The sequence below is a fragment of the Rhodanobacter sp. PCA2 genome, assembly GCF_013620825.1.
Taxonomy (GTDB): Bacteria; Pseudomonadota; Gammaproteobacteria; order Xanthomonadales; family Rhodanobacteraceae; genus Rhodanobacter_A.
In genome coordinates, this window is sequence record NZ_NJIC01000012.1 from 110,615 (window position 1) to 158,089 (window position 47,475).

Sequence of the window (47,475 nt, forward strand, 5' to 3'; positions counted from 1 at the left end):
CGGTCTTGAGCATGCGCAGCAATTTCGCGACGCGGTAGCTGGCGGGCGCGACGCGGTAGCCCACCACCATCGGCCGCTTCGCCAGCAGCGCCTCCAGCGTGGCGGTGCCGGAGGCCAGCAGCACCACGTCGGCGGCCTGCATGGCGAGATGGGCCTGGCCGTCCAGCAGCAGCGGCGCGGTGGCGTCCTGCGGCACCCTGGCGAGCAGGGCGCGCAGCTGTTCCAGCATGCGCGGGTTCGCGGCGGGGATCACCACGCGCAGGCCGGGCAGCGCGGCGGCCACGCGCCGTGCGGCGTCGAGGAACGGGCCGCCCAACCGGGCCAGCTCGCTGCCGCGGCTGCCCGGCAACACGGCCAGCACCGGCGCGTCCTGCGGCAGCTGCAGCGCCTCGCGCGCGGCGGCGCGGTCGGACACCAGCGGGAAGCGGTCGGCCAGCGGATGGCCGGTGAAGCGGGCATCGACGCCGTGCCGGGCGTAGATCGCCGGTTCCATCGGGAACAGGCACAGCACGCGGTCGGCCGAGCGGCCGATCTTTTCCGCGCGATGTTCGCGCCAGGCCCATACCGAGGGGCTGACGTAGTGCACGGTGCGCAGGCCGGCCTGCTTCAGCCGCTGCTCCACGCCCAGGTTGAAATCCGGCGCATCGATGCCGACCACCACGGCCGGTTTCGCGGCGAGCAGGCGCGCGACGAGTTCCTTGCGCAGCCTGAGCAGGCGCGGCAGGTGCGACAGCACTTCGGCCAGCCCGAACAGCGACAGCTCGCGGATGTCGTACCAGGACTCGAAGCCCTCGGCCTGCATGCGGCTGCCGCCGATGCCGACGAAGCGGGCGGCGGGGTAGCGGGCGCGCAGCGCGGCGATCAGGTCGGCGCCGAGCTGGTCGCCGGAGTCTTCGCCGGCGAGGAGGGCGATCAACGGGGCTGTGCCTGCTTGTGGAGCGTCGTTCATGCCGACAGCATAAAGCAGAGCGCGTGTTTGATTTGCGGATATGCGGGACGCATATCCGCGACGCTTATCTGGCGAGTGCCCGGTTGCTGCGGTCGATGAAGTCCAGCATCGCGCGCACGTCCGTGCTGTCCTGCGCCTGCTGGGCGAGCTGTTCGCGGGCCTCGGGCAGCGACAGGCCGGCCATGTACAAGGTGCGGTAGGCGCGCTTGATCGCGGCGATGCGCGGGCTCTCGAAGCCGCGGCGCTTCAGGCCCTCGCTGTTGATGCCGCGCGGACGGCCATGCTGCTCGTTCGCCATCATCAGGAACGGCGGCACGTCGGAACCGACCAGGCAGCCCATCGCGATGAACGCGTGCGCGCCGACCTTGCAGAACTGGTGCACGCCGGCGTAGCCGGAGATGATCACCCAGTCGCCGATCTCCACGTGCCCGGCCAGCGCCGAGTAGTTGGAGAACACCACGTGGTTGCCCACCTGGCAGTCGTGCGCGATGTGCACGTAGGCGAGCAGCCAGTTGTCGTCGCCGATGCGGGTGATTCCGCCGCCTTCGCCGGTGCCGCGGTTGATGGTGACGAACTCGCGGATCAGGTTGCGGTCGCCGATCACCAGCTCGGTGCGCTCGCCCTTGAACTTCATGTCCTGGGGATTGCCGCCCAGCGAGGCGAATTGCGTGATGCGATTGTCGCGGCCGATGCGGGTCGGCCCGTCGATCACCACGTGCGGGCCGATCACGGTGCCCTCGCCGATCTCCACCTCGGCGCCGATCACGCTGTAGGCGCCGATGCTGACGTTGGCGCCGATCCTGGCAGTGGGGTCGATCTGCGCGGTGGGGTGGATCATTTGTCCGACCTCGCCGCGCACATCAGTTCGCAGCTTGCCACTTCCTTGCCGTCCACCACGGTGCGTGCGGCGAACAGGCCCATGCCGCGCATCACGCGCTTCACCGACACTTCCAGTCGCAACTGGTCGCCCGGCACCACCGGCGCGCTGAAGCGCGCGTTGTCCACCTTGACGAGGTAGAACAGCGGGCTGTCGGTGTTGCCCTTCATGCGGTTGCTGAGCTGGGTGAGCAGGCCCGCCGCCTGCGCCATCGCCTCCACGATCAGCACGCCCGGCATCACCGGGTGGCCGGGGAAGTGGCCGTTGAAGAACGGCTCGTTGATGGTGACGTTCTTCAGCGCCACCACGCTCTGGTCGGGAACCATCTCGACCACCCGGTCGACCAGCAGGAACGGATAGCGGTGCGGCAGCAGCTGCTGGATCTGTTCCACGCTCACCGGCAGGGTCACGGTTGCGGCTTTGTCACTCATCGTTCTCGTCCTTCTCCAGCGCCGTGAGGCGGCGCGCGAAATCGTCCAGGTGCTTGAAGCGGGCGGCGTTCTTGCGCCACTGGCGGTTGTCCTGCAGCGGCGTGCCGGAGGAATACTCGCCCGGCTCGCGTATCGAGTGCGTAACCAGGCTCTTGGCGGTAATGGTAACGCGGTCGGCCAGTTCCAGATGGCCCAGCACGCCGGCGTTGCCGCCGATCATGCACCAGCGGCCGATCCTCGCGCTGCCGGCCACCGCCGCGCAGCCCGCCATCGCGGTGTGCGCGCCCACGTGCACGTTGTGGGCGATCTGGATCTGGTTGTCCAGCCGCACGTCCTCTTCCAGCACGGTATCGTCCAGCGCGCCGCGGTCGATGGTGGTGTTCGCGCCGATCTCGCAATCGTCGCCGATGCGCACGCCGCCGAGCTGGGGGATCTTCACCCAGTGGTCGCGTTCGAAGGCGAGTCCGAAGCCGTCGGAACCGATCACCGCGCCGGGGTGCACCAGCACGCGCCGGCCCAGGCGCACCCGCGTCACCAGGGTGACCCGCGCCACCAGGCGCGACTGGGCGCCCACCGTGCAGTCCTCGCCCACGATGCAATGCGGGCCGAGCACGGCGCCCTCGGCGATCACCGCGCCGGCGGCGACCACGCAGCAGGGGCCGACGCTGGCGCCCGGGGCGACGGTCGCGCCCGCGTCCACCACCGCGGTGGGGTGGATCCCGGGCGCGGCTGCCGGCAGGCGCTCGAACAGCGCGGCGATCTTCGCGTAGGCCACGTAGGGGTCGGCGGCGACCAGGGCGTCGACCGGACAGTCCGCGAGGTGTTCCTCGCGCAGGATCACCGCACCGGCGCCGGTGGCGGCCAGTTGCGCGGCGTACTTGCCGTTGGAGAGGAAGGCCAGCTGGCGGGCGCCGGCGTTCGCGAGCGTGGCGACGCCGTCGATGGAGCGCCCGCCGTCGCCGTGCAGGCGCAAGCCGAAGCGTTCGGCCAGGTCGGCGAGGGTGGGGCCGGGATGGGTGCTCAAGGGCTTCTCCGCGAGGGGCCGCCCATTGTATCGGCAGTGCCGCGGCCGTGGTCCGGAAGGCGAAAAGCGCGGCAGGCCGCGCTTTTCGCCGGGGTGGTGCGTTCGTCCGGCCTCAGAACGTGGAGCCGAACGTGAACTGGATGCGCTCCTCGTAGTGGCCGTCGTCGCGCTGGGTGCGGAACGGCAGCGCGAAGTTGATGATCATCGGGCCGATCGGCGCCTGCCAGTGCAGCGACAGGCCGGTGGAGGCGCGCAGCGTGCTGGCGTCGAAGCTCTGCCAGTTCTTGTACGCGTTGCCCACGTCCACGAACCAGGACACGCGGGCGGTGTTGACGTCCTTGAGGAAGGGCAGCGGCAGGTACAGCTCGGCCGTGCCCAGCACCTTGAACGCGCCGCCGATGGGCTGTGCGTAGGAGTAATAGCTGCCGCTGCAGTTGCCGCTGGCGTCGGGCTGGCCCGTGCCCGAGCAGATGCGCGGGCCCAGCGTGTTGTCCTGGAAGCCGCGCACGTCGCGCACGCCGCCGGAGTAGAAGTTCTCCCAGAACGGGAAGTCGTTGCGCATGTCGAGCGGCTCGGGCATTCCCGCCGCGGCATAGGCGGCCTTGAGCTGGTCGAACGCCGTGTCGCTGATGCCGTTCTTGCCGTAGGTCTTGCCGTAGCCGACCTGGCCGTCGAGGTAGAGCACGAAGCCGTGGCCGATCGGCCAGTAGTGGTTCGCCTCGCCCGTCACCTTCCAGTACTTCACGGTGGAGGTGGGCAGCGCCACTTCGGAACTCAGCGACAGCACGCCGCCGCGGGTGGGCGCCCAGTAGCCGTTGCGGCTGTCCATGTTCCAGCCCAGCGTGCCGACCAGCGAGTGCACGGTGTAGTTGCCGATCTCGTTCTGGTAGTCGACCAGCTGCTGCGGCGTGTAGCCGGCGATCGAGTTGATCTTGTTGCTGCTGACGCCGAGGCCCGCGCGGATACTCTGGAAGTCGGTGATCGGGAAGCCGAGGTAGGTGGAGAACGCCTTCTGGCTGGTGGAGTAGTTCGCGAACTCGCTGTTGTCGACGTTGCCGAAGTCGGTCTTCGAATAGGTGGCGTTGTAGCCGATGCCGACGTTGTTGTCGGTGAGGTAGGGGTTGTAGTAGTTGACGTTGAAGCGGGTGTAGTAGCTGCTGCGCTCGCCGCTCACCGACACGCTGTCGCCGGTGCCGAACAGGTTGCGCTGCGACACCGAGGCGGACAGGATGATGCCGGAATACTGCGAGTAGCCCACGCCGAACTGCAGGCTGCCGGCGGACTGTTCCTCGACCTTGACGGTGACATCCACCTGGTCGTCGGAGCCGGCCACCTTCTTCTTGTCGATGTCGACCTTCTTGAAGTAGCCCAGCTGCTGCAGGCGGATCTTGGAACGGTCGATCATCCCTTGCGAGTACCAGGACCCTTCGAGCTGGCGCATCTCGCGGCGCAGCACGTTGTCCTCGGTGAGCGTGTTGCCCTCGAAGATCACGCGCCGCACGTAGACGCGCTGGCCCGGTTCGATGTACAGCGTGAGGTCGACGGTGCGCTTGTCCTTGTCCAGCTTGGGATACGGCGTGACCTTGGCGTAGGCGTAGCCGATGTTCGCCAGCAGCGCCTTGAGCGCCTTGGTGCTGTTCTCGATCGCGGCGCGGTTGAACACCTCGCCCGGCTTGACAAACACCAGTTGCCGCAGCGTGGCTTCGGGCAGCACCAGCGTGCCCAGCAGCTTCACGTCCTGGATCTTGTAGATCTCGCCTTCCTTGACGTCGGCGGCGATGTACATCGACTGCTTGTCCGGGGCGATCGTGACCTGGGTGGAATCGACGCCGAAGTCGGCGTAGCCGCGGTTCATGTAGTAGGACTGCAGCTTCTCCAGGTCGCCGGAGAGCTTCTCGCGCGAATACTGGTCGTTCTTCGAGTACCACGACATCCAGTTCGGCGTGCCCAGCTCGAAATCGTCGCGGATCGCCTTGTCGGTGAACGCGTGGTTGCCGAGGATGTTGATCTCCTTGATCTTCGCCACCTGGCCCTCGCGGACCTCGATGTCGATCGCCACGCGGTTGCGTTCCAGCCGCACCACGTGGGGGATCACCGACACGCTGTACTTGCCGCGGTTGTAGTACTGGTGGATCAGTTCCTGCTGCACGTTGTCCAGCGCGAGGCGGTCGAACGTCTCGCCCTCGGCCAGGCCGATCGACTTCAGGCCCTTCTTCAGGTCGTCGGTCTTGATGTCCTTGTTGCCGCGGATGGTGAGCTTGGCGATCGACGGCCGCTCCACCACCTTGATCACCAGGATGTTGCCGTCACGCTCCAGTTCCACGTCGCTGAAGAACTTGGTCTGGTACAGCGCGCGGATCGCCCGCTGCGCCGTGGCGTCGGTCATGCGGTCGCCGCGGCTCATCGGCAGGTAGTTGAACACCGTGCCGGCGGAGATGCGGCTGAGACCGTCGATGCGGATGTCCGAGATCACGAACGGATCGAAGGCGAGCGCGTTGGCGGAGAGGGAGGCAAGCAGGAGCAGGGCGGCGATACGCTTCATCGTCGATTCCGGTGGATGGTTTCGATCAGGCCGCCGGCCCGATCAAGGTGCGCGGCAGGGCAGAACCCCGCCGCGAGAAAGAACAGGTGCCCGCAAGAGGCACCGGATGCAACAGACCGGCGCGCGTGAGCGCGGCCGGCACGAACGTTTGCGGCGTCGACGAACCGGTGGCGCGGATCATCGACGTCACGACAGCAGCAGGCGATGGATGTCGTTGTAGAACACCAGGCCCATCAGGCTGAACAGCAGCACCAGCCCCACGTACTGGCCGATCGCCATGGCCTGTTCGCTGAGCGGGCTGCCCTTGACCAACTCGATAAGGTAATACAGCAGGTGGCCGCCATCCAAGACGGGGATGGGCAGCAGGTTCAGCACCGCCAGGCTCAGCGACACCATGGCGAGGAACTGCAGGAACCGGGCGAAGCCCAGCTGGGCGCTGGCATTCGCCACCTGCGCGATGCCGATCACGCTGGACAGGTTGCGCGGCGAGGCCTCGCCGTCCAGCATCTTGCCTATCATGCCGAAGGTCTGCGCGGTGTTGCGCCAGGTGGCGGCCAGCGCCTCGTTCAGGGCGCGCAGCGGGCCGTAGCGCAGCGTGGCGGCTTCGGGCGGTTGCGAGCCTATGCCTATCATCCAGTCGGAGGGCTGGCCCTGCAGCGATTCGCGCCGTGCGACGACCTGCAGCGGGATGGTCTTGCCGTTGCGCTCGACCACGATCGCCAGCTTCGGGGACACCACGGCGTCCTGCTGCACCAGCTTGCCCATCCCCAGGAAATCGGTGGCGGGCTTGCCGTTCACGCTGACGATGCGGTCGCCGGCCAGCATGCCGGCCAGCGCGGCGGGCTGGTCGGGCAGCACGGTGGCGGCCACCGCGGGCGCCGGCATCGGCAGCAGGCCCAGGGTGGTGAAGTACTGGTCGACGGTCTGGCCGGGCGGCAGCTTGTCCAGCGGCAGCAGCAGGCGCCGCTGCGTGCCGTCGGGATCGCGCACGGTGAGCGGCAGCGGCGTGCGGCCCAGCAGGGCATTCGCCACCACGTCCAGCGAATCGCCCCAGGTATCGACGTCGCGGCCGGCGATGCTGAGGATGCGGTCGCCCGGCTGGATGCCTGCCTGGGCGGCCATGCTCTGCGGCTTGGCGGTGACGATGGGCGCGCTGTCGGGCAGGCCCACCATGAACATCAGCCACAGCGCCGCCACGGTGAACAGCAGGTTGAAGCCCGGCCCCGCCAGCACGATCAGGATGCGCTTCCACACCGGCTGGCCGGTGAACTCCTGGCCTTGCAGCTGCGGCGGCACCACGCCTTCGCGTGCGTCCAGCATCTTCACGTAGCCGCCCAGCGGGATCGCGGCGATCTGGTACTCGGTGCCGTCGCGGCCGATGCGCTTCCACACCGCGTTGCCGAAGCCCACCGAGAAGCGCAGCACCTTCACCCCGCAACGGCGCGCGACCCAGTAATGGCCGAACTCATGGAAGGTCACCAGCACGCCCAGCGTGACCAGCAACCAGAATACCGAGCCGAAAAAGGAAGTCATCAAACGCCGTGAGGGAAATCTATCGGTGACAGGATATCAGCAAGCCCCGGGAACCTGTTCATGTTCCCGGGTGCAGCAAGCTGCCCGGGGGATCATGAACAGCTGCGTAGCAACAGGCGCCGGGCCGCGGCCCGGGCCTCGCCGTCGCGCGCAACAAGAGACTCCACATCGACCACGGCTTGCGGCGGCAGTTCCGCAAGTACCCCCTCGACCACTTCGGCGATGGCCAGGAAGGGCAGGGCGCCGGCCAGGAAGGCTTCCACCGCCACCTCGTTCGCGGCGTTCAGGATGGCCGGCGCGTCGCCGCCGGCACGCAGCGCCTGGAAGGCCAGCGCGAGGCAGCGGAAGGTGTCCAGGTCCGGCGCCCCGAACTCCAGCGCGCCGCAGGTGGCGAGGTTCAGCGGCGTCACCCCCGATTCCACGCGGTCGGGCCACGCCAGCGCGTGGGCGATCGCGGTGCGCATGTCGGGGTTGCCGAGCTGGGCCAGCACCGAGCCGTCCACGTATTCCACCAGCGAATGCACCAGGCTCTGCGGATGCACCGCCACTTCGATCGCCGCGGCCGGCGCGCCGAACAGGTGGTGGGCCTCGATCACTTCCAGGCCCTTGTTCATCAGGGTGGCTGAATCCACCGAGATCTTGCGGCCCATCGACCATTTGGGGTGCTTGCAGGCCTGGTCGGGGGTCACCGCCGCCAGTTCGGCGCGGCTGCGACCCCGGAACGGGCCGCCCGAGGCGGTGAGCACGAGCTTGCGCACGCCGCTGGCGCGCAGGTTCGGGCGGCCGCCGGGCAGGCACTGGAAGATCGCGTTGTGCTCGGAGTCCACCGGGATCAGTTCGCCGCCCCCGGTGCGCAGCGCCTCCAGCAGCAGCGGGCCGGCCAGCACGATGGATTCCTTGTTCGCCAGCAGCAGGCGCTTGCCGGCGCGCGCGGCGGCGAGGGTGGAGTCCAGTCCCGCCGCGCCCACGATCGCGGCCACCACGGTATCGCACTGCGTGCCGGCCGCGGCGGCGGCGAGCGCGGCCTGGCCGCTGGCCACTTCGCAGCGCACGCCGTCGGCGGCGAGGCGGCGCGCCAGCTCGCCTTCCAGCGCGGGGTCGGCGATCACCGCCAGTTCGGGGCGGTGCGTGGCGCACAGTGCGGCCAGGGCCGCCACGTTGCGGTGCGCACTCAGGATGTTCGCGCGGAAGCGGTCCGGATGCCGCGCGATGACATCCAGCGTGCTGGCGCCGATCGAACCGGTGGCACCCAGTACCGCAACCTTGTTCATTGCCACTTTCCCTTTACATCCGGAGCAGCTGCAGGCCCAGGGTGAACACCGGCAGGGCGGCGAACACGCTGTCCAGCCGGTCCAGCAGGCCGCCGTGGCCGGGGAACAGGTCGCCCGAGTCCTTCACCTGGGCATGGCGCTTCATCAGGCTTTCGAGCAGGTCGCCCACGATGGAGGCGGCCACGGTGAGCAGGGCCAGCACCGCCAGGCCGGGCAGCGCCGCGCCGCGCAGGCCCAGCAGCCAGCCCCCGATCAGGGCGACCGCCGCGCCGGCGGCCAGCGCCCCGTAGGCGCCTGCCCAGGTCTTGCCGGGGCTGATCTGCGGTGCCAGCTTGCGCTTGCCGAACGCGCGTCCGCTGAAGTATGCGCCGATGTCCGCGGCCCACACCACCAGCAGGGCCAGCAGCATCCACCAGTGGCCGTGCGGCTCGCGGCCGTGCAGCGCGAGCGCGGCGATCCAGGCGGGGAAGACCACGAAGGCGCCGGCCGCCAGCTTGACGGCGCGGTTCTCCTTCGTGGGCGCCGCGCCGTAGGCGAAGTGGCGCAGCCACAGGCAGGCGGTCAGCCACCACGCCACGCCCAGCGCCAGCAGCAGCGGCGTCAGCGGGCCGGCATGCGCCAGCCACAGCAGCACGAACAGCAGCGCGGCGACCGCCAGCAACGCGATGCGCGCGGCGGGCTGGCGTACGCCGGCGAGGCGGGCCCATTCCTCCAGCGCACCCAGGAACACCACGGCGCCGACCACGGCCAGCCACGGGGTCGGCAACAGCAGGATGATCAGTATCGCCAGCGGCGCAAGCAGCAAGGCGGTGACGACGCGCTGGAACAGCATGCTTACCCCTGGGTCCTGGTGGCGGCGAGCTGTTCGCCGGTGCGACCGTAGCGGCGGTCGCGCCGGCCGTAGTCCTCGATGGCCCGATGCAGGCAGGCCTGATCGAAGTCCGGCCACAGGGTATCGGTGAAATGCAGTTCGGCATAGGCCGCCTGCCACAGCAGGAAGTTGCTGAGCCGGCATTCGCCGCCGGTGCGGATGAACAGGTCCAGCGGGGGCAGGTCGGCCAGGCACATCCGCGCGGCCAGCGTGGCCTCGTCGATCGCCTCGGCCTGCAGTTCGCCGCGGGCCACTGCCGCGGCGGCCTGGCGCGCGGCCTGGGCGATGTCCCAGCGGCCGCCGTAGTTCACCGCCACGTTGAGGTGCAGTTTGACGTTGCCGCCGGTGCGCGCCATCGCGGCCTGCATGCGCTCGCGCAGCGGGGCGTCGAAGGCGGCCAGGTCGCCCACGAATCGCAGCCGCACGCCCTGGGCGTGCAGTTCGTCGGTTTCCTTGTCCAGCGCGCGCAGGAACAGCGTCATCAGCGCGCCGACTTCCTCTTCCGGCCGCTGCCAGTTCTCGCTGGAGAACGCGAACAGGGTAAGCGCCTCGACCCCTTCGCGCAGACAGCCTTCCACCACCTCGCGCACCGCCTTGCGGCCGGCGTTGTGGCCGAAGCTGCGCGGCCGGTGGCGCGCCTTCGCCCAGCGGCCGTTGCCGTCCATCACGATGGCGATGTGGCGGGGGATGGCGGGTGTGGAGGTCATGGTGCGGCTTGGGCCGGTCCCTCCCCGGTCAGGGAAATGCTGCCCCGAAGGGGCGGATGGATGGAGTGGGTGCCAGTGTGCCCCTGTCGCCTTCTCCATGGCGGGGGAGAGGGCGCGCCGTTGCCCGAAACCGCGGCGCCGGATGTTCCGGGCCCCGCGGTCCGGCATGCGTCACATGGACATCAGCTCGTCTTCCTTGGCCTTCACCACGCCGTCGACGTCCTTGACGAAGCGGTCGGTGAGCTTCTGGATCTCGTCGTCGGCGCGGCGTTCCTCGTCCTCGCTGATCTGCTTGTCCTTGAGCAGGTCCTTCAGCTTCTGCAAGGCGTCGCGGCGCACGTTGCGGATCGCGATCTTCGCGTTCTCGCCCTCGTGCGACACGTGCTTGGCCAGCTCGCGGCGGCGCTCCTCGGTGAGCGGCGGCATGTTGAGGCGGATCACGGTGCCCGCGGTGGTGGGCGTGATGCCGATGTCCGAAGCCAGCAGGGCCTTTTCGACCGGGCCGACCAGGCTCTTGTCGAACGGCGTGATGATGATGGAGCGCGCGTCGCCCAGGGCCACCGAGGCCACCTGGTTCAGCGGCATCTCCGAACCGTAGGCGGGCACCTTGATGCCGTCCACCAGCGCGGTGCTGGCGCGGCCGGTGCGCAGGCGGGTGAGTTCGTGCCGGAGCGCGTCGATGCTCTTGCCCATGCGGGTCTGGGCATCGTTCTTGATGTCGTTGATCATGGAGGCGTTTCCCGGTGGATCTGGTCAGCCGGCGAGTATAGCAGCGCCGGTCGTCGCGGCCGGACGGCGGCCGCCGGCGCTGCACGGGGTCAGTTGTGGACCAGGGTGCCCACCGCTTCGCCGTGCATGATGCGGGTGAGGTTGCCGGGCACGGTCATGTCGTAGATGCGCAGCGGCATGCCGTGGTCGCGGCACAGGGCGATCGCGGCGGTGTCCATCACCTTGAGGTTGCGCTGGATCACCTCGTTGTAGGTGAGTTCGTCGTAGCGCCGGGCGTCGGGATCGCGGGCCGGGTCGGCGGTGTAGACGCCGTCGACCTTGGTGGCCTTGAGCAGCAGGTCCGCGCCGATCTCCACCGCGCGCAGGGCGGCGGCCGAGTCGGTGGTGAAGAACGGGTTGCCGGTGCCGGCCGCGAACAGCGCGATGCGGCCCTTCTCGATGTGGCGGATCGCGCGGCGGCGGATGTAGTCCTCGGCCACGTCGTGGATCTGGATCGCGCTCATCACGCGGGCGTAGGCGCCGCGCTTCTCGATCGCGTCGGCCATCGCCAGCGCGTTCATCACCGTGGCCAGCATGCCCATGTGGTCGCCGGTGACGCGGTCCATGCCGGATGCGGCCAGGCCCTCGCCGCGGAAGATGTTGCCGCCGCCGATCACCACGCCGACTTCCACGCCGCTCCTGCTCACGGCGATGATCTCGTCCGCCAGTTCGCCGATCACCTTCGGATCGATGCCGTAATCGGCCTCGCCCATCAGCGCTTCACCGGAGAGCTTGAGCAGGATGCGGCGGTACTTGGGCTGGTCGCTCATGGGGTCTCCGGATTGTGGTGGCGCAAACCGGCGCATTGTAGCGATTGCGCCCACGCGCGGCGAGCGATTCGCGTCATTGCCGGCCGGGCGCACGTGCGTTCCGCGGGTGCGCGAGTCGCACGCCAGGCACGAAAAAAGCGGAGCCGCGAGGGCTCCGCTTGTCCGTGGCGCTGCTGCGTGATCAGGCGAGGTTCTTCGCCGCGAAGTCCCAGTTGACCAGGTTCCAGAACGCTTCCAGGTACTTCGGGCGGGCGTTGCGGTAGTCGATGTAGTAGGCGTGTTCCCACACGTCCACGGTGAGCAGCGGCTTGTCGCTGCCGGTGACCGGCGTGGCGGCGTTGGAGGTGTTGACGATGCCCAGCGCGCCATCCGGGCGCTGCACCAGCCAGGTCCAGCCCGAGCCGAAGTTGCCGGCGGCGGACTTGGTGAACTCTTCCTTGAACTTCTCGAACGAACCGAACGCCTTGTTGATCGCGTCGGCCAGCTTGCCGGTGGGTTCCTTGCCGCCCTTGGGGCTCAGCGAGTTCCAGTAGAACGTGTGGTTCCAGATCTGCGCGGCGTTGTTGAACACGCCGCCGGAGGACTTGCGGATGATGTCTTCCAGCGCGGCGCCTTCGAACTCGGTGCCCTTGACCAGGTTGTTGAGGTTGGTCACGTAGGCCTGGTGGTGCTTGCCGTAGTGGTACTCCAGCGTCTCGGCGGAGATGTGGGGCTCGAGCGCGTTCTTTTCGTAGGGCAACGGGGGAAGTTCGATCGCCATGGCTGGCTCCTTGACGGTGGCTGGGAGAAAAGGTCGCGACGACCGGCGGCCGCTGCGTGTCGGCTGATACAATACCGATCTGCCTGCATTGTAAAGATGAACCACCAGCCATGGACGTAAACGAGCGAATCAAGTCGCTGCTCGCCGCGCATCCGATCGTGCTCTTCATGAAGGGCACGCCGGAATTTCCCATGTGCGGCTTTTCCAGCCGCGCCGCACAGGCGCTGCAGCAGGCCGGCGCGCCGTTCCACGCAGTGAACGTGCTGGCCGATCCGGAAATCCGCGCGGCGTTGCCGCACTACGCGAACTGGCCGACGTTCCCGCAGCTCTTCATCGAGGGCGAACTGATCGGCGGCTGCGACATCGTGGTGGACCTGCAGGCTTCCGGCGAGCTGGCGCGCATGGCCGGCGACGTGACCGGGGCGTCGCAGGAATGACGCTGCCGTCGATGGGTCTTCCCGCGGGCTGGGCGCCCGCCGGCGGCGACACGCTGGCCGGTCGCGTGGTGCTGGTCACCGGCGCCTACGGCGGCCTGGGCGGCGCGGTGGCGCGCGCGGCCACGCGCGCCGGCGCCACCGTCGTGGTCAGCGGCAAGCGCAAGCGCCAGCTGGAACAGCTGTACGACGCGATGCTGGCCGAAGGCCTGGCCGAGCCGGTGATCCATCCGCTGGACATGGAAACCGCCACCCCGCGCGAGTACGCCGCGCTGGCCGACGGCCTGCGCCACGATTTCGGCCGGCTGGACGGCATTGCGCACTGCGCCGCCAGCTTCGCCGGGCTCACCCCGATCGGCATGCACAAGCCGGACGACTGGCTGCGCGCGATGCACGTCAACCTCAATGCGCCGTTCGCGCTGACCCAGGCCTGCCTGCCGCTGCTGCAGGAGGCGGCCGACAGCGCGGTGGTGTTCGTGCTGGACGATCCCGCGCGGCTGGCGCGCGCGCACTGGGGTGCGTATGGCGTCTCCAAGGCGGCGCTGGAGCGCTTCGCCTCGATCCTGCACGAGGAGACCGACGAGAGCCCGCTGCGCGTGCACGCGTTGCTGCCCGGGCCGATGCGCACCAGGCTGCGCCGGCAGGCGTATTTCGGCGAGGACACCATGCAGCACCCACCGCCGGATGCCGCTGCCGAGGCGCTGGTCTGGCTGCTGGCCGCGCAGGGCGCCGCGGCGCGCGGTCGCGTGCTCGATCTGCGGGACGCGGCATGAGCTGCGTCCATCGCCAGTCCGGGGCACGCTGATGGAAACGCAGATGACCACCCTGGCGGCGGGAATCATGCTGTTCCTGATCATGGACCCGCTGGGCAATATCCCGATCTTCCTCAGCCTGCTGAAGGACGTGCCGCCCAAGCGCCGCCGTCGCGTGATGGTGCGCGAGCTGCTGATCGCGCTCGGCGTGCTGCTGGGCTTCCTGCTGGGCGGGCAGGTGCTGCTGAACCTGCTGCAGCTGAAACCCGATTCCATCAGCATCGCCGGCGGCATCGTGCTGTTCCTGATCGGCATCCGCATGGTGTTTCCGCCGGCGGACGGCGGCGGCATCTTCGGCAAGTCCGGCGGCGGCGAGCCCTTCATCGTGCCGATGGCGATACCCGGCGTGGCCGGTCCCTCGGCGATGGCGGCGCTGCTGTTGCTCACCAACACCCAGCCGGGGCGCACCGCGGACTGGGCGATCGCCCTGATCGGCGCATGGCTGGCCACGGCGGTGATCCTGCTGTGCTCCACCTACCTGTTCCGCTGGCTGGGCGAGAGCGTGCTGACCGCGCTGGAACGCGTGATGGGCATGCTGCTGATCGCCCTTTCCGTGCAGATGTTCCTGGGCGGCGTGGCGGCGTACCTGCATCTGCGGCTCTGATCGCCCCGGTCGTCAGCGTCGTCGCCAAGGGGATATTCAATCTGGCGACAACCCGAATGAATGCGCAGTGTCTCCGGGCTTGAACCGGGGCACTTGCCTGCGCGTCGTGGCAATTGTAAAGATGCTGTCAGCGGAGCTCGCCAAAATGCTAACATCGGCGTAAGGATTCCACGGGCGAATCCAGAGATCGGCTGCTCGGGGCGCGATTTTCGATCCCGGGCCACAACGCAATGGCTGCACTCACCCACCTGACCTTGCGGTCGGGTTTTTTTGCGCCCGAAGAAATCGTTTTTTCTTGCAATGGCCGCAAGAAATGCATGGGCGGGCGGGCTTGCGGTGCGGCCCGGTTTGCCATGGAGCGGGCTCGCGCGATCCGGATGGATTGTGCGGCCTCGTGCCTGGCGGTATCGGCAACGCGCGACGGCCAGCATGCAGGTTTTGCATTGCCGCGTGTTTTCCTTTTTTTCGAGCCGCGGCCGCATTCGAATGAAAATCCAACCAAGAGGTTCCGACACCATGAAGCAAAACCATCTTTCCCTGGCGATTGCGCTTGCCTGTTGCATGGCGCCCGGTCTTTTGCTGGCGCAGACGGCGGCCAGCCAAGCCGCCACGGATTCGGCCACCCCGCCTCCGCAGGAGCAGCGCAGCAGCGTATCCAGCACCTCGAACACCACGACGTCGAACGACACCCGGCGCGGCGTGCAGCAGTTGAGCGCGGTGCAGGTGACGGCGCAGTCGCTGGCGCTGGGCGGCGGCCTGATGTCGGTGCAGACCGCTCCGAAGGCGGTCTCCACCATCAGCCGCGACGCGATCGTGCAGGCGGCGCCGGGTGCCACCTTCGTGCAGATGATCGACAGCATCCCTGGCGTCAACGCTTCGACGGACGACGTCAGCGGCCTGGCCAACGGCAATTACCAGATCCGCGGTTTCACCAGCGACGAGATCGCCGGCACGGTGAACGGCGCGCCGATCAACGACAGCGGCAACTACAAGATTTACTCGACCGAATACGGCGACGCCGAGAATTACGGCGACATTACCGTGCTGCAGGGTTATCCGGACGTGGACATGCCGGTTTCCGGCGCGGCCGGCGGCTCGATTTCCTGGGTGACGATAGACCCCTCGCACCAGGCCGGTCTGGACATGACCCAGAGTTTCGGCGACCACGATTATCGGCGCACCTTCCTGCGGCTCAATACCGGCGACCTCGGACCGGTGCGGGCATGGCTTTCCTATTCGAACAATTCGGTCAACCAGTGGCGTGGCCCGGGCGACATGAACGTCACCAAGGTGGACGGCAAGGCGCTGTGGACCATCGACGGCAACGATTACGTCTCCGCCTCGTTCCAGTACAACCGCGAACGCAATTACGGCTACAACAGCCTGACCAAGGCGCAGATCGCCCAGGGCGGTTATTTCCAGAGCTACGACACCGCCTACAGCCCGACCGACACCTACTACTGGAAGCTCCATACCAATCCGTTCCAGAGCTGGCTGGCGAGCATGGACGGCGAGTTCCGGCTCAGCGACAGCCTGCGCCTCTCGGTGGTGCCGTATTTCTGGTACGGCAACGGCGGCGGCGGCGGCGGCTACAAGTTCACCGAGTCGACGGTGACGCAGAACACCATCGGCTATGCGAACCAGGACATCAACGGCGACGGTAGGATCGGCGGCAACGCCGTGGCCTACGCGTTCAATGCCACTTATACCTATCGCCCCGGCATCATCGCCAAGCTGAACCAGGACTTCGGCATGGACGACAGCCTGGAATACGGCTTCTGGTACGAGCGACCGCGCCAGCAGCAGAACGAGTTCTTCACCCCGGCCGCGAACGGCGAGCCGGCGGATTTCTGGGCCACCACCGACCTGATCCGCTACTCCAACGGCGTGGTCCAGCGGGCGTACCGCGAATACACCACCTCGGACACCCGCAAGGTGTTTGCCACCAATACCTGGACGCCGAACGACCAGTGGACCGTGACCGTGGGCGCGGCCTATCTGTGGGAACAGCGCAGCGGCTACGACTACCAGAACTGGGGCAGCCAGAGCAGCAACCCCAAGTACGCCCAGTTCGGCGGCGCCGCCAGCGCCACCTATCGCAAGCTCAGCCCCACCGCGGGCGTGAAGTACCAGCTGGACGACGAGAACCAGTTCTACCTCGGTGCCGGCCGCACGTTCCGTGCACCGATCAACGGCGCGCTGCTGCAGAACTTCGCGGCCGCGGCCAATTCGAAGAACACGGCCAACGCGGCGGCCGGCGCCTACGTCAACCAGCCCGAGACCGCCACCACGGTGGACCTGGGCTGGCGCTTCTACGCCGACCGGTTCTCGGCCAACATCGACGCCTACGAGTCGCACCTGAAGAACAAGCAGATTTCGGGCTACGACAACGCCACCGGCGGCACGGTCTACCTGAGCCTGCCGAAGATGCGCATGCGCGGCCTCACCGCCGAGGCCAGCTACAAGATGACGGCGAACTGGACCGTGTACGCGAACTACTCGCTGCAGCGGGCCACCTTGCAAGGCGACGTCGACACGCTGGGCGACGGCATCTATCCGACGCACGGCAAGAGCTTCCTCAACACGCCGAAGAACTCCGGCTACCTGCGCGTGGCCTACAGTCACGGCCCGCTCTGGGCCAGCCTGGACGCCAAGTACCGCGGCGCGGTCTACGGCGACTGGATGAACACCGACAAGGTTGGCGGCTACACGGTGTTCAACCTCAACGCCGGCGTGAACCTGCCCGACCTCTCGAGCTGGCTGCACCACCCGTACGTCAAGCTCAACGTGTTCAACCTGGGCGACCGCCGCGCGCTGACCAACGCGAACAACATCGGAGCGTTCCTGGCGAGCAACCCGGGCGGCATGTACACGGACCCGTCCACCGGCAAGCCGCTGTACACCTCGGCGCCGTACTACTCGCTGCTGCAGGACCGCACCTACATGGTCACCTTCGGCGTTTCCTTCCACTAGCAGCCGGGTCGGCCGCCTGCGGCCGGGCAGCCCGGACAGCCAGCCGGCACCCAGCGGGTGCCGGCTTTTTTGTGCGCGCAAGAGGCCCGGGCATCTTCTTGCGACCGGCCGTGGGCTGGCAGGTAAGTGTGATATTTACGCTAAAAGTTACGATTCTGTAATATGGTGCGGCTACATTCGTCGCGATGGGTCAGGGGCGGCCGTCGTGCCGCGCTTTTCGGAACATCAAGTTATTCCAGTGGAATCAGTCTATTAGAACGGAAAGAGGGGTGGCCCCTCTACGCTGGTCCCGTGTTTTTCCTGCGAATTTTCTAGGGGTCAAATCTCGATGAACAACAGTCTTCGTACCAAACTCCTGCCGGTGGCGATCGCCTCGCTGCTGGCCGCCGCGCCCGTGCTGGCCCAGGACACCTCGTCCTCGATCAGCGGCCGCGTGCTGGACGCCAACAATCAGCCGGTCAGCGGCGCCACCGTGCAGATCGTGCACGAGCCGTCGGGCACCACCAAGGTCACCACCACCGACGCCAGCGGCCGCTACGCCGCGCAGGGCCTGCGCGTGGGCGGCCCGTTCGACGTCACCGTGTCCAAGGCCGGCATGACGCAGACCGAGCAGAAGGGCGTCTACCTGCAGCTGGCGCAGGACACCGCGGTCAACCTGACCATGGGCGCCGAGCAGGCGAAGCAGGTGAAGGAACTCGGCGGCGTCACGGTCACCGGCCTGGCGACTGCGCAGACCTTCAACCCGGACAACAAGGGGCTGTCCACCAACGTTTCCGGCCGCGACCTCAAGTTCGTGCCGTCGCCGGGCCGCTCGATCCAGGACATTGCCCGCCTCGACCCCCGCATCGCCATCACCGACCGCGGCGACGGCTCGATGTCCGCGATGGGCATGAACAGCCGCTACAACAAGATCAGCGTCGACGGCGTCGGCGTGGGCGATCCCTTCGGCCTGAACTCCAACGGCATGCCGTACCTCGGCTCGCCGGTCTCGGTCGACACCATCGCCGAATACAACCTGTCGACCGCCAACTTCGACACCACGTCGGACACCGTCGGTGCGGACATCAACGCAGTGACCAAGAGCGGCACCAACCAGTTCCACGGTTCGCTGTACTACGCCTACCGCAACGCGGGCGACATGGTCGGCGACGCCGGCTGGATCCACAACGGGGACGCCGGCTACAAGGGCTACAACCGCGACTGGACCGGCGGCCTGACCGTGGGCGGCCCGATCATCCAGGACAAGCTGTTCTTCTTCGCCAGCTACGAGAAGCAGAAGACCGTCGGCCTGGGCAACGACTCGGCGAACGGCCTGGACAGCTCGCTGACCGGCGCCTCGACCAGCAACAAGATCTCGCCCAGCGACCTGCAGCGCGTGATCAACGCGGCGAATGCGCTTGGCCTGCACCCGGGCGACTTCCGCGGCGGCGGCGTCGATCTGGACAGCAAGCGCTCGCTCGTCAAGCTGGACTGGAACATCACCAACAACCATCGTGCCAGCCTTGCGTTCCAGCGCACCAAGGAAACGCAGCCGGTGATCCAGGGCAACAGCAACAATGCCATCGGCCTCACCAGCTACTGGTACACGAAGAACAGCGACACCAAGAACTATTCGCTGCAGTTCTTCGACGACTGGAACGACGTGTTCTCCACCGAAACGAAGGTCGGCTACAAGAACTTCACCCAGGTGCGCACCGTGCCGTGGCAGCAGCCGCAGGTCTTCGTGAATCTCGGCAAGGACAACAACGGCAAGCTCAACGGTTCCTCGCCGTACATCGACCTGGGCGAAGACCAGTACAGCGACTACAACCAGATCAAGACCAAGACCTGGACCCTGTTCACGGCCGGCACGCTGTACCTGGGCGACCACACCGTGAAGGGCGGCATCGACTTCCAGCAGGACAAGATCTACAACCTGTTCGGCCGCACGCAGTTCGGCGCCTACACGTTCTGGGGCATCGACAACTTCGAGAAGGGCATCTACAACCAGTTCGACCTGTATCAGCCGGCCAAGGGCTACACGCTGGACGACGTGGCCGGTGCCTGGACGCTGCGCCGCTACAGCTTCTTCCTGCAGGACAGCTGGCAGGTCACCGACCGCCTGTCGTTGCTGTACGGCTTCCGCGTGAACCGCTACTCGACCAGCGACAAGCCGATCTACAACCCGACGTTCGAGCAGGCCTACGGCTTCCGCAACGACCAGACCATTGATGGATCGACCCTGGTCGAGCCGCGCCTGTCGTTCAACTACTCGTTCGACACCGAGCGTCCGACCCAGCTGCGCGGCGGCGTGGGCCTGTTCCAGTCCAACCCGCCGACCGTGTGGATGACCAACCCGTACCAGAACAACGGCATGACGGTGGCCACCTACTCGATCCGCAACAGCGCCAACGCGCCGGTGGGCCCGGGCACCAACTTCCCCGCCTTCAGTTCGGATCCGCACGGCCAGAACGTGCCGCCGCCGTCCGCCACGCAGATGGCCGTCGACACAGTGGCGCCGAACTTCAAGCTGCCTTCCGTGTGGAAGTCCAGCCTGGCGATCGACCACGAGCTGCCGTGGCTGGGCCTGGTCGCCACCGCCGAGTACGAGCACATCCAGGTCCGCAACGCGATCTGGTACAAGAACCTCAACATCGGCGCCCCGACCGGCACGCTGCCGGATGGCCGCTTCACCTACTACAAGAACCCGCTGGCCGGTCCGACCGGCAATACCAACCGCGCGAACGCCAACAAGCAGTTCTCGGCGAACACGACCGAACTGGACAACACCCGCAAGGGCCACTCCGACGCGCTGACCCTGTCGTTGAAGAAGCCGTTCGCCAACGAGTGGGCCGCGAGCCTGGGCGTGACGTTCGCGAACGCGAAGGAAGTGAACCCCGGCACCTCCAGCCAGGCTTCGTCCAACTACAGCAACAACGTGTGGATCAACCCGAACGAGGACGTTGCCAGCACCGCCAACTATGCGGTGAAGCAGCGCGTCACCGCGTCGGTGAGCTGGTCGCATGCGTTCTTCGGCGACTACGCGACCACCGTCAGCGCGTTCTACAACGGCCAGACCGGCCAGCCGTACAGCTGGACGTTCTCCAACGACGCCAACGGCGACAGCTACAGCCGCGACCTGGCGTACATCCCGCGTCCGGGCGACGTGGTCTTCCAGAGCGGCACGCCGCAGCAGGCGATCGACCAGTTCTACTCCTTCATCCAGCAGGACAGCTACCTGAAGGACCATCAGGGCCAGATCGCCCGCCGCAACGGCACCCGCGCGGCCTGGACGAACCAGCTCGACCTGAGCGTCAGCCAGGAAGTGCCGGGCCTGTTCAAGGGCAACAAGGGCGAGATCCGCCTGGACGTCTACAACTTCCTGAACATGCTCAACAACGACTGGGGCCAGCAGCTGTATGTGCCGTTCCCCTACACCCGCAGCCTCGCCAGCTTCGCCGGCGTGGATCCGGCCACCGGCAAGTACATCTACAGCCTGCCGCTGGACGCGAACAAGAACTACCAGCCCGGCACCAAGGTGTATTACGACGCCGGTCGCGACATCAAGACCAACGTGGTTTCGCGCTGGTCGGCGATGCTGACCCTGCGTTACACGTTCTGACGCAGGTTCCTGTTGCGGCAACACCAGGACCGGCACCCGCGAGGGTGCCGGTTTTTTTGTGCGTGCCGTACACGCGTCGTAACCCCCTTCCAGGCAGCCCGTCGTCTTGACCGCGACACGGTCGAGGCGGGAAGCTTCCGGGTCGCCGCATCCGCGCGGGCGTGTGCCCGCGGGACAGTGGCATGGAGATACGGATGAATGATGCAGGTGCCGGCGTCGCCGGCCGCAACGCCACCGTGAGCGCGCGCATCTCGCCCGCCGGCGGCCTGGACATACTTTCCCGCCACGAGGTGGCGCGCCTGCGCGGCGCCAGCGACTCGGGCCTGCACGGCCTGCTGCGCCGCTGCGCGCTGGCGGTGCTGACCTCGGGCACGATCAGCGACGACCCGCGGGCGATCCTCGAGCAATATCCCGATTTCGACATCCAGGTGCTGCAGCAGGACCGCGGCATCAAGATCGAACTGACCAGGGCGCCGGCGCAGGCCTTCGTGGATGGCCAGATCATCCGCGGCATCAACGAACTGCTGGTGGCGGTGGTGCGCGACATCGTCTACGTGTCCACCCAGATGGAGCTGATCGGCAGCGACCTGGACCCCTCGGACGCACTCACCCAGGCAGTGTTCGAAATCCTGCGCAACGCGCGCATCCTCAAGCCGAACATCGACCCGAACCTGGCGGTGTGCTGGGGCGGCCACTCGATCTCGCGCGAGGAGTACGACTACACCAAGGCGGTGGGCTACCAGCTCGGCCTGCGCGGGCTGGACATCTGCACCGGTTGCGGTCCGGGTGCGATGAAGGGGCCGATGAAGGGCGCGACGATCGCCCACGCCAAGCAGCGCCGCCGGCACAACCGCTACATCGGCATCACCGAGCCGGGCATCATCGCGGCCGAATCGCCGAATCCGATCGTCAACCACCTCGTCATCATGCCGGACATCGAGAAGCGCCTCGAAGCCTTCGTGCGCATCGGCCACGGCATCATCGTGTTCCCCGGCGGCGTGGGCACGGCCGAGGAGATCCTCTACCTGCTCGGCATCCTGCTGCACCCGGACAACGCCGGCGCGCCGTTCCCGCTCATACTCACCGGCCCGAAGCAGTCGGCGGCGTACTTCGAGCAGATCGACCGCTTCCTGCGCCTGGCGCTGGGCGACGCGGTGGCGCAGCGCTACCAGATCATCGTGGACGATCCCGCCGCCGTGGCCAAGGCGATGGCGAAGGGCATCGACAAGGTGCGCAACAACCGCCTGGACACCAAGGACGCGTTCTTCTTCAACTGGGCGCTGCACATTCCGCTGGAATTCCAGACCCCGTTTCGCCCCACCCACGAGGCCATGCGCGCGCTGCAGCTGCACCACGGCAGGCCGCTGCACGAACTGGCGGCGGACCTGCGCCGCGCGTTCTCCGGCATCGTGGCCGGCAACGTCAAGGAGGAGGGCGTGGAGGCGATCGAGAAGAACGGGCCGTTCGACATCGACGGCGACCGCGACATCATGCAGGCGCTGGACAAGCTGCTGCAGGCCTTCGTGGAACAGCAGCGCATGAAACTGCCCGGCGGCGCGGCCTACGTGCCGTGCTATCGCGTGATCACGGGCTGAAAGGCCGGGCGCGGCGCTCAGCTTGACAGCCCGTCGCCCGCCCTACAAACTACGCAGCTCCCGCCCGAATAGCTCAGCCGGTTAGAGCACTTGACTGTTAATCAGGGGGTCGTTGGTTCGAGTCCAACTTCGGGCGCCAGATGAATGAAAAGGCCGGCAGCGATGCCGGCCTTTTTGCGTGCGCGACATTCAGGTTTGTGATCACTGCGCCGCGGCACAACTGGCGGCCTGCTGAGGAGTGGCCTTGGCACCACGGACGCGGCCGGAATTCGAGATCACCACCACCAGGGCCTCGTTCGGCTGACCGCGGTGGCAGAAGCGCAAGGTGTTGGTCATGCCAGCGGCGCTGCCGTCGTTCTGGAAACGCACCAGCCGGCGTCCGCTGTCGCCCAGGATGGTGATACCTGCGTAGGCTGCCCCGACACGCAGCGGCGCCCCGGCTGGCTGGCCCTTGCGGGCCGGATCGTGGCCGACCAGCCAGCCGGATTCCCAGCGCGTCTCGCCGCTGCAGCGCACGCCGTCACGGCTGGGGCACAGCAGGGTGCGTTTGCCGCTGAAGGCCGCCGTGCCGCGTGCGTGCTGCAGGGCGGCGATGAACTCCGTCTGCGCCAATCGCACCTGGTTGCGCCGCAGCAGTTGCGTCAGCGGCGGCGCGGCGATCGCGGCCAGCACGCCCAGCAACGCAACCACCATGATCTGTTCGATCAGCGTGACGCCGGCCTGTCGTTGGTGGAATCCGCAAGCCTGCCGCATCGCCATGATGCGTGCTCCTGCACGGGCGGGAGGATCATGCTAGGAAGGCCGCTTCAGCCGGCCAGCCAGCAGGCAGATGGCCGCAACGTGGGTCGCTGCTGACAGGGGTTGTCAGCAGCGACGATTTAATATGCAAGCTGCCGCCCGCATATCGTCCGCCATGACCGATCGATTCGAACTCGTCGCGCCCTACCAGCCCTCCGGCGACCAGCCGGAGGCGATCCGCCGCCTCAGCGATGGCTTCGAGGCCGGCCTGGCCGCGCAGACCCTGCTTGGCGTCACCGGTTCGGGCAAGACCTACACCATCGCCAACGTGATCCAGCAGGTGCAGCGGCCCACCATCGTGATGGCGCCGAACAAGACGCTGGCGGCGCAGTTGTACGGCGAGTTTCGCGAGTTCTTCCCGAACAACGCGGTGGAGTACTTCGTCAGCTACTACGACTACTACCAGCCCGAAGCCTATGTGGCGGCGTCCGATACCTACATCGAGAAGGATGCCTCGATCAACGAACACATCGAGCAGATGCGGCTGGCGGCGACCAAGGCGCTGCTGTCGCGGCGCGACGCGATCATCGTGGCCACGGTGTCGGCGATCTACGGCCTGGGCAATCCCGAGGATTACCTGTCGTTGCGCCTGATCCTCGCCAAGGGCGAGCGCATCGAGCAGCGCCAGCTGATCCGCCAGCTCACCGAGCTGCAGTACACGCGCAACGAGACCGAGCTGCGGCGCGGTACCTACCGCGTGCGCGGCGAGATCATCGACGTGTTTCCCGCCGAATCGGAAACCGAGGCGCTGCGCATCGAGCTGTTCGACGGCGAGGTGGAAGGACTCTCGCTGTTCGACCCGCTCACCGGCGAGACCATCCGCAAGCTGCCGCGCTACACGGTCTATCCGCGCACGCACTACGCGTCGACGCGCGAGAGCGTGCTGAACGCCATCGACACCATCAAGGACGAGTTGAAGGACCGGCTGGAGGTGCTGTACCGCGACAACAAGCTGGTCGAGGCGCAGCGGTTGGACCAGCGCACCCGCTACGACGTGGAGATGATGGCCGAGGTGGGCTACTGCCAGGGCATAGAGAACTACTCGCGCCATCTCACGCGGCGCGCGCCCGGCGAGCCGCCGCCCACGCTGTTCGATTACCTGCCGGCCGACGGCCTGCTGGTGGTGGACGAGTCGCACGTCACCGTGCCGCAGCTTGGTGCCATGTACAAGGGCGACCGCTCGCGCAAGGAGACCCTGGTGGAATTCGGCTTCCGCCTGCCGTCCGCGCTGGACAACCGCCCGCTGCGCTTCGAGGAATGGGAAGCGCGGGTGCCGCGTGCGATCTACGTCTCCGCCACGCCGCGCGACTACGAGCTGCAGAAATCCGGCGATGCCATCGTCGAACTGGTGGTGCGCCCCACCGGTCTGGTCGATCCGGAAGTGGAGGTGCGCCCGGTGCGCACCCAGGTCGACGACCTGCTGGGCGAGGCCAACAAGCGCATCGCGATGGGCGACCGCGTGCTGGTCACCACGCTGACCAAGCGCATGGCCGAGAACCTCACCGAATACCTCTCCGAGCACGGCGTGAAGGTGCGCTACCTGCACTCGGACATCGAGACGGTGGAGCGCAGCGAGATCATCCGCGACCTGCGCCTCGGCGAGTTCGACGTGCTGGTGGGCATCAACCTGCTGCGCGAGGGCCTGGACATGCCCGAGGTGTCGCTGGTGGCCGTGCTCGACGCCGACAAGGAAGGCTTCCTGCGTTCCACCGGCTCGCTGATCCAGACCATCGGTCGCGCGGCCCGCAACGTGCGCGGCAAGGCCATCCTCTACGCCGACGAGGTCACCCGCTCGATGCGGGCGGCGATGGACGAGACCGGCCGCCGCCGCGAGAAGCAGCTTCTCTACAACGAAGCGCACGGCATCATCCCGAAGACCGTGCAGCGGCGCATCGCCGACATCATGGAGGGCGCGCGCAGCGAAGCGCCGTCGCGAGGCCGAGGCAGCAAGGGCCGGCAACGCGCCGTGGCCGAGCCGGCGGCCAGCTACGAGGCGATGGACCCGGCCAAGGCCGCCGCCACGATCAAGAAGCTGGAAGCGCAGATGTACAAGCACGCCCAGAACCTGGAATTCGAGGACGCGGCGAAGCTGCGCGACCAGATCCACAAGCTGCGCGAGCAGGCGCTGCGCTGAATTGCCGGGCCAGCCCCGTGGGGCGCAGTTGTGGCGCTGCGGCAAGTCGCCTATACTGCGCGGCCCGTGCGGCTTGCCGCGCGGTTTCGGGCGGTTAGCTCAGCGGTAGAGCACTACCTTGACATGGTAGGGGTCACAAGTTCGATCCTTGTACCGCCCACCAGATACCATGCGACGGCGCGAACTTCGGTTCGCGCCGTTTCTTTTTCCGGCTGGAGCGGCGCAATGGTCTATCTGTGGGTGAAGAGCTTCCACGTGCTGTTCGTGATCGCCTGGATGGCCACGGTGTTCTACCTGCCGCGCATCCTGGTGAACCTGGCCGAGGCGGGCGACGAGCCTGTGGTGAAGGCGCGGCTGCTGCTGATGGGGCGGCGGCTGTACAAGTTCGGCCACAACATGTTCGGCATGGCCTTCCTGTTCGGCCTCGTGCTGTGGCAGGGCTGGCGGGTGTTCCCGTCGAAGCTGCCGAACGTCACCGCGGGCACGCACTGGATCGACGCCAAGCTGACCCTGGTGGCGGTGCTGCTGGTCTATTTCGTGTGGGCGGGGCGGATGATCAAGCGTTGCGAGCAGGGCGGGGCGCTGCCGTCGTCGAAGGCGCTGCGCTGGCTCAACGAGCTGCCGGTATTGCTGCTGCTGGGCGTGGTCTTCCTGGTGCTGGCCAAGCCGTTCTGAGCGCTGTTCGCTATCGCTTGAAATAGTCGCGATACCACGCCACGAAGCGCGCCACGCCATCCTCGATGGAGGTATTCGGCGCGTAGCCCACGTCGCGCCGCAGCGCCGACACGTCGGCCCAGGTGTCGGGCACGTCGCCCGGTTGCATCGGCAGCAGGTTCTTTTCCACCGTGCGGCCCAGGTGCTGCTCCAGCAGTTCGATGAAGCGCGGCAACTGCACCGGCTGGTCGTTGCCGATGTTGTAGACGCGGTACGGCGCATTCGAGCTGCCGGCATTCGGCGCCTCGGCGTCGTACGCGGGATCGGGCGCGGCCGGGTGGTCGAGCGTGCGGATCACGCCCTCCACGATGTCGTCGACATAGGTGAAGTCGCGGCTGTGGTTGCCGAAGTTGAACACGTCGACCGGCTCGCCGCGGCTGATGCGGTCGGCGAACAGCATGGGCGACATGTCCGGCCGGCCCCACGGGCCATACACGGTGAAGAAGCGCAGCCCGGTGGTGGGCAGGCCATACAGGTGGCTGTAGCTGTGCGCCATCAGCTCGTTGGCCTTCTTGGTGGCGGCGTAGAGACTGACTGGGTGGTCGACTGCATCCTCCACCGCGAACGGCAGCTTGCGGTTGGCGCCGTAGACCGAGCTGGACGAGGCATAGACCAGGTGTTCGACCCCGCCATGGCGGCAGGCTTCGAGGACGTTGCCGAAGCCGACCAGGTTGCTCTGCACGTAGGCCTGCGGGTTCTTCAGCGAATAACGCACGCCGGCCTGCGCGGCCAGGTTCGCCACGCGCTGCGGCTTGAAACCGGCGAAGGCTTCGTTGATCGCCGTGGCGTCGGCCAGGTCGGCGCGGCGGTGGGTATAGCCGGGGTGGCCGGCGAAGCGGGCGAGGCGCGCTTCCTTCAGCCGCGGGTCGTAGTAGTCGTTGTGGTTGTCGATGCCCAGCACTTCGTCGCCGCGCGCCAGCAGGCGTTCGGCCAGGGCGGCGCCGATGAAACCGGCGGTACCGGTGACGAGGATGCGCATGGGCGAGGCTCTTGTGGCGGCGGGGCAGGGCTATTGTCGGCGGCAAGGCGCTGAATTGACAGCGCGCGATGGGCTAGACTAGCGTTCCGCCATCGGTATCAGAGACAAGGTGGCCTGCGTCAAAGCGCCGGCCGAGCGTGCGACATGGCAACTACCCGCAACCACCGCTGACGACCCCGACGCCTTGTGCTCCACGCAGGCGCTTCGGCGCCTTTGTTTTGTCCGCCATCCGGGCAGGCAAGCGCAAACCGGCCATCCACGGCCGCACTTCTCAACAGGCGACGTCCGTTGCGACGACGCGGCAGGAATGAACATGATCGAGATCACGCTACCCGACGGCAGCAAGCGCCCGTTCGACCACCCCGTTTCCGTGCAGGACGTGGCTGCCTCCATCGGCGCCGGCCTGGCCAAGGCCACCCTGGCCGGCAAGGTGGATGGCCGGCTGGTGGACGCCAGCTTCCCGATCGAGCACGACGTCAGCCTCGAGATCGTCACCGAGAAGAGCCCCGAGGCGCTGGAGATCCTGCGTCATTCCACCGCGCACCTGCTGGCGCAGGCCGTGCAGCGGCTGTACCCGGGTGCGCAGGTCACGATCGGTCCGGTGATCGACAACGGCTTCTACTACGACTTCGCCTACGAGCGCCCGTTCACGCCCGAGGACCTGGAGAAGATCCAGGCGGAGATGGAGAAGATCGTCAAGGAGGCGCTGCCGGTGACGCGCAGCGTGAAGTCGCGCGACGACGCGGTGGCGTTCTTCCGCGGCATCGGCGAGAGCTACAAGGCCGAGATCATCGCGTCCATCCCGGCCAACGAGGAGCTGTCGCTTTACTCGCAGGGCGAATTCACCGACCTGTGCCGCGGCCCGCACGTGCCCAACACGGGCAAGCTGCGCGCGTTCAAGCTGATGAAGGTGGCGGGCGCCTACTGGCGCGGCGACAGCAACAACGCGATGCTCACGCGCATCTACGGCACGGCCTGGCTCAGCGACAAGGACCTCAAGGCCTACCTGCACCAGTTGGAGGAGGCCGAGAAGCGCGACCACCGCAAGATCGGCAAGGCGCTCGACCTGTTCCACCAGCAGGAGGAAGGCCCCGGCATGGTGTTCTGGCACCCGCGCGGCTGGGCGATCTGGCAGCAGGTGGAGCAGTACATGCGCGGCGTGTACCGCAAGAGCGGCTACCAGGAAGTGCGTTGCCCGCAGGTGCTCGACGTGTCGCTGTGGAAGAAGTCCGGCCACTGGGACAACTACGCCGAGAACATGTTCTTCACCGAGTCGGAGAAGCACACCTACGCGCTGAAGCCGATGAACTGCCCCGGCCACGTGCAGATCTTCAACGCCGGCCTGCACAGCTACCGCGACCTGCCGATCCGCTACGGCGAGTTCGGCGGCTGCCATCGCAACGAGCCCTCCGGCGCGCTGCACGGCATCATGCGCGTGCGCGCGTTCACCCAGGACGACGGCCACGTCTTCTGCACGCCGGAGCAGATCGAGCCCGAGGTCACCGCCTTCCATCGGCAGGCGATGCAGGTCTACGGCGACTTCGGCTTCGACAACATCGCGCTGAAGATCGCGCTGCGCCCGGACAAGCGCATCGGTTCGGACGAAGTGTGGGACAAGGCCGAGGAGGCGCTGCGCGCCGCCTTGCGCGCGGCCGGCGTGGCGTGGGAGGAGCTGCCGGGCGAGGGCGCCTTCTACGGTCCCAAGATCGAGTACCACATGAAGGATTCGATCGGCCGCGCCTGGCAGGTCGGCACCATGCAGGTGGACTTCATGATGCCCGAGCGCCTGGGCGCCGAGTACGTGGACGAGCACAGCCAGCGCCGGCACCCGGTGATGCTGCACCGGGCCATCGTGGGCTCGATGGAGCGCTTCATCGGCATCCTGATCGAGCACCATGCCGGCTTGCTGCCGCCCTGGCTGGCCCCGGTGCAGGCGGTGGTGTTCAGCATCACCGACGCCCAGGCCGATTACGTCCGCGAGGTGACGCAAGCCCTTGTCGACAAAGGTTTCCGGGTCGAGGCCGATTTGCGCAACGAAAAGGTCGGCTATAAAATCCGCGAACATACGTTGCAGAAAGTTCCCTACCTGCTTGTCGTTGGTGATCGCGAGAAGGAGTCCGGGGCGGTTTCCGTGCGTACCCGTTCGGGCGAGGATCTGGGCAGCATGCCGCTGGCCGCCTTCGCCGAGCGTCTGGGGGCCGAGACGCGGCGCTGACCGCCGCCCGGCCGACATCGTTCAATCTTCTGGAGGACCGTGGTATCGCTACCACCGACAACAAGGGCAACCGCCGCAATCTTGAAATCCGCGTGCCGCGCGTACGCGTGATCGGGCCGGATTCGGAACAGCTGGGCATTCTCACCCGCGACGAGGCGCTGCGCGCCGCCGAAGAGGCGGGCATGGACCTGGTCGAGATCCAGCCGAACGGCGACCCGCCGGGCTGCCGCATCATGGACTACGGCAAGTTCAAGTTCGAAGCCCAGAAGAAGGCCCAGGCCGCCAAGAAGAAGCAGAAGCAAGTCGAGATCAAGGAAGTGAAGTTCCGTCCGGTTACGGACGTGGGCGACTACGAGATCAAGCTGCGCAACATGCTTCGCTTCCTCGAGGAAGGCGACAAGGTCAAGGTCACCATCCGCTTCCGCGGCCGCGAGATGTCCCACCAGGACCTCGGCCAGGAAATGGCCAAGCGCATCCAGGCCGACATCGGCGAGATCGGCCAGGTGGAGTCGTTTCCGCGCCTGGAAGGCCGCCAGATGGTCATGATGATCGGCCCCCGCAAGAAGCAGTGATCCATTGGACGGCGGCCTGGAGGCCGCCGTTTCGCCCCAGGGACCGAATCCGCGCCGCAGGGCGCATCCGCCACTCCGCCGGGTGTGGCGCCGGGCGCGTTATCCCCGTATAATCGCCCGTTCGACCCGCCAGGAAGGGTCGTGCACCGATGTCGGCAGGATGGAAAGCGCGGCCTCGCGGTCGCCGCCGAATCAGTCAGAAACCGGGGCCTCGACCCCATCAAGGAGCATCACCATGCCCAAGATCAAGACCAACCGGGCGGCGGCGAAGCGTTTTCGCAAGACCGCTTCCGGCAAGTTCAAGGCCGGTCACGCCTTCAAGTCGCACATCCTGACCAAGAAGTCGACCAAGCGTAAGCGCAACCTGCGCGCCACCAACCACGTCAAGGCGTGCGACACCAAGGGTGTGGCTCGCATGTTGCCGTATCTCTGAAGCGGGAGGACTAGACCATGGCTCGTGTAAAGCGTGGCGTTACCGCCCGTCGTCGTCACAAGAAGATCATCGGCCGCGCGAAGGGCTACTACAACGCCCGTCGCAAGGTCTTCCGCGTAGCGAACCAGGCCGTCATCAAGGCCGGCCAGTACGCCTATATCGGCCGCAAGCAGAAGAAGCGCCAGTTCCGCGCCCTGTGGATCGTGCGCATCAATGCCGCCGCCCGTCAGTTCGGCCTGTCCTACAGCCGCCTGATCAACGGCCTGGCCAAGGCCGGCATCACGGTCGACCGCAAGGTGCTGGCGGACATCGCCGTGCACGACATCAAGGCGTTCGGCGCGATCGCGGAAAAGGCAAAGGCCAGTCTGGCGGCGTAATCTGCGCTCATCCTTGATCGCGAAGATCAGGACGCGGCCATCCGTGGCCGCACTCTCAAAAGGATGCGCGTGACGTCTGCGGGGAGAAGGCCGGTGCCTTCTCCCCGTTTTTGTTTGACGCCGCCGCTTTTCGCGTTGGCCTCCTCTCCCCGCCGGGGAGAGGATTGAGGTGAGGGGGCAAGGCTTGCCCTGAACTTCCTCGAAGCACGCTTCGAGCCGGCATCGACGCAGGAGCGGCCCCTCACCCCAACCCTCTCCCCGGCGGGGAGAGGGGGCTGGATTCAAGGCGGGAAATACAGCGATGGATGATCTCGACAGTCGCGCCGCGCAGGCGCTGGCCGACATCGGCAAGGCCGACACGCTGGACGCGCTGGACGCGCTGCGCGTGGGCCTGCTGGGCAAGAGCGGCATCGTCACCGCCGCGCTGAAGGCGCTGGGCGCGCTGGCGCCGGACGAGCGCAAGGCGCGCGGCGCCGAGGTCAACCGCGTCAAGGAACGCCTGGCCGATGCGCTGGCCGCGCGCAAGGCGACGCTGGAGCAGGCCGAGCTGGATCGCCGGCTCGCTTCCGAAACCATCGACATCTCGCTGCCCGGCCGCGACGGCGAGCGCGGCGGCATCCATCCGATCACCCGCGCGCTGGAGCGCATCGCGTCGATCTTCGCGCGGCTGGGCTACCAGCGCGCCGACGGTCCCGAGATCGAGGACGACTGGCACAACTTCGAGGCGCTGAACTTCCCGCCGCACCATCCGGCGCGCGCCATGCACGACACCTTCTACTTCGGCGACGGGCGCCTGCTGCGCACGCATACCTCGCCGGTGCAGATCCGTTCGATGAAGGGGCGCCAGCCGCCGATCCGCATCATCGCGCCGGGCAAGGTCTACCGCAGCGACTCGGACCAGACCCACTCGCCGATGTTCCACCAGATCGAGGGCCTGCTGGTCGACGAGACCTCCAGCTTCGCCGACCTCAAGGGCACGCTGGCGGAGTTCGTCCGCGCGTTCTTCGAGCGCGATTTCGAGATGCGTTTCCGCCCCAGCTACTTCCCCTTCACCGAGCCCTCGGCCGAGGTGGACATCCGCTGGGAAACCGCGGACGGCCAGTCGCGCTGGCTGGAGGTGCTGGGCTGCGGCATGGTGCACCCGAACGTGCTGGCGAACTGCGGCATCGACCCGGAACGCTACACCGGCTTCGCGTTCGGCCTGGGCGTGGAGCGCTTCGCGATGCTGCGCTACGGCGTGGCCGACCTGCGCGCGTTCTTCGAGAACGACCTGCGCTTCCTCAAGCAGTTTGCCTGAGAGCGGGGATTCGGGAGTGGGGATTCGGGATTCGAAAGAGCCGCGACCGCCCACTTTTCCCGCCCCCCCATTCCGACCCACGAATTCCGGACTCCAACCATGAAATTCTCCGAGAACTGGCTGCGCGAGCTGGTCGACATCCAGGCCGACCGCGCCACCCTGGCTCATGCGCTGACCATGGCCGGGCTGGAAGTGGAAGAGCTGACGCCGCTGGGCGACGGTCTGGACGGCGTGGTGGTGGCCGAGATCGTCGGCGCCGAAAAACATCCCGAGGCGGACCGCCTGCAGGTGTGCAAGGTGGCCGCGGGGCAGGGCGAGCCGCTGCAGATCGTCTGCGGCGCGCCGAACGCGCGCGTGGGCATCAAGGTGCCGCTGGCGACGGTGGGCGCCAAGCTGCCCGGCGGCATCACGATCAAGGCGGCCAAGCTGCGCGGCGTGGAATCGTTCGGCATGCTGTGCTCGGCGAAGGAGCTGGGCCTCGACACCGATGCCTCCGGCCTGCTGGAACTGCCGTCCGACGCGCCGGTGGGCCAGTCGCTGGCGACGTATCTGGGCCTGCCCGACGCCAGCATCGAGCTGAAGCTCACCCCGAACCGCCCCGACTGCCTGGGCCTGTTCGGCCTCGCGCACGACGTGGCCGCGCTGTTCGGCAGCCGCGTGAAGACCGGCGAGCAGGCGGCCGCGCCGGTGACCTCCGCCGCGCGCCGCGGCATCCGCCTGGAGGCCGGCAAGGACGCGCCGCGCTACCTCGGCCGCGTCGTCGAAGGCATCGATCCCGCCGCGCGCACGCCGTTGTGGCTGGCCGAGCGGCTGCGCCGCGCGGGCCTGCGTCCGATCAGCGCCGTGGTGGACATCACGAACTACGTGATGCTGGAGCTGGGCCAGCCCATGCACGCGTTCGACAACGACACGCTGGACGGCGACATCGTGGTGCGCCACGCCCGCCCGGGCGAGACGCTGAAGCTGCTGGACGGCAACGACGCGACGCTGGACGAGGGCTTCGTGCTGATCGCCGACGGGCGCAAGGCGCTCGCCGCGGGCGGCGTGATGGGCGGTTTCGATTCGCGCGTCACCGACGCCACGCGCAACATCTTCTTCGAGGCCGCGCATTTCGCGCCGGCCGCGATCATGGGGCGTGCGCGCAAGCTGGGCCTGCACACCGACGCCTCGCACCGCTTCGAGCGCGGCGTCGATCCCGAGCTGCCGCGCCGCGCGCTGGAGCGCGCCACCGAACTGCTGCTGGCGATCGCCGGCGGCAAGGCCGGGCCGGTGCTGGTGGCGGAGAACCTGGCCGACCTGCCGCAGCCCGCGCCCGTGACGCTGCGCCGCGCGCGCCTGCGCCGCGTGCTGGGCGTGGAAGTGGCCGACGCCGAGGTGGCGCGCATCTTCACCGCGCTGGGCATGCGGGTGGAGCCGCAGGCCGAGGGCTGGCGCATCACCGCGCCCAGCAGCCGCTTCGACATCGAGCGCGAGGAAGACCTGATCGAGGAAGTGGCGCGCATCTTCGGCTACGACCGCATTCCCACCGCTTCGCCCGCCGGCGCGCTGGCGCTGGCGGCCGAGCCGGAAGCGCGCATAGGCGAACTGGCGCTGCGCGAACAGCTCGCCGCGCGCGGCTACTTCGAGGCGGTGAACCTGTCCTTCGTCCCGGCCGAGCTGCTGGCGCGCTGGGGCCTGGCCGGGCAGGGCGTGCCGCTGGCGAACCCGCTGTCGGCCGATCTCGCGGTGATGCGCCCGCTGCTGCTGCCCGGCCTGGTCGAGGCGCTGCGCCACAACCGGGCGCGCCAGCAGGAGCGGGTGCGGCTGTTCGAAGTCGCACGCGTGTTCGCGGCGGGTGATCCGCCGGTGGAGACGCCCAGCCTGGCCATCGTCGCCAGCGGCAGCGCCCGGGCGGAGCAGTGGGGCGAGCCGTCCCGCGCGCTGGACTTCTTCGATCTCAAGGGCGACCTGGACGCCTTGCTGGCCTGGGGCGGTGAACCGCAGCGCTGGGCGGTGCATGCCGACGGCCTGCCGGCGTGGCTGCACCCGGGGCGTGGCGCGCGCCTCTCGCGCGACGGTGAGACGGTTGGCTGGCTGGGCGCCTTGCACCCGCAACTGGCCAAGGCGCTGGACCTGGGCCCGGACGTGCACGTGCTGGAACTGGCGCTGGAGCCGCTGCTGGCGCGCCGCCTGCCCAAGGGGCAGCCGGTGGCCCGCTTTCCCTCGGTGCGCCGCGACATCGCGATGGAGGTGCCGGAAGACGTGGCCTGGTCACGGATCGGCGAAGTTGTCCGTGACAGCCTGGGCGACGTGCTGAAAGAGCTGCGCCTGTTCGACCGCTACAGCGGCAAGGGGGTCGAAGCCGGCCGAAAAAGTCTCGCTATGGGCTTGATTTTGCAGGATGCTTCACGCACCCTTACCGATGAAGACGCAGACCGTTGTGTGCGGCAGGCCATTGCCGCACTGGAACAAGCATGCAGGGCAAAGTTGCGAGGATGAGATGGCGCTGACCAAGGCGGATATGGCCGAGCGGCTTTTCCTTGACGTGGGCCTCAACAAGCGTGAAGCCAAGGAATTCGTGGACGCCTGTTTCGAGGTCGTCCGTGAGGCGCTGGAAAGGGGCGAGCAGGTGAAACTGTCGGGTTTCGGCAATTTCGACCTGCGCGAGAAAAACCAGCGGCCAGGGCGCAACCCCAAGACCGGCGAGGAGATTCCGATCTCCGCGCGCCGGGTGGTGACGTTCCGGCCAGGGCAGAAACTCAAGGTGCGAGTCGAGGGCTATGCTGGACCAAGGGAATAACACCGAACTGCCGCCCATCCCGGCCAAGCGCTACTTCACCATCGGCGAGGTGGGCGAGCTGTGCGGGGTGAAGCCGCACGTGCTGCGCTACTGGGAACAGGAATTCCCCGCCCTGAACCCGGTGAAGCGCCGCGGCAACCGCCGCTACTACCAGCGCCACGACGTGCTGATGATCCGCCAGATCCGCGCGCTGCTCTACGACGAGGGTTTCACCATCACCGGCGCGCGCGCGCGGCTGGAAGGCCCGCAGGCGCGCGTCGAGGCCAGCATGTCGCACCAGATCGTGCACCAGGTGCGGCTGGAGCTGGAAGAAGTTCTCGCCCTGCTGCGCCGCTGAGCGCATTCGTCTGCTATAGTTCGCGCTTTGCGATCACGCGGTCGCGAAGCATGGAAGGCGCGTCCCTCGCGGATGCCTTTCAGGTCCAAGTCGGGGCGTAGCGCAGCCTGGTAGCGCATTTGCCTGGGGGGCAAAGGGTCGTCGGTTCGAATCCGGCCGCCCCGACCAATCTGGACATCGTCATGCGCAGTCCGCCCGGCGGACCGCGCATTTTTTTTCGCCTCGTCGCTGGCGGGCCCCGGCCCCGGATCTCCAGTCCGGCGGCAGATGCGGCCTGGCGGGACGCGCGCTAGGCTGACGCCGCGCGAACGTCCACGCAGGAGAGGCCGCATGCCGTCGAACAGCTGTCACCCGAACGCGCCGCACGAAAAGCTCAAGGCGCCCGACTGGTACGTCTCCGCGCTGATGATGGACCGCGCGCTGGACGCGATCCTGCGTCGGGTGAAGAAACTCGACCGCGCGCACGACATTCCCTACCTCGCCGGCTACAGCCAGGACGGCAAGACGATCTACATCGATCGCCACCTGCCGAAGAGCTTCACGTTCCGCGGCCGCACGGTCGAGGTGGATCGCTTCCTGATCCTGCACGAGGAAGTCGAGAAGACGCTGATCGACCAGCTTGGCCTGCACTACCTGCACGCGCACCAGATCGCCACCCGCGCCGAAGAGGCCGCGGTGAACGCGCAGCGCGTCACCTGGAAGGCCTACGACCGCTTCATGCAGAAGTACGTGAAGTCCATCGGCGACGAACGCCTGCAGAAGGTGCCGGCCGATCTCGACCTGAAGCCCTACCGCGACTACCACGACTACGACCTGCTGCAGCGCATGGAGCAGCACATCCAGCGCATGCCCGGCCTGGGCGCGAAGCTGGCGGGCGAGCTGAAATCCTACGCCGCCGCGTTCCGCGAACAGCATGAGCTGGAACACCGTCACGCGACGCGTGACGCCGCTGCGCGCAAGCGTGCAGCGAAGGCGCCGGCTGCGAAGAAAAAGCCCGCGGCGAAAAAGACTGCACGCACGTCCGTGGCGAAGGCTGCGCGGCGCAAGGCCCGCTGAGCGGACACCGCGCGGCGACGCGCCTCCCGGCGCGCCGCCGCGGCTTGCGTCAGTACAGCACGCGGCTGCGCAAGGTGCCCGGGATCGCGGCGAGCCGATCCTTGAGCGCGTTCGCCTGGGCCTCGTCGGCGGCCACGTCGATCACCACGTAGCCCACTTCCGCGTCGGTCTGCAGGAACTGCGCGTCGATGTTGATGTTGCCCGCGGAGAACAGTTCGTTGATGCGCGACAGCACGCCCGGCACGTTCTTGTGGATGTGCAGCAGGCGGCGGCTGCGCGGGTGCTCCGGCAGCGACACCTCGGGGAAGTTCACCGCGGATAGCGTGGAGCCGTTGTCGCTGTAGCGCACCAGCTTGCTCGCCACCTCGATGCCGATGTTGTCCTGCGCCTCCAGCGTGCTGCCGCCGATGTGCGGGGTGAGGATCACGTTGTCCTGGCCCACCAGCGGCGAGACGAAGGGATCGTCGTTGCCCTTGGGCTCGACCGGGAACACGTCCACCGCGGCACCGCCGACATGGCCGTCGCCCAGCGCCGCCGCCAGCGCGTCGATGTCGACCACGCTGCCGCGCGAGGCGTTGATCAGCACCGCGCCCCTGCGCATCGCGGCGATCTCCTTCGCGCCGAACATCAGCTTCGTGGACGGCGTCTCGGGCACGTGCAGGGTCACCACGTCGGAGCGCTGCAGCAGGTCGTGCAGGCCGGCGGCCGCCTGGGCGTTGCCCAGCGAGAGCTTGGTCTCCACGTCGTGGAAGATCACCCGCATGCCCAGGCTTTCGGCGAGCACGCCGACCTGGGTGCCGATGTGGCCGTAGCCGATCACGCCCAGCACCTTGCCGCGCGCCTCGAAGCTGCCCGCGGCGGACTTGCTCCAGCCGCCGCGGTGGCATTGCGCGTTCTTCTGCGGGATGCCGCGCAACAGCATGATCGCCTCGGCGACCACCAGCTCGGCCACGCTGCGCGTGTTGGAGTAGGGCGCGTTGAATACCGGGATGCCCAGCCGCTCGGCTTCCCGCAGGTCGACCTGGTTGGTGCCGATGCAGAAGCAGCCCGCCGCGATCAGCCGCTTGGCGTGGCGGATCACGCCGGCGTTGAGCTGGGTGCGCGACCGCAGGCCCACGATGTGGGCGTCGGCGATGCGCTCGATCAGCTTTTCTTCCGGCAGCGATTTCTCGTGGTACTCGATGTTGCTGTAGCCGGCGCGCTCGAACGTTTCCACCGCCGTGCGACTGACGCCCTCCAGCAGCAGCACCTTGATGTCTTGCCGTGGAAACGAGGTCTTCATGGCGTGGCGGCTCCGGCTTGAAAGGAGCTGCTACTATGACAGAATTGCGGCAACGCAGCACAGAATGTTTGGACGTCCGAACGCCCCTTGTCGGCATAACGCCTCCGGAGACCGCATGAGCGCCGCCCTGGATGATCTCGCCCGCCGCCTGCCCGGCTTGCGCCTGCTCACCGAGCCGGGCGACCTGGAGCATTACGGCCGCGACTGGACCCGCCGCTGGACGCCGGCGCCGCTGGCGGTCGCGCTGCCGGCCACGGCGGAGGAAGTGCAGGCCATCGTGCGCTGGGCGAACGAACAGCGCGTGGCCATCGTGCCTTCGGGCGGCCGCACCGGGCTGTCCGGCGGCGCCGTGGCGGCGAACGGCGAGCTGGTGCTGAGCCTGGAGCGGATGAACCGCGTGCTGGGCTTCGACGCCGCCGATCGCACGCTCACCGTGCAGCCCGGCATGCCGCTCGAAGCCGTGCACGCGGCAGCGCGCGAGCACGGGCTGATCTACCCGGTGGATTTCGCCGCGCGCGGCTCCTGTTCCATCGGCGGCAACATCGCCACCAACGCCGGCGGCATCCGAGTGATCCGCTACGGCAACACCCGCGAGTGGATCGCGGGCCTGAAGGTGGTGGCCGGCAACGGCGAGCTGCTCGACCTCAATCGCGCGCTGGTGAAGAACTCCAGCGGCTACGACTTCCGCCAGTTGATGGTCGGTTCGGAAGGCACGCTGGGCATCGTGGTGGAAGCCACGCTGCGCCTCACCGATCCGCCGCCGCCAGCGCAGACCATGCTGCTGGCGCTGCCGGACATGGACGCCGTGCTGGCGGTGTTCGGCCTGTTCCGCGCGAAGCTCGCGCTGCAGGCCTTCGAGTTCTTCACCGACGTGGCGCTGAGGCACGTGCTCGCGCACGGCGCCCAACGCGCGCTGGACGGCGAGCATCCGTACTACGTGGTCACCGAGTTCGACGCGCCGGACGAGGCTGCGCAGGACGCGGCGCTGGCGGTGCTGGGCGAGGGCATGGAGCAGGGCTGGATCGTCGACGGCACGCTCGCGCAGAGCGAGGCCCAGGCCGCGGCGCTGTGGCGGCTGCGCGAAGGCATCACCGAGAGCCTGGCGCCGCACAAGCCGTACAAGAACGACGTGTCGGTGCGCATCGGTGCGGTGCCGGCCTTTCTGCACGCGATGCAGGCGCTGCTGGCGCGCGAGTACCCGCAGATCGAAGTGGTGTGGTTCGGCCACATCGGCGACGGCAACCTGCACATCAACGTGCTGAAGCCCGCCGGCATGACCGACGCGGACTTCATCGCGCAGTGCGAGCACGTCACCAAGCTGCTCGCCGACACGCTGAAGGAACATGGCGGCAGCATCTCCGCCGAACACGGCATCGGCCTGGTCAAGCGCCCCTATCTGGACAGCACGCGCAGCGCGGCGGAGATCGCGCTGATGCGCGGCGTGCGCCAGGTGTTCGACCCGAACGGCATCCTCAATCCGGGCAAGCTGTTCATGCCGTAGCGGCATCCCTGATGGCGAAAGCAAACGGGCGGTAACTCATGGCCGCACTTGCCATCATCAGGGATGGTCCGATTTTGCTTGTCATCCCGGCGAAGGCCGGACTAGCGCAAAGCGCGCAGAACGCCCGCGGGGCGGCCCCGAAGGGGCGAGCGCAGCGAGTCTCCAGTGCCTGCAAGCCAGGGAACGCAAACGCACTGGACGACCGGCTTCGCTGTCGTGAAGCGCCTCCTGCCTTTGCAGGAATGACGAGCTGGCAGTCGATTGATCAGGCCTTCCTTGGTCCTTGCATGCTTTCCCGATTGCGGGAATGAAACAGGTGGTCATCCATGGCAGCACTTGCCGTTGCTTTTGCGGTCGTCCCTGATCGCGAGAGTCAAACGGGCGGCCATCCATGGCCGCACTTCTGATATGGACACGCATGCTAACCTCGCGGCCATTGTCTTTGCCGCGAGGTCGCCATGACGCAGGAACGCCGCACGCTGTATCCCGAGATCGAGCCCTACGAGCGCGGGATGCTGAAGGTCTCGGAGTTGCACACGCTGTATTACGAGCAGTGCGGCAACCCGGACGGCAAGCCGGTGGTGTTCCTGCATGGCGGCCCGGGCGGCGGCACGAACCCGAAGTGCCGGCGCTTCTTCGATCCGGCGGTGTACCGCATCGTGCTGTTCGACCAGCGCGGCTGCGGGCAGTCCACGCCGCACGCGGAGTTGCGCGGGAACACCACGTGGGATCTGGTGGCCGACATCGAGCGCGTGCGTGAGCATCTCGGCATCGACCGCTGGCAGGTGTTCGGCGGCTCGTGGGGTTCCACGCTGGCGCTGGCCTATGCGCAGACGCATCCGGACAAGGTGACCGAACTGGTGCTGCGCGGCATCTTCATGCTGCGCCGCTGGGAGCTGGAGTGGTTCTACCAGAAGGGCTGCGACGCGCTGTACCCGGATGCCTGGGAAACCTATCTCGCGGCGATCCCCGAGGTCGAGCGCGGCGACCTGATGAGCGCCTACCACCGCCGCCTCACCAGCGACGACGCGGCCACCCGGCTGGCCGCGGCGCGCGCCTGGTCGGTGTGGGAGGGTTCCACCAGCTACCTGTTGCAGGACCCGGCCAGCATCGGTTCGCACGACCAGGACGCGTTCGCGCTGGCCTTCGCGCGCATCGAGTGCCACTACTTCGTCAACGGCGGCTTCTTCGCGCACGACGATCAGCTGCTGCGCAACGTGGAGCGCATCCGCAGGATTCCCGCGGTGATCGTGCAGGGGCGCTACGACGTGGTCTGCCCGATCCGCAGCGCGTGGGACCTGCACCGCGCGTGGCCGGAGGCGGATCTGCGCATCGTGCCGGATGCCGGCCACTCGGCGTTCGAGCCGGGCAATATCCACGAACTGATCGAGGCCACGGACCGCTTCGCGCGATAGGGCTGGAAGCGGCATGTGCATCGGCAAAGAGCCCGGCATGGCCGGGCTCTTTGCGTTCACGGCATCTTGGTGCCGAAGATCTTGTCGCCCGCGTCGCCGAGGCCGGGCAGGATGTAGCCGTGTTCGTTGAGCCGTTCGTCGATGGCGGCGGTGTAGATCTCGATGTCGGGATGCGCGGCCTCGATGCGCTTCAGGCCTTCCGGCGCGGCGACCAGGAACAGGCCCTTGATGCGGGTGCAGCCGGCGGCCTTGAGCATGTCCACGGTGGCGACCAGGGTGCCGGCGGTGGCGAGCATGGGGTCGACGATCAGGGCGATGCGTTCGTCCATGCGGCCGGTGAGTTTCTCGTAGTAGGCGATGGGCTTGAGCGTCTGCTCGTCGCGCTGCAGCCCGACCACGCTGACCTTGGCCGCGGGGATCAGGTCGAGCACGCCCGGCAGCATGCCGAGGCCGGCGCGCAGGATCGGCACGATGGTGATCTTGGCGCCCTTGATCCGCTGCACCACCAGCGGGCCGGCCCAGCCGTCGATGGATTCCTCGACGGTCTCCAGGTCCTTGGTGGCCTCGTAGGTGAGCAGCGCGGCCACCTCGCCGGCCAGCTCGCGGAATTCCTTGGTGCTGATACCGGCGCGGCGCATCAGGCCGAGCTTGTGCTGGATCAGCGGGTGGCGGACTTCGACGAGTTTCATGCGGTTCCCCTGCCTGCGGTGGGCGATGGGGCCGAAGCATAGAGCCTGCGCACGTCGCAAACGAAAAACCCCTGCCCGGCGATGCCGTCGGGCAGGGGCGATGACGTCGGTGGATCGGCGTCGGGTCGAAGCGGATCAGTGAGCGGCGGCAGCGGCGCCGTCGCCCTTCAGACAATTGCTCATGAAGGCCTTGTGGGCGGCGCCCTTCGGAGCCTTGGTCTTGGCTTCGGCGTTGCAGGACTTCATGCGTTCCTGCTGCGTCTCCTTGGCGGAGGGTGCGGCAGCGGCGGCAGACTCGCCCTTCAGGCAGGAGCTCATGAAGGCCTTGCGCTCGGCGCCCTTCTTGCCGGTGGCTTCCTTGTTGCAGTCCGTCATGCGCTGCTGCTGCGCGGTCATTTCCTTCTTGGCTGCCGGGGCCGTTGCCGCGGCCTGGGCTGCCGGAGCGGCGGTGGCCGCGAAGGCGGTGCCCGCGAGGGCGATGGCGGCGCTGACGGCAAGCGTGCGTATCGACAAAGACATGATGTGACCTCCCATGGTGACCGGCAGCTGCCGGCGTGCGCAGTCTATAGCCGGTCGGGGCGCGCCGTGGGCGTCGCAAAAAAGTCCGGTGCAATCCGCATTCATCTAGGTCAACGCCGTCTGACTGCGCCAGCCGGGGCGGCTGCCCGCCAAAGCATTGGCTCAGCTTCGGCAGGCAGCGCGAGCGGGGTCAGGCGGCCTTGCTTTCGCTCTTGCGCGGGCCTTCCAGCAGGGCGTGGCGCACGTGTGCGACCACCAGGTCCACCTCCGCGCTGGTGACGTTGAAGTGCGGGGTGAAGCGCAGCGAATTCGCGCCGCCGTGGATCACGCCGATGCCGCGCTCGCGCAGGTATTCCTCGATCGAGCCGCTGCCGTAGCACTTGAACTGCGGCGCCAGTTCGCAGGAGAACAGCAGGCCGGTGCCCTGCACCTTGGTGATCAGGCCGCCCAGCTCGTCCTTCAGCGTGTTGAGCTTGTCCACGAACTCCTTGCCGCGGGCGCGGATATTCGCGCGCACGGCATCGGTGAGTTCGCCCAGCGTGGCCAGGGCCACGTCGAGCGCGCGCGGGTTCGCGGTCATGGTGTTGCCGTAGATGCCCTTGCGGTACAGGCCGGCGGTGCGTTCGTTCACCGCCAGCACGGACAGCGGGTACTGGCCGGCGTTGAGCGCCTTGGAGAAGGTTTCCATGTCCGGCGCGGGCAGCTTGTCGAAGCCGGGGTAGTCGGTGAGCGAGAGCACGCCGTGCGCGCGCAGGCCGGCCTGGATCGAGTCGACCAGCAGCAGGCTGTCGTGCGCCTCGGTGAGCCGGCGCGCGGCGGCGTAGAACTCCGGCGTCACGGCGCGGCCGGGGTCGCCTTCGCCCATCACCGGCTCCAGGAACATCGCCTCGATGAACCAGCCGTGGCGGTCGGCGTCGGCGAACGCGGCTTCCAGCTGGGCCACGTTGTACGGCTCGACCACCAGCACGCTGTCCTCGTGGCGGTAGCTGGCGAGGTATTGCACGTAGGTCTTGCGCGATGAATCGGAGTACAGCGCCGGCTTGTCGGTGCGGCCGTGGAAGGCGCCCTTCACCACCACGCGCTTGATCGTGCGTCCGGCGTAGCGGCCGCCGGCGTCGGTCATCAGCTTGGCGTTGACGTCGGCAATGCGGCAGGCCAGGCCCACCGCTTCGGAGCCCGAGTTCAGGCACAGGCTGCGCACGTACGGGTTGCCGCCGCGATTGCGCCCCAGCTCGCGGTTCAGCGCCTCGGCGAAGCGCAGCTGCGAGACGCTGGGCGTCATCACGTTCGCCATCACCTGCGGGCGCGCCAGTGCGGCGTCGATGGCCGGATGGTTGTGGCCGAAGCCCAGCATGCCGTAGCCGCCGTTGTCGTGCACCACGGCGCCCTTCAGCGTGACGATCCACGGGCCGCGCGCCGCGGCCGGCAGGTAGGGGTTGATCGCGTCGTCGGGGTAGAAGTTGACGAAACCGGCCAGCGCCTGCGCCAGTTGCTCGGCCTCGTCCAGCTTCAGGAAGTCGCCCAGTTCCGCGCGCAGTTCGCGATGGCGCGCCAGCGCTGCGGCCACCGCTTCACCCAGCATGGGATCGGCTGCGGCCATGCGCTCGATGCTGGCGTCGTCCAGGCCGGTGGTGCGCGGCTTGCCGCCGAATTCGCGCAGTTCGCGCAGCTGTTCGATCAGACCCATGGTTTTCTCCTCGAAATCCGCCGACGCCTCGCACCCAGCGCGAAGCAGGCCGACGTGTAATGCGTGGGGGAGGCGGGCTCCCGCGGCGCATGACCCGGTTCGACGGGGGCAGGCTGCGCGTCCACGAACGCCGAGGATAACGCGCGGGCGCAGTGCCCGGTACCCCCGGGCGCTTCCGGCGGGACCGGTGCGGGTGACGGCTGCACCGGCCGGAGCGCGCAGCCGGGCGCGCTTTTGGGGTGGAGATGACGCCTGTCATCCGCGATGGCTGACGGCGGCGACTGGGGCCACGCCGGCCCCGTGCCTAGGCTGCAGGGCAGGAGGAGAGCACCATGAACGACACCGCTGTCGCCCGACTTGTCGCCGCCGTGAAGCGCTACGGTTCCCTCACGGCGCTGGACGCCGTGGATCTGGCCGTGCGGCCTGGCGAATTGCTGGCCGTGCTGGGCCCCAACGGCGCCGGCAAGAGCAGCAGCATCGGCCTGCTGCTGGGGCTGATCCGGCCCGACGCGGGCCGCGCCGAACTGTTCGGGCTGGACCCGCAGCGCATCGAGGCGCGCCGCCGCATCGGCGTGATGCTGCAGTCGGCCAACCTGCCCGCCACGCTGCGCGTGGGCGAGCTGCTGCGCCTCACCATGAGCTATTACCCGAACCCGCGCGGCTTCGACGAGACTACCGCGCTGGCCGGCGTCGCCGACCTGCTGCTGCGGCCCTACGGCAAGCTTTCCGGCGGCCAGCAGCGGCGCGTGCAGTTCGCGCTGGCCTTGTGCGGGCGGCCCGAGCTGCTGTTCCTGGACGAACCCACCGTGGGCATGGACATCGACGCGCGGCAGAAGCTGTGGGCGGCGATGCGCCGCCTGGTCGACGAAGGCTGCGCGGTGGTGCTCACCACGCATTATCTGGAGGAGGCCGAGGCGCTGGCGCAGCGCGTGGTGGTGCTGGGCCAGGGCCGCGTGCTCAGCGAGGGCAGCGTGGACGAGCTGCGCAAGCGCGTCGCGCTCACCCGCATCCGCTGCTTGTGCGACCTCGACGCCGACGCGGTCGCCGCGTGGGCGGAGGTGGCGTCCGCCACGCGCCAGGGCGGGCGCCTGCAGATCGCCACCGCCAGGGCCGAAACCGTGGTGCGCCGGCTGCTGGACGCCGATCCCGCGCTGGCCGAGCTGGAGGTGCAACGCGCCGGCCTGGCCGAGGCATTCACCGAACTCACCCGCGATCCCGCCGCCACGCAGGAGGCCGCCTGATGAATACCGTTGCCGCCGTGCCGGCCAACGCCGCCGCTTCCGCCATGTCGCCCGGCCGGGTGCTGGGCGCCTACCTCGCCGAGGCGCGCAGCGAATGCCTGCGCTATTTGCGGGCGCCGTCGTTCGTCCTGCCGATGACGCTGTTCTCCACCGTGTTCTACCTGATGTTCGGCGTGCTGCTGAACCATCCCGGCAGCGACGCCTCGCACTACCTGCTGGCCAGCTACACCGCGTTCGGCGTGATGGGGCCGGGCCTGTTCGGTTTCGGCGCGTCGCTGGCGATCGAACGCGAGGGCGGCCTGCTCACCCTGAAGCGCAGTCTGCCGATGCCGCCGGGCGCCTACCTGATCGGCAAGATGGCGATGGCGATGGTCGTCGCCGCGCTGGTGGTGGTGCTGCTGCTGGCGCTGGGCCTCACCGTGGGCGGCGTGTCGCTGAGTCCGCCGCGCGTGCTGGCGATGCTGGCGATCGGCGTGCTGGGCGTGCTGCCGTTCTGCGCGCTGGGCATGTTCGTCGGCACGCTGATCAAGGGGCAGGGCGCGCCCGGCCTGCTCAACCTGGTCTATCTGCCGATGGCCTTCCTGTCCGGGCTGTGGCTGCCGCTGGGCATGCTGCCGAGGGTCCTGCAGCAGATCGCGCCGGTGTGGCCCAGCTACCACCTGAACCAGCTCACCCAATCGGCGGTGGGCCTGCGTTCCGGTCCGCTGCTGCCCCACGTGCTGGCGCTGCTGGCGTTTGCCGTGGTGTTCCTGCTGCTGGCGGCCCGGCGCCTGCGGCGGTACGGCTGAACTGGCGGTAGCATGCCGGCATGAGCGATGCGAGCCTCCAGCGCCTGCGCTACCCCGCCTGGTTGCGGCCGGCGCCGGATTCGGCGGTGGCCAGGCTGCGCGCGGCCGGGCGTGCACCGCGGTTGCAGGCGCTCAACCTGCTGTGGTCGTTCTGGGTGTTCATCACGCCGGCATTCTCCGGGGTCGACGCCGGCTTCTGGTGGTCGCTGGGGCTGAGCTACCCGGTGTTCCTGCTGCTGTTCCTGCTGTCGTTCGTGCGGCCGGCGCGCGAAGCGGGCGCCTGGGCCGGCGCCATGGCCGTGCTGGCCGGCTTGTCCGTGCCGTGGAATCCGGGCGCCTGGACCTATGGCGTCTTTGCCTGCGCGATCGTGCCGTACGAGCGCTCGGTGGTCGCCAGCGTCTGCTGGATCGTGCTGATCCAGACTTCGCTGCTGCTGGAAGTGCGCTTGCTGCACTGGCCGTGGTACGTGCTGCTGATGGTGGTCTGCGTGTGTTCCAGCGTGGGCCTCGGTTCGCTGGCGGGGCGCGTCAGCAGCCGCAAGGACATCGAATTGCGCCTTTCGCACGAGGAGGTGCGGCGCCTGGCCGCCACCGCCGAACGCGAGCGCATCGGCCGCGACCTGCACGACCTGCTGGGACACACGCTGTCGTTGATCACGCTGAAGCTGGAGTTGTCGCGCAAGCTGTTCGACCGCGATCACGACGCCGCGCGACGCGAATTGGAGGAGGCCGAGCGCGTGGCGCGCCATGCCCTGGCCGAGGTGCGCAGCGCGGTCAGCGGCATCCGCGCCACCGACCTGGCGGAGGAGCTGGCCTCGGCGCGCCTGCTGCTGGAATCCTCCCTGGTGCGGCTGGAATGCGCGCCGCTGCCGTCGGCGCTGCCGGCGGAGATCGAGCATGGCCTGGCGCTGGTGCTGCGCGAGGCGGTCACCAACATCGCCCGGCATGCGCAGGCCACGCAGGCGAGGCTGGCGCTGACGGTGGAGGGCGAACGCCTGCGGCTGCAGGTGGAGGACAACGGCCGCGGCGGCGTCGGCGCGTGCGGCAACGGCCTGGCCGGGATGCGCGAGCGGGTGCAGGCCATGGGCGGCACGATGCACATCGATTCGCCCCCGCGGGAAGGCACGCGCCTGTGCATCGAGGTGCCGCTGCCGCCGCAGCTTCCACGGGAACCGGGCGGCGTGACGGAACCCATGCCCGCGACGCCAATCGACTGGTTGCCGCAGCCGGGTCGCGTCGCATGATGCCCGCCTTCCTCGCCCGCTGGTTCACGCCTGCGCCGGACTCCGGCGTGGCCGACGACATCCGCAGCGGCAAGTCGCCTTGGGCGGACAGCGTGCACCTGCTGTGGTCGGTGTGGATCTTCATCACGCCGCTGTTCGAAGGCGGCGTGAAGGGTTACACCGTCGCCTGGCTGCTGTTCACGCTGGGGTCCTTCCCGCTGTTCCTGCTGCTGGTCGCCAAGATCCAGCTGGCGCCGCGGCGCACTGCCCATCGCTACGCCTGGGCGATGGCGGCACTGTGTTTCGTGCTGCTGCCCTGGTATCCCAGCGGCCTCAGCTATTTCGTCTACGCCTGCGTGATGTTGAATCACTGCCGGATGCCCCTGCGCAGCCAGTTGGTCCAGCTGCTGCTGTTCAACGTCGTGCTGGTGGGGCTGACATGGTGGATCGGTTATCCGGTCAGCATCATGGTGATCATGCCGGCGTCGGTCCTGGTGATCAGCGTGATCGTGATGGTCGAGCGCATCAACAAGGAAAAGGGCGCCGCGCTGCGCCTGTCGCAGGACGAGATACGCCGGCTGGCGGTGCTGGCCGAGCGCGAGCGCATCGGCCGCGACCTGCACGACCTGCTGGGCCACACGCTGTCGCTGGTGACGTTGAAGTCCGAACTGGCGCGCAAGCTGGCGCTGGCCGACCCGCCGCGCGCGCAGCGCGAGATGGAGGAGGTGGAGCGCGTCTCGCGCCACGCGCTGGCCGAGGTGCGGGCTGCCGTCACCGGGATGCGGCGCAGCGACCTTGCCGCGGAGCTGATCTCCGCGCGGCTGATGCTGGAATCCGCAAACATCGTCTTCGAGGCCGGTACGCCGGCCGTGCTCGACCTGCCAGCGACGCCTCGGTCTCCGCCGGCAGGTCGAGCA

At 68.0% G+C, this 47,475-nt stretch carries 41 protein-coding genes and 3 tRNA genes; 26 read left to right on the plus strand and 18 right to left on the minus strand.

Annotated features, from left to right (window positions below):
- The 12 genes from lpxB to sodB all read right to left on the minus strand — a co-directional run.
- Positions 1 to 949 (minus strand): lipid-A-disaccharide synthase (gene lpxB, locus PCA_RS04885; protein WP_255436667.1); only part of this gene is annotated, 949 nt, incomplete at its 3' end.
- A gap of 64 nt (positions 950 to 1,013) precedes the next feature.
- Complete coding sequence (gene lpxA / locus PCA_RS04890; RefSeq protein ID WP_181301471.1) at positions 1,014 to 1,787, minus strand: acyl-ACP--UDP-N-acetylglucosamine O-acyltransferase; 774 nt, start codon at positions 1,785 to 1,787, stop codon at positions 1,014 to 1,016.
- Positions 1,784 to 2,257: a 3-hydroxyacyl-ACP dehydratase FabZ gene (gene fabZ, locus PCA_RS04895; RefSeq protein ID WP_181301472.1), complete on the minus strand. Its 474-nt coding sequence runs from the start codon at positions 2,255 to 2,257 to the stop codon at positions 1,784 to 1,786. The genes lpxA and fabZ overlap by 4 nt, the downstream gene beginning before the upstream one ends.
- The gene (gene lpxD / locus PCA_RS04900; protein WP_181301473.1) at positions 2,250 to 3,281 is read right to left on the minus strand and encodes a UDP-3-O-(3-hydroxymyristoyl)glucosamine N-acyltransferase; all 1,032 of its coding nucleotides are present in this window, start codon (positions 3,279 to 3,281) and stop codon (positions 2,250 to 2,252) included. Before lpxD ends, fabZ begins: the two co-directional genes overlap by 8 nt.
- A 112-nt stretch (positions 3,282 to 3,393) precedes the next feature.
- Positions 3,394 to 5,823, minus strand: a complete 2,430-nt coding sequence (gene bamA, locus PCA_RS04905) for an outer membrane protein assembly factor BamA (protein WP_181301474.1) — start codon at positions 5,821 to 5,823, stop codon at positions 3,394 to 3,396.
- Between the two features lie 186 nt (positions 5,824 to 6,009).
- Positions 6,010 to 7,356 (minus strand): RIP metalloprotease RseP, encoded by a 1,347-nt coding sequence (gene rseP, locus PCA_RS04910; RefSeq protein ID WP_181301475.1) that lies wholly within the window; start codon positions 7,354 to 7,356, stop codon positions 6,010 to 6,012.
- A gap of 92 nt (positions 7,357 to 7,448) precedes the next feature.
- The gene (locus tag PCA_RS04915) at positions 7,449 to 8,627 is read right to left on the minus strand and encodes a 1-deoxy-D-xylulose-5-phosphate reductoisomerase (protein WP_181301476.1); all 1,179 of its coding nucleotides are present in this window, start codon (positions 8,625 to 8,627) and stop codon (positions 7,449 to 7,451) included.
- A gap of 13 nt (positions 8,628 to 8,640) precedes the next feature.
- Positions 8,641 to 9,459 carry a phosphatidate cytidylyltransferase gene (locus tag PCA_RS04920; RefSeq protein WP_181301477.1) on the minus strand — a complete coding sequence of 273 codons (819 nt, stop codon included), beginning with the start codon at positions 9,457 to 9,459 and terminating at the stop codon, positions 8,641 to 8,643.
- 2 nt (positions 9,460 to 9,461) lie between these two features.
- Positions 9,462 to 10,205, minus strand: coding sequence for a polyprenyl diphosphate synthase (gene uppS / locus PCA_RS04925; protein WP_181301478.1), 744 nt, complete (start codon positions 10,203 to 10,205; stop codon positions 9,462 to 9,464).
- 171 nt (positions 10,206 to 10,376) lie between these two features.
- The gene (frr, locus tag PCA_RS04930) at positions 10,377 to 10,934 is read right to left on the minus strand and encodes a ribosome recycling factor (protein WP_181301479.1); all 558 of its coding nucleotides are present in this window, start codon (positions 10,932 to 10,934) and stop codon (positions 10,377 to 10,379) included.
- Positions 10,935 to 11,023: 89 nt separating this feature from the next.
- Entirely contained in the window at positions 11,024 to 11,743 is a 720-nt protein-coding gene (gene pyrH / locus PCA_RS04935) for a UMP kinase (protein WP_181301480.1), read from the minus strand.
- Positions 11,744 to 11,924: 181 nt separating this feature from the next.
- Complete coding sequence (sodB, locus tag PCA_RS04940) at positions 11,925 to 12,503, minus strand: superoxide dismutase [Fe] (protein ID WP_181301481.1); 579 nt, start codon at positions 12,501 to 12,503, stop codon at positions 11,925 to 11,927.
- Between the two features lie 110 nt (positions 12,504 to 12,613).
- Between sodB and grxD the strand changes: the two genes are divergently transcribed.
- From grxD to PCA_RS04975, 7 genes are all read left to right on the plus strand, one after another.
- Complete coding sequence (gene grxD, locus PCA_RS04945; protein WP_181301482.1) at positions 12,614 to 12,940, plus strand: Grx4 family monothiol glutaredoxin; 327 nt, start codon at positions 12,614 to 12,616, stop codon at positions 12,938 to 12,940.
- On the plus strand, positions 12,937 to 13,710 hold the full coding sequence (locus PCA_RS04950; RefSeq protein ID WP_181301483.1) for an SDR family NAD(P)-dependent oxidoreductase: 774 nt from the start codon (positions 12,937 to 12,939) through the stop codon (positions 13,708 to 13,710). The genes grxD and PCA_RS04950 overlap by 4 nt, the downstream gene beginning before the upstream one ends.
- A gap of 43 nt (positions 13,711 to 13,753) precedes the next feature.
- Positions 13,754 to 14,353 carry a YhgN family NAAT transporter gene (locus PCA_RS04955; RefSeq protein WP_181301484.1) on the plus strand — a complete coding sequence of 200 codons (600 nt, stop codon included), beginning with the start codon at positions 13,754 to 13,756 and terminating at the stop codon, positions 14,351 to 14,353.
- Positions 14,354 to 14,914: 561 nt separating this feature from the next.
- A complete protein-coding gene (locus tag PCA_RS04960; protein ID WP_255436669.1) occupies positions 14,915 to 17,326 on the plus strand; it encodes a TonB-dependent receptor in 2,412 nt (803 codons plus the stop codon).
- A gap of 328 nt (positions 17,327 to 17,654) precedes the next feature.
- Positions 17,655 to 20,927, plus strand: coding sequence for a carboxypeptidase regulatory-like domain-containing protein (locus PCA_RS04965; RefSeq protein WP_181301486.1), 3,273 nt, complete (start codon positions 17,655 to 17,657; stop codon positions 20,925 to 20,927).
- Positions 20,928 to 21,121: 194 nt separating this feature from the next.
- Positions 21,122 to 22,522, plus strand: a complete 1,401-nt coding sequence (gene ppnN, locus PCA_RS04970; protein WP_181301487.1) for a nucleotide 5'-monophosphate nucleosidase PpnN — start codon at positions 21,122 to 21,124, stop codon at positions 22,520 to 22,522.
- 62 nt (positions 22,523 to 22,584) lie between these two features.
- Positions 22,585 to 22,661: transfer RNA gene (locus tag PCA_RS04975), tRNA-Asn, on the plus strand.
- A 62-nt stretch (positions 22,662 to 22,723) separates the two neighbouring features.
- Here the strand turns inward: PCA_RS04975 and PCA_RS04980 are convergent.
- Positions 22,724 to 23,281, minus strand: coding sequence for a GspH/FimT family pseudopilin (locus PCA_RS04980; protein ID WP_255436670.1), 558 nt, complete (start codon positions 23,279 to 23,281; stop codon positions 22,724 to 22,726).
- 154 nt (positions 23,282 to 23,435) lie between these two features.
- Between PCA_RS04980 and uvrB the strand changes: the two genes are divergently transcribed.
- From uvrB to PCA_RS04995, 3 genes are all read left to right on the plus strand, one after another.
- The gene (uvrB, locus tag PCA_RS04985; protein WP_181301488.1) at positions 23,436 to 25,454 is read left to right on the plus strand and encodes an excinuclease ABC subunit UvrB; all 2,019 of its coding nucleotides are present in this window, start codon (positions 23,436 to 23,438) and stop codon (positions 25,452 to 25,454) included.
- Between the two features lie 88 nt (positions 25,455 to 25,542).
- Positions 25,543 to 25,617, plus strand: a tRNA-Val gene (locus PCA_RS04990).
- Positions 25,618 to 25,679: 62 nt separating this feature from the next.
- The gene (locus PCA_RS04995) at positions 25,680 to 26,129 is read left to right on the plus strand and encodes a CopD family protein (protein ID WP_181301489.1); all 450 of its coding nucleotides are present in this window, start codon (positions 25,680 to 25,682) and stop codon (positions 26,127 to 26,129) included.
- 10 nt (positions 26,130 to 26,139) lie between these two features.
- Here PCA_RS04995 and PCA_RS05000 read toward each other — a convergent pair whose 3' ends face one another.
- On the minus strand, positions 26,140 to 27,147 hold the full coding sequence (locus PCA_RS05000; RefSeq protein ID WP_181301490.1) for an NAD-dependent epimerase: 1,008 nt from the start codon (positions 27,145 to 27,147) through the stop codon (positions 26,140 to 26,142).
- Positions 27,148 to 27,460: 313 nt separating this feature from the next.
- Here PCA_RS05000 and thrS point away from each other — a divergent pair, with 313 nt between their 5' ends.
- The 10 genes from thrS (at position 27,461) to PCA_RS05050 (ending at position 36,213) form a co-directional block, all read left to right on the plus strand.
- Entirely contained in the window at positions 27,461 to 29,362 is a 1,902-nt protein-coding gene (thrS, locus tag PCA_RS05005) for a threonine--tRNA ligase (protein WP_181301491.1), read from the plus strand.
- Positions 29,363 to 29,406: 44 nt separating this feature from the next.
- A complete protein-coding gene (infC, locus tag PCA_RS05010; RefSeq protein ID WP_343204415.1) occupies positions 29,407 to 29,934 on the plus strand; it encodes a translation initiation factor IF-3 in 528 nt (175 codons plus the stop codon).
- 235 nt (positions 29,935 to 30,169) lie between these two features.
- Positions 30,170 to 30,367 (plus strand): 50S ribosomal protein L35, encoded by a 198-nt coding sequence (gene rpmI, locus PCA_RS05015; protein ID WP_019467379.1) that lies wholly within the window; start codon positions 30,170 to 30,172, stop codon positions 30,365 to 30,367.
- A 17-nt stretch (positions 30,368 to 30,384) separates the two neighbouring features.
- Positions 30,385 to 30,744, plus strand: a complete 360-nt coding sequence (gene rplT, locus PCA_RS05020; protein WP_128898432.1) for a 50S ribosomal protein L20 — start codon at positions 30,385 to 30,387, stop codon at positions 30,742 to 30,744.
- Between the two features lie 301 nt (positions 30,745 to 31,045).
- Entirely contained in the window at positions 31,046 to 32,041 is a 996-nt protein-coding gene (gene pheS / locus PCA_RS05025; RefSeq protein WP_181301492.1) for a phenylalanine--tRNA ligase subunit alpha, read from the plus strand.
- Positions 32,042 to 32,140: 99 nt separating this feature from the next.
- Positions 32,141 to 34,519, plus strand: a complete 2,379-nt coding sequence (gene pheT, locus PCA_RS05030; protein ID WP_181301493.1) for a phenylalanine--tRNA ligase subunit beta — start codon at positions 32,141 to 32,143, stop codon at positions 34,517 to 34,519.
- Between the two features lies 1 nt (position 34,520).
- Positions 34,521 to 34,820: an integration host factor subunit alpha gene (ihfA, locus tag PCA_RS05035; protein ID WP_077481444.1), complete on the plus strand. Its 300-nt coding sequence runs from the start codon at positions 34,521 to 34,523 to the stop codon at positions 34,818 to 34,820.
- Positions 34,801 to 35,157 (plus strand): MerR family transcriptional regulator, encoded by a 357-nt coding sequence (locus tag PCA_RS05040; protein ID WP_181301494.1) that lies wholly within the window; start codon positions 34,801 to 34,803, stop codon positions 35,155 to 35,157. Before ihfA ends, PCA_RS05040 begins: the two co-directional genes overlap by 20 nt.
- A 91-nt stretch (positions 35,158 to 35,248) precedes the next feature.
- Positions 35,249 to 35,325, plus strand: a tRNA-Pro gene (locus PCA_RS05045).
- Between the two features lie 162 nt (positions 35,326 to 35,487).
- Complete coding sequence (locus tag PCA_RS05050; protein WP_181301495.1) at positions 35,488 to 36,213, plus strand: hypothetical protein; 726 nt, start codon at positions 35,488 to 35,490, stop codon at positions 36,211 to 36,213.
- A gap of 49 nt (positions 36,214 to 36,262) precedes the next feature.
- On the opposite strand, the gene serA is transcribed toward PCA_RS05050, so the two are convergent.
- Complete coding sequence (gene serA, locus PCA_RS05055; protein ID WP_181301496.1) at positions 36,263 to 37,495, minus strand: phosphoglycerate dehydrogenase; 1,233 nt, start codon at positions 37,493 to 37,495, stop codon at positions 36,263 to 36,265.
- Positions 37,496 to 37,610: 115 nt separating this feature from the next.
- Here serA and PCA_RS05060 point away from each other — a divergent pair, with 115 nt between their 5' ends.
- Positions 37,611 to 38,996: an FAD-binding oxidoreductase gene (locus PCA_RS05060; RefSeq protein WP_181301497.1), complete on the plus strand. Its 1,386-nt coding sequence runs from the start codon at positions 37,611 to 37,613 to the stop codon at positions 38,994 to 38,996.
- Between the two features lie 458 nt (positions 38,997 to 39,454).
- Positions 39,455 to 40,411: a prolyl aminopeptidase gene (pip, locus tag PCA_RS05065; protein WP_181301498.1), complete on the plus strand. Its 957-nt coding sequence runs from the start codon at positions 39,455 to 39,457 to the stop codon at positions 40,409 to 40,411.
- Between the two features lie 56 nt (positions 40,412 to 40,467).
- Here pip and upp read toward each other — a convergent pair whose 3' ends face one another.
- The 3 genes from upp to PCA_RS05080 form a co-directional block, all read right to left on the minus strand.
- Positions 40,468 to 41,100, minus strand: coding sequence for a uracil phosphoribosyltransferase (gene upp / locus PCA_RS05070; protein WP_181301499.1), 633 nt, complete (start codon positions 41,098 to 41,100; stop codon positions 40,468 to 40,470).
- A 135-nt stretch (positions 41,101 to 41,235) separates the two neighbouring features.
- Positions 41,236 to 41,619, minus strand: a complete 384-nt coding sequence (locus tag PCA_RS05075) for a PsiF family protein (RefSeq protein ID WP_181301521.1) — start codon at positions 41,617 to 41,619, stop codon at positions 41,236 to 41,238.
- A 190-nt stretch (positions 41,620 to 41,809) separates the two neighbouring features.
- Positions 41,810 to 43,306, minus strand: coding sequence for an aminotransferase class III-fold pyridoxal phosphate-dependent enzyme (locus PCA_RS05080; protein WP_181301500.1), 1,497 nt, complete (start codon positions 43,304 to 43,306; stop codon positions 41,810 to 41,812).
- A 332-nt stretch (positions 43,307 to 43,638) separates the two neighbouring features.
- Here PCA_RS05080 and PCA_RS05085 point away from each other — a divergent pair, with 332 nt between their 5' ends.
- The 4 genes from PCA_RS05085 to PCA_RS05100 form a co-directional block, all read left to right on the plus strand.
- Positions 43,639 to 44,547, plus strand: coding sequence for an ABC transporter ATP-binding protein (locus tag PCA_RS05085; RefSeq protein WP_181301501.1), 909 nt, complete (start codon positions 43,639 to 43,641; stop codon positions 44,545 to 44,547).
- On the plus strand, positions 44,547 to 45,335 hold the full coding sequence (locus tag PCA_RS05090) for an ABC transporter permease (protein ID WP_181301502.1): 789 nt from the start codon (positions 44,547 to 44,549) through the stop codon (positions 45,333 to 45,335). Before PCA_RS05085 ends, PCA_RS05090 begins: the two co-directional genes overlap by 1 nt.
- Positions 45,336 to 45,355: 20 nt before the next feature.
- Positions 45,356 to 46,579, plus strand: a complete 1,224-nt coding sequence (locus PCA_RS05095) for a sensor histidine kinase (protein ID WP_181301503.1) — start codon at positions 45,356 to 45,358, stop codon at positions 46,577 to 46,579.
- Positions 46,576 to 47,475, plus strand: a 900-nt coding sequence (locus tag PCA_RS05100) for a histidine kinase (RefSeq protein WP_255436671.1), incomplete at its 3' end; no start/stop codon positions are given. The genes PCA_RS05095 and PCA_RS05100, both read left to right, overlap by 4 nt.

What these genes read in the sequence shown, in the direction of transcription:
- rseP (WP_181301475.1), bottom strand. Translation starts at nt 7,356, where the DNA reads ATGACTTCCTTTTTCGGCTCGGTATTCTGGTTGCTGGTCACGCTGGGC.
- pyrH (WP_181301480.1), bottom strand. Translation starts at nt 11,743, where the DNA reads ATGAGCGACCAGCCCAAGTACCGCCGCATCCTGCTCAAGCTCTCCGGT.
- rpmI (WP_019467379.1), top strand. Translation starts at nt 30,170, where the DNA reads ATGCCCAAGATCAAGACCAACCGGGCGGCGGCGAAGCGTTTTCGCAAG.
- PCA_RS04960 (WP_255436669.1), top strand. Translation starts at nt 14,915, where the DNA reads ATGGCGCCCGGTCTTTTGCTGGCGCAGACGGCGGCCAGCCAAGCCGCC.
- PCA_RS05085 (WP_181301501.1), top strand. Translation starts at nt 43,639, where the DNA reads ATGAACGACACCGCTGTCGCCCGACTTGTCGCCGCCGTGAAGCGCTAC.
- serA (WP_181301496.1), bottom strand. Translation starts at nt 37,495, where the DNA reads ATGAAGACCTCGTTTCCACGGCAAGACATCAAGGTGCTGCTGCTGGAG.
- PCA_RS04995 (WP_181301489.1), top strand. Translation starts at nt 25,680, where the DNA reads ATGGTCTATCTGTGGGTGAAGAGCTTCCACGTGCTGTTCGTGATCGCC.
- ppnN (WP_181301487.1), top strand. Translation starts at nt 21,122, where the DNA reads ATGAATGATGCAGGTGCCGGCGTCGCCGGCCGCAACGCCACCGTGAGC.
- thrS (WP_181301491.1), top strand. Translation starts at nt 27,461, where the DNA reads ATGATCGAGATCACGCTACCCGACGGCAGCAAGCGCCCGTTCGACCAC.
- uppS (WP_181301478.1), bottom strand. Translation starts at nt 10,205, where the DNA reads ATGACCTCCACACCCGCCATCCCCCGCCACATCGCCATCGTGATGGAC.
- PCA_RS05075 (WP_181301521.1), bottom strand. Translation starts at nt 41,619, where the DNA reads ATGTCTTTGTCGATACGCACGCTTGCCGTCAGCGCCGCCATCGCCCTC.
- ihfA (WP_077481444.1), top strand. Translation starts at nt 34,521, where the DNA reads ATGGCGCTGACCAAGGCGGATATGGCCGAGCGGCTTTTCCTTGACGTG.
- PCA_RS04915 (WP_181301476.1), bottom strand. Translation starts at nt 8,627, where the DNA reads ATGAACAAGGTTGCGGTACTGGGTGCCACCGGTTCGATCGGCGCCAGC.
- PCA_RS05080 (WP_181301500.1), bottom strand. Translation starts at nt 43,306, where the DNA reads ATGGGTCTGATCGAACAGCTGCGCGAACTGCGCGAATTCGGCGGCAAG.
- PCA_RS04965 (WP_181301486.1), top strand. Translation starts at nt 17,655, where the DNA reads ATGAACAACAGTCTTCGTACCAAACTCCTGCCGGTGGCGATCGCCTCG.
- frr (WP_181301479.1), bottom strand. Translation starts at nt 10,934, where the DNA reads ATGATCAACGACATCAAGAACGATGCCCAGACCCGCATGGGCAAGAGC.
- rplT (WP_128898432.1), top strand. Translation starts at nt 30,385, where the DNA reads ATGGCTCGTGTAAAGCGTGGCGTTACCGCCCGTCGTCGTCACAAGAAG.
- PCA_RS04955 (WP_181301484.1), top strand. Translation starts at nt 13,754, where the DNA reads ATGACCACCCTGGCGGCGGGAATCATGCTGTTCCTGATCATGGACCCG.
- pip (WP_181301498.1), top strand. Translation starts at nt 39,455, where the DNA reads ATGACGCAGGAACGCCGCACGCTGTATCCCGAGATCGAGCCCTACGAG.
- pheT (WP_181301493.1), top strand. Translation starts at nt 32,141, where the DNA reads ATGAAATTCTCCGAGAACTGGCTGCGCGAGCTGGTCGACATCCAGGCC.
- PCA_RS04950 (WP_181301483.1), top strand. Translation starts at nt 12,937, where the DNA reads ATGACGCTGCCGTCGATGGGTCTTCCCGCGGGCTGGGCGCCCGCCGGC.
- PCA_RS05060 (WP_181301497.1), top strand. Translation starts at nt 37,611, where the DNA reads ATGAGCGCCGCCCTGGATGATCTCGCCCGCCGCCTGCCCGGCTTGCGC.
- grxD (WP_181301482.1), top strand. Translation starts at nt 12,614, where the DNA reads ATGGACGTAAACGAGCGAATCAAGTCGCTGCTCGCCGCGCATCCGATC.
- PCA_RS05095 (WP_181301503.1), top strand. Translation starts at nt 45,356, where the DNA reads ATGAGCGATGCGAGCCTCCAGCGCCTGCGCTACCCCGCCTGGTTGCGG.
- PCA_RS05090 (WP_181301502.1), top strand. Translation starts at nt 44,547, where the DNA reads ATGAATACCGTTGCCGCCGTGCCGGCCAACGCCGCCGCTTCCGCCATG.
- PCA_RS05040 (WP_181301494.1), top strand. Translation starts at nt 34,801, where the DNA reads ATGCTGGACCAAGGGAATAACACCGAACTGCCGCCCATCCCGGCCAAG.
- lpxA (WP_181301471.1), bottom strand. Translation starts at nt 1,787, where the DNA reads ATGATCCACCCCACCGCGCAGATCGACCCCACTGCCAGGATCGGCGCC.
- fabZ (WP_181301472.1), bottom strand. Translation starts at nt 2,257, where the DNA reads ATGAGTGACAAAGCCGCAACCGTGACCCTGCCGGTGAGCGTGGAACAG.
- PCA_RS04980 (WP_255436670.1), bottom strand. Translation starts at nt 23,281, where the DNA reads ATGGCGATGCGGCAGGCTTGCGGATTCCACCAACGACAGGCCGGCGTC.
- bamA (WP_181301474.1), bottom strand. Translation starts at nt 5,823, where the DNA reads ATGAAGCGTATCGCCGCCCTGCTCCTGCTTGCCTCCCTCTCCGCCAAC.
- upp (WP_181301499.1), bottom strand. Translation starts at nt 41,100, where the DNA reads ATGAAACTCGTCGAAGTCCGCCACCCGCTGATCCAGCACAAGCTCGGC.
- pheS (WP_181301492.1), top strand. Translation starts at nt 31,046, where the DNA reads ATGGATGATCTCGACAGTCGCGCCGCGCAGGCGCTGGCCGACATCGGC.
- PCA_RS04920 (WP_181301477.1), bottom strand. Translation starts at nt 9,459, where the DNA reads ATGCTGTTCCAGCGCGTCGTCACCGCCTTGCTGCTTGCGCCGCTGGCG.
- uvrB (WP_181301488.1), top strand. Translation starts at nt 23,436, where the DNA reads ATGACCGATCGATTCGAACTCGTCGCGCCCTACCAGCCCTCCGGCGAC.
- sodB (WP_181301481.1), bottom strand. Translation starts at nt 12,503, where the DNA reads ATGGCGATCGAACTTCCCCCGTTGCCCTACGAAAAGAACGCGCTCGAG.
- PCA_RS05000 (WP_181301490.1), bottom strand. Translation starts at nt 27,147, where the DNA reads ATGCGCATCCTCGTCACCGGTACCGCCGGTTTCATCGGCGCCGCCCTG.
- PCA_RS05050 (WP_181301495.1), top strand. Translation starts at nt 35,488, where the DNA reads ATGCCGTCGAACAGCTGTCACCCGAACGCGCCGCACGAAAAGCTCAAG.